48 protein-coding genes, 2 pseudogenes and 1 riboswitch (2 of these 51 cut by a window edge) are annotated in these 56846 nt (G+C 71.0%); of the genes and pseudogenes, 22 read left to right on the top strand and 28 right to left on the bottom strand.

From position 1 onward, the window contains the following. Nucleotides 1–364, bottom strand: partial view of an ABC transporter ATP-binding protein gene (locus ACGF4C_RS01910; protein WP_393562472.1) — the beginning only. 725 nt of this gene lie to the left of the window's left edge; the window shows 364 of its 1089 coding nt (coding positions 1–364); its start codon is at nt 362–364; the stop codon falls past the left edge of the window. 204 nt (nt 365–568) lie between these two features. On the opposite strand from ACGF4C_RS01910, the gene ACGF4C_RS01915 reads away from it, so the two are divergent. The 4 genes and pseudogenes from ACGF4C_RS01915 to ACGF4C_RS01930 all read left to right on the top strand — a co-directional run bounded on the left by ACGF4C_RS01915 (nt 569) and on the right by ACGF4C_RS01930 (nt 5479). Continuing rightward, nucleotides 569–1435, top strand: a complete 867-nt coding sequence (locus tag ACGF4C_RS01915; RefSeq protein ID WP_393562474.1) for a M24 family metallopeptidase — start codon at nt 569–571, stop codon at nt 1433–1435. A gap of 152 nt (nt 1436–1587) precedes the next feature. Then, the gene (locus tag ACGF4C_RS01920) at nt 1588–3318 is read left to right on the top strand and encodes an SDR family oxidoreductase (RefSeq protein WP_393562475.1); all 1731 of its coding nucleotides are present in this window, start codon (nt 1588–1590) and stop codon (nt 3316–3318) included. A gap of 78 nt (nt 3319–3396) precedes the next feature. After that, nucleotides 3397–4316 (top strand): annotated as a pseudogene (locus ACGF4C_RS01925) (metal-dependent hydrolase). Nucleotides 4317–4345: 29 nt separating this feature from the next. Beyond that, nucleotides 4346–5479, top strand: coding sequence for a MerR family transcriptional regulator (locus tag ACGF4C_RS01930; RefSeq protein WP_393562476.1), 1134 nt, complete (start codon nt 4346–4348; stop codon nt 5477–5479). Nucleotides 5480–5594: 115 nt separating this feature from the next. Here the strand turns inward: ACGF4C_RS01930 and ACGF4C_RS01935 are convergent, their stop codons facing one another. After that, nucleotides 5595–6947 carry a carotenoid oxygenase family protein gene (locus ACGF4C_RS01935; protein ID WP_393562478.1) on the bottom strand — a complete coding sequence of 451 codons (1353 nt, stop codon included), beginning with the start codon at nt 6945–6947 and terminating at the stop codon, nt 5595–5597. Further along, on the bottom strand, nt 6944–7534 hold the full coding sequence (locus ACGF4C_RS01940) for a hypothetical protein (RefSeq protein ID WP_393562480.1): 591 nt from the start codon (nt 7532–7534) through the stop codon (nt 6944–6946). Before ACGF4C_RS01940 ends, ACGF4C_RS01935 begins: the two co-directional genes overlap by 4 nt. 137 nt (nt 7535–7671) lie before the next feature. Here ACGF4C_RS01940 and ACGF4C_RS01945 point away from each other — a divergent pair, with 137 nt between their 5' ends. Beyond that, entirely contained in the window at nt 7672–8304 is a 633-nt protein-coding gene (locus tag ACGF4C_RS01945; protein WP_393562482.1) for a PadR family transcriptional regulator, read from the top strand. Between the two features lie 42 nt (nt 8305–8346). Continuing rightward, nucleotides 8347–8889 carry an RNA 2'-phosphotransferase gene (locus ACGF4C_RS01950; protein WP_393562484.1) on the top strand — a complete coding sequence of 181 codons (543 nt, stop codon included), beginning with the start codon at nt 8347–8349 and terminating at the stop codon, nt 8887–8889. 30 nt (nt 8890–8919) lie between these two features. Here ACGF4C_RS01950 and ACGF4C_RS01955 read toward each other — a convergent pair whose 3' ends face one another. From ACGF4C_RS01955 to ACGF4C_RS01965, 3 genes are all read right to left on the bottom strand, one after another. After that, nucleotides 8920–9483 (bottom strand): hypothetical protein, encoded by a 564-nt coding sequence (locus tag ACGF4C_RS01955; protein ID WP_393562486.1) that lies wholly within the window; start codon nt 9481–9483, stop codon nt 8920–8922. A 73-nt stretch (nt 9484–9556) separates the two neighbouring features. Next, nucleotides 9557–10453, bottom strand: a complete 897-nt coding sequence (htpX, locus tag ACGF4C_RS01960) for a zinc metalloprotease HtpX (protein WP_393562487.1) — start codon at nt 10451–10453, stop codon at nt 9557–9559. A gap of 243 nt (nt 10454–10696) precedes the next feature. Next, a complete protein-coding gene (locus ACGF4C_RS01965) occupies nt 10697–11596 on the bottom strand; it encodes an LLM class flavin-dependent oxidoreductase (RefSeq protein WP_393562489.1) in 900 nt (299 codons plus the stop codon). A gap of 193 nt (nt 11597–11789) precedes the next feature. On the opposite strand from ACGF4C_RS01965, the gene ACGF4C_RS01970 reads away from it, so the two are divergent. After that, nucleotides 11790–12758, top strand: a complete 969-nt coding sequence (locus ACGF4C_RS01970) for a Cof-type HAD-IIB family hydrolase (protein WP_030411979.1) — start codon at nt 11790–11792, stop codon at nt 12756–12758. A gap of 24 nt (nt 12759–12782) precedes the next feature. Here ACGF4C_RS01970 and ACGF4C_RS01975 read toward each other — a convergent pair whose 3' ends face one another. The 4 genes from ACGF4C_RS01975 to ACGF4C_RS01990 form a co-directional block, all read right to left on the bottom strand. Beyond that, nucleotides 12783–14462, bottom strand: coding sequence for a GAF domain-containing sensor histidine kinase (locus ACGF4C_RS01975; RefSeq protein WP_393562835.1), 1680 nt, complete (start codon nt 14460–14462; stop codon nt 12783–12785). 94 nt (nt 14463–14556) lie between these two features. Next, nucleotides 14557–18087 (bottom strand): thiol reductant ABC exporter subunit CydD, encoded by a 3531-nt coding sequence (gene cydD / locus ACGF4C_RS01980; protein WP_393562491.1) that lies wholly within the window; start codon nt 18085–18087, stop codon nt 14557–14559. Nucleotides 18088–18125: 38 nt separating this feature from the next. Next, the gene (cydB, locus tag ACGF4C_RS01985; RefSeq protein WP_393562493.1) at nt 18126–19127 is read right to left on the bottom strand and encodes a cytochrome d ubiquinol oxidase subunit II; all 1002 of its coding nucleotides are present in this window, start codon (nt 19125–19127) and stop codon (nt 18126–18128) included. A gap of 9 nt (nt 19128–19136) precedes the next feature. Further along, nucleotides 19137–20645 carry a cytochrome ubiquinol oxidase subunit I gene (locus tag ACGF4C_RS01990; RefSeq protein WP_393562495.1) on the bottom strand — a complete coding sequence of 503 codons (1509 nt, stop codon included), beginning with the start codon at nt 20643–20645 and terminating at the stop codon, nt 19137–19139. 268 nt (nt 20646–20913) lie between these two features. On the opposite strand from ACGF4C_RS01990, the gene ACGF4C_RS01995 reads away from it, so the two are divergent. Further along, a complete protein-coding gene (locus ACGF4C_RS01995) occupies nt 20914–21282 on the top strand; it encodes a cyclophilin-like fold protein (RefSeq protein WP_393562496.1) in 369 nt (122 codons plus the stop codon). Nucleotides 21283–21400: 118 nt separating this feature from the next. Here ACGF4C_RS01995 and hisC read toward each other — a convergent pair whose 3' ends face one another. After that, the gene (gene hisC / locus ACGF4C_RS02000; protein WP_393562498.1) at nt 21401–22480 is read right to left on the bottom strand and encodes a histidinol-phosphate transaminase; all 1080 of its coding nucleotides are present in this window, start codon (nt 22478–22480) and stop codon (nt 21401–21403) included. Between the two features lie 417 nt (nt 22481–22897). Between hisC and ACGF4C_RS02005 the strand changes: the two genes are divergently transcribed. The 3 genes from ACGF4C_RS02005 to ACGF4C_RS02015 all read left to right on the top strand — a co-directional run bounded on the left by ACGF4C_RS02005 (nt 22898) and on the right by ACGF4C_RS02015 (nt 26542). Continuing rightward, a complete protein-coding gene (locus tag ACGF4C_RS02005) occupies nt 22898–23998 on the top strand; it encodes a LacI family DNA-binding transcriptional regulator (protein ID WP_393562500.1) in 1101 nt (366 codons plus the stop codon). 341 nt (nt 23999–24339) lie between these two features. Next, nucleotides 24340–25413 carry a metallophosphoesterase gene (locus ACGF4C_RS02010; protein ID WP_393562502.1) on the top strand — a complete coding sequence of 358 codons (1074 nt, stop codon included), beginning with the start codon at nt 24340–24342 and terminating at the stop codon, nt 25411–25413. 226 nt (nt 25414–25639) lie between these two features. Continuing rightward, entirely contained in the window at nt 25640–26542 is a 903-nt protein-coding gene (locus ACGF4C_RS02015; protein WP_393562504.1) for a hypothetical protein, read from the top strand. 46 nt (nt 26543–26588) lie between these two features. Here the strand turns inward: ACGF4C_RS02015 and thiC are convergent, their stop codons facing one another. Further along, nucleotides 26589–28379 carry a phosphomethylpyrimidine synthase ThiC gene (gene thiC / locus ACGF4C_RS02020; protein ID WP_236680002.1) on the bottom strand — a complete coding sequence of 597 codons (1791 nt, stop codon included), beginning with the start codon at nt 28377–28379 and terminating at the stop codon, nt 26589–26591. Further along, nucleotides 28373–28529, bottom strand: a riboswitch (TPP riboswitch). (Overlaps the previous gene by 7 nt.) 236 nt (nt 28530–28765) lie before the next feature. Between thiC and ACGF4C_RS02025 the strand changes: the two genes are divergently transcribed. After that, on the top strand, nt 28766–30358 hold the full coding sequence (locus ACGF4C_RS02025; RefSeq protein ID WP_393562837.1) for a YibE/F family protein: 1593 nt from the start codon (nt 28766–28768) through the stop codon (nt 30356–30358). 117 nt (nt 30359–30475) lie between these two features. On the opposite strand, the gene ACGF4C_RS02030 is transcribed toward ACGF4C_RS02025, so the two are convergent. From ACGF4C_RS02030 to ACGF4C_RS02045, 4 genes are all read right to left on the bottom strand, one after another. Continuing rightward, the gene (locus ACGF4C_RS02030) at nt 30476–30898 is read right to left on the bottom strand and encodes an SsgA family sporulation/cell division regulator (RefSeq protein WP_030411991.1); all 423 of its coding nucleotides are present in this window, start codon (nt 30896–30898) and stop codon (nt 30476–30478) included. A 104-nt stretch (nt 30899–31002) separates the two neighbouring features. Next, nucleotides 31003–31773, bottom strand: coding sequence for an IclR family transcriptional regulator C-terminal domain-containing protein (locus tag ACGF4C_RS02035; protein ID WP_351529990.1), 771 nt, complete (start codon nt 31771–31773; stop codon nt 31003–31005). Nucleotides 31774–32725: 952 nt separating this feature from the next. Then, nucleotides 32726–32950, bottom strand: coding sequence for a DUF5326 family protein (locus ACGF4C_RS02040; RefSeq protein WP_030411993.1), 225 nt, complete (start codon nt 32948–32950; stop codon nt 32726–32728). A 236-nt stretch (nt 32951–33186) separates the two neighbouring features. Beyond that, complete coding sequence (locus ACGF4C_RS02045; RefSeq protein WP_393562507.1) at nt 33187–33504, bottom strand: cupin domain-containing protein; 318 nt, start codon at nt 33502–33504, stop codon at nt 33187–33189. A 49-nt stretch (nt 33505–33553) separates the two neighbouring features. Here ACGF4C_RS02045 and ACGF4C_RS02050 point away from each other — a divergent pair, with 49 nt between their 5' ends. The 5 genes and pseudogenes from ACGF4C_RS02050 (at nt 33554) to ACGF4C_RS02070 (ending at nt 37427) form a co-directional block, all read left to right on the top strand. Continuing rightward, complete coding sequence (locus tag ACGF4C_RS02050) at nt 33554–33931, top strand: phage holin family protein (RefSeq protein WP_030411995.1); 378 nt, start codon at nt 33554–33556, stop codon at nt 33929–33931. A gap of 60 nt (nt 33932–33991) precedes the next feature. Then, nucleotides 33992–34531, top strand: coding sequence for a low molecular weight protein-tyrosine-phosphatase (locus ACGF4C_RS02055; protein ID WP_393562839.1), 540 nt, complete (start codon nt 33992–33994; stop codon nt 34529–34531). Further along, nucleotides 34528–35682, top strand: a complete 1155-nt coding sequence (locus ACGF4C_RS02060) for a cystathionine gamma-lyase (RefSeq protein ID WP_393562509.1) — start codon at nt 34528–34530, stop codon at nt 35680–35682. The genes ACGF4C_RS02055 and ACGF4C_RS02060 overlap by 4 nt, the downstream gene beginning before the upstream one ends. Before the next feature lie 237 nt (nt 35683–35919). Next, a pseudogene (locus ACGF4C_RS02065) lies at nt 35920–36815 on the top strand (LysR family transcriptional regulator). 132 nt (nt 36816–36947) lie between these two features. Then, complete coding sequence (locus ACGF4C_RS02070; RefSeq protein ID WP_030411999.1) at nt 36948–37427, top strand: NUDIX domain-containing protein; 480 nt, start codon at nt 36948–36950, stop codon at nt 37425–37427. A 149-nt stretch (nt 37428–37576) separates the two neighbouring features. Here the strand turns inward: ACGF4C_RS02070 and ACGF4C_RS02075 are convergent, their stop codons facing one another. The 3 genes from ACGF4C_RS02075 to ACGF4C_RS02085 all read right to left on the bottom strand — a co-directional run bounded on the left by ACGF4C_RS02075 (nt 37577) and on the right by ACGF4C_RS02085 (nt 42027). Further along, complete coding sequence (locus tag ACGF4C_RS02075) at nt 37577–38557, bottom strand: pyridoxamine 5'-phosphate oxidase family protein (protein ID WP_393562841.1); 981 nt, start codon at nt 38555–38557, stop codon at nt 37577–37579. A gap of 58 nt (nt 38558–38615) precedes the next feature. Then, nucleotides 38616–40943: a globin domain-containing protein gene (locus ACGF4C_RS02080; protein ID WP_393562511.1), complete on the bottom strand. Its 2328-nt coding sequence runs from the start codon at nt 40941–40943 to the stop codon at nt 38616–38618. A 448-nt stretch (nt 40944–41391) separates the two neighbouring features. Further along, the gene (locus ACGF4C_RS02085; RefSeq protein ID WP_393562512.1) at nt 41392–42027 is read right to left on the bottom strand and encodes an HAD family hydrolase; all 636 of its coding nucleotides are present in this window, start codon (nt 42025–42027) and stop codon (nt 41392–41394) included. A gap of 385 nt (nt 42028–42412) precedes the next feature. On the opposite strand from ACGF4C_RS02085, the gene ACGF4C_RS02090 reads away from it, so the two are divergent. Then, a complete protein-coding gene (locus tag ACGF4C_RS02090) occupies nt 42413–42970 on the top strand; it encodes a DUF2269 family protein (RefSeq protein WP_393562513.1) in 558 nt (185 codons plus the stop codon). 48 nt (nt 42971–43018) lie between these two features. Here the strand turns inward: ACGF4C_RS02090 and ACGF4C_RS02095 are convergent, their stop codons facing one another. Then, nucleotides 43019–43531: a heme-binding protein gene (locus ACGF4C_RS02095; protein ID WP_393562515.1), complete on the bottom strand. Its 513-nt coding sequence runs from the start codon at nt 43529–43531 to the stop codon at nt 43019–43021. Between the two features lie 221 nt (nt 43532–43752). Beyond that, a complete protein-coding gene (locus ACGF4C_RS02100) occupies nt 43753–44973 on the bottom strand; it encodes an MFS transporter (RefSeq protein WP_393562517.1) in 1221 nt (406 codons plus the stop codon). A gap of 134 nt (nt 44974–45107) precedes the next feature. On the opposite strand from ACGF4C_RS02100, the gene ACGF4C_RS02105 reads away from it, so the two are divergent. After that, a complete protein-coding gene (locus ACGF4C_RS02105) occupies nt 45108–45695 on the top strand; it encodes a MarR family winged helix-turn-helix transcriptional regulator (protein ID WP_393562518.1) in 588 nt (195 codons plus the stop codon). A gap of 50 nt (nt 45696–45745) precedes the next feature. After that, on the top strand, nt 45746–46198 hold the full coding sequence (locus ACGF4C_RS02110; protein WP_393562520.1) for a GNAT family N-acetyltransferase: 453 nt from the start codon (nt 45746–45748) through the stop codon (nt 46196–46198). A gap of 13 nt (nt 46199–46211) precedes the next feature. On the opposite strand, the gene ACGF4C_RS02115 is transcribed toward ACGF4C_RS02110, so the two are convergent. The 6 genes from ACGF4C_RS02115 to ACGF4C_RS02140 all read right to left on the bottom strand — a co-directional run bounded on the left by ACGF4C_RS02115 (nt 46212) and on the right by ACGF4C_RS02140 (nt 53299). After that, the gene (locus ACGF4C_RS02115; protein ID WP_393562522.1) at nt 46212–46973 is read right to left on the bottom strand and encodes a TetR/AcrR family transcriptional regulator; all 762 of its coding nucleotides are present in this window, start codon (nt 46971–46973) and stop codon (nt 46212–46214) included. Between the two features lie 482 nt (nt 46974–47455). Continuing rightward, complete coding sequence (locus ACGF4C_RS02120; RefSeq protein WP_393562523.1) at nt 47456–48601, bottom strand: pyridoxal-phosphate-dependent aminotransferase family protein; 1146 nt, start codon at nt 48599–48601, stop codon at nt 47456–47458. Nucleotides 48602–48692: 91 nt separating this feature from the next. Next, a complete protein-coding gene (locus tag ACGF4C_RS02125; protein ID WP_393562525.1) occupies nt 48693–50156 on the bottom strand; it encodes a serine hydrolase domain-containing protein in 1464 nt (487 codons plus the stop codon). Between the two features lie 51 nt (nt 50157–50207). Next, on the bottom strand, nt 50208–50972 hold the full coding sequence (locus ACGF4C_RS02130; RefSeq protein WP_393562527.1) for a hypothetical protein: 765 nt from the start codon (nt 50970–50972) through the stop codon (nt 50208–50210). 20 nt (nt 50973–50992) lie between these two features. Beyond that, nucleotides 50993–52267, bottom strand: coding sequence for a MerR family transcriptional regulator (locus ACGF4C_RS02135; protein ID WP_393562528.1), 1275 nt, complete (start codon nt 52265–52267; stop codon nt 50993–50995). Nucleotides 52268–52378: 111 nt separating this feature from the next. Beyond that, on the bottom strand, nt 52379–53299 hold the full coding sequence (locus ACGF4C_RS02140; protein ID WP_393562530.1) for a helix-turn-helix domain-containing protein: 921 nt from the start codon (nt 53297–53299) through the stop codon (nt 52379–52381). A 98-nt stretch (nt 53300–53397) separates the two neighbouring features. On the opposite strand from ACGF4C_RS02140, the gene ACGF4C_RS02145 reads away from it, so the two are divergent. After that, the gene (locus ACGF4C_RS02145) at nt 53398–54246 is read left to right on the top strand and encodes an NAD(P)H-dependent oxidoreductase (RefSeq protein ID WP_393562532.1); all 849 of its coding nucleotides are present in this window, start codon (nt 53398–53400) and stop codon (nt 54244–54246) included. Between the two features lie 34 nt (nt 54247–54280). Here the strand turns inward: ACGF4C_RS02145 and dnaB are convergent, their stop codons facing one another. Beyond that, a complete protein-coding gene (gene dnaB / locus ACGF4C_RS02150; RefSeq protein WP_362137834.1) occupies nt 54281–55738 on the bottom strand; it encodes a replicative DNA helicase in 1458 nt (485 codons plus the stop codon). 476 nt (nt 55739–56214) lie between these two features. Here dnaB and ACGF4C_RS02155 point away from each other — a divergent pair, with 476 nt between their 5' ends. Then, nucleotides 56215–56846, top strand: the start of a protein-coding gene (locus ACGF4C_RS02155; protein ID WP_393562534.1) for an MATE family efflux transporter. Its footprint extends 706 nt past the window's final position; the window shows 632 of its 1338 coding nt (coding positions 1–632); the start codon lies at nt 56215–56217; its stop codon lies beyond the right edge, outside the window.

Consider the following 56846-nt stretch of genomic DNA (forward strand, 5'->3'; position numbering starts at 1 on the left):
TCCGGGCCATGTGCACGACGAACTCGGTGGCCGAGACGTCCGGCGGCAGGCAGTCGTGCTCGGGCATGTAGCCGACCCGCTCGCGGATGGCGTTGCCGTCCTTGGCCACGTCCAGGCCGAGGACGCGCGCCGATCCCTCGCTGGCCGGGGCCAGTCCGAGCAGGATCTTGATCAGGGTGGACTTTCCGGCGCCGTTGGCACCCACCAGGCCCGTCACGCCGGGGGCGATGTCAACGGAGAGCCGGTCCAGAGCGGTCACCCGCGGGTACCGCTTGCTCAGGCTTTCGGTCACGATCACAGTCACGTCTTCGACGGTAGTGGCGCCCGCCACACCGGTCGTCAACCCACAAGTCGGTATCCGCATCCCCCTGCGGTATTACGAGCCCGTAGGGGTCTCGTGCTTTGAGCGGCCCTCGTCTCAGGGTCGGGCACCTAGGGGCGGGCCGTCCGGCTTCCGCCTGCCGGGTGCGTCGGCCCCCTTGACGCCGCCGCTGGTCATTGTCACATTCATCAGTGTCAAGTTACGGGCGCGTACCGCGATGAACGGCTCACGGACGGACGGTTGGCGATGGCCCCAGTCACCACAGCGACCTCAGCAGCAGCCGGCGAACTCACCGCAGAGCTAAGGGGGTTCAGAGAGGTCCAGCGGCTCGCCTACGCCTGCGCGGAGGCCGTGGCCGCCCAGCTCAGGCCCGGGATCACCGAGCGCGCGGCGGCGCGGATGCAGCGTGAGTGGCTGCGCGAGCGCGGGGTGCGGGACTGGTTCCACCTGCCGTTCGCCTGGTTCGGCGACCGCACCGCGTTCGTCAACTTCCGGGTACCGCTGCAGTTCTTCCCCACCCACCGCGAGCTGGAACCGGGGATGCCCTTCATCCTCGACATGGCCCCCGTCCACCAGGGCTTCACCGCCGACATCGGCTACTCCGGCTGCCTCGGCCTCAACCCCGTGCACGACAAGCTGCTCGCCGACCTGGAGGCGCACCGCGATCTCATCCTGCGCGAGGTCCGCGAACGCCGCCCGCTGCGGGAGATCTACCACGACGTCGACCGGCTCATGGTGCGGCAGGGCTATGCCAACCGCCATCGCGCCTACCCCTTCGGCGTCATCGCGCACAAGATCGACCGGGTCCGGCAGCGCCGCTGGTCCCCCACCCTCTTCGGGTTCGGCACCCAGTCCCTCAAGGGCCTCGCGTCCGATGCGCTGCACGGCCACCGGGACGGCTGGTCCCCGCTGTGGAGCCCGTACACCTTTTCCGACCATCCGCCGCAGCCGGGGCTGTGGGCGGTCGAACCCCACCTCGGGTTCCGGGGCACCGGCGCGAAGTTCGAGGAGATCCTGGTCGTGACGGACTCCAAGGACCCCCAGGAAAGCGCTTTTTGGCTGGACGACGATCTGCCGCATGTGCGGCGCTGGCAGGAGGAGAAGGCCGCGTGAAGACGGGACGTGGACGGGGACGGGACGCGGCTGCGGGCCGCGGCCAGGAGCGGGGCCGGACGCAGGGCGGGGCGCCGGGCCAGGCCTCTGGCGGGGCTGTGGGCCGGGCATCGGGCGGGGGGCCTGGGCTCGCCGGGGCGACGGAGCGCTGGGTGCACACCGGCGGCGTGGAGTTGTGCATCGCCGAGCTGGGCGACCGGGAGCACCCCACGGTGGTGCTGGTGCACGGCTATCCGGACAGCAAGGAGGTATGGTCCGAGGTGGCCCGCCAGCTGGCCGACCGCTTCCATGTGGTGCTCTACGACGTCCGGGGCTGCGGCCGGTCCACCGCCCCGCGGCCGCTGCACGGTGGCTTCACCCTGGAGAAGCTGACCGACGATTTCCTGGCCGTCGCCGACGCCGTCAGCCCCGACCGCCCGGTGCACGTCGTGGGCCACGACTGGGGCTCGGTGCAGGCCTGGGAGTTCGCCACCGTGCGCCGCACGGAGGGCCGGATCGCCTCCTTCACGTCCATGTCGGGGCCGTCGCTGGACCACTTCGGCCACTGGATCAAGAAGCGGATGGTGCGGCCCACCCCGCGCCGTACCGCCCAGCTCCTCAACCAGGGCGCCAAGTCCTGGTACGTCTACCTGCTGCACACACCTGTGCTGCCCGAACTGGCCTGGAAGGGCCCGCTCGGCAAGCGCTGGCCGGGAATCCTGCAGCGGGTGGAGAAGGTGCCGGCCGGGGACTACCCGACCGCCTCGCTGCCCACCGACGCGGCCCACGGCGCCTGGCTCTACCGCGACAACGTCCGCGCCCGGCTCCGCCGCCCGCGCGCCGACGCCTACGCGCACTGCCCGGTCCAGCTGATCACCCCCACCGGGGACGCCTTCCTCTCCCAGCGGCTCTACGACGACCTGGAGCAGTGGGCGCCGCAGCTCGTCCGCCGCACCCTCCCGGCCAAGCACTGGGTCCCCCGCACCCGCCCGGACCAACTGGTCTCCTGGATCACCGAGTTCGTCACCGCCAAGGAGGAGGGCGATCCGGCGAAGCAGGGCGCGGCCCGTGGTCCGTACGCCGACCGGTTCGGCGGCCAGCTGGTGCTGGTGACCGGCGCAGCCAGCGGCATCGGCCGGGCCACCGCGTTCGCCTTCGCGGAAGCCGGCGCCCGGATCGTCGCCGTCGACCGGGACGCGGACGGCGCGGCGCGGACCGCCGAGCTGGCCCGTCTGATCGGCGCCCCGCAGGCCTGGCCCGAGGTCGTCGACGTCGCGGACGAGGCCGCCATGGAGAAGCTCGCCGACAAGGTCGACGCCGAGTACGGCCCCGTGGACGTGCTGGTGAACAACGCCGGGATCGGCCTGTCCGGCTCCTTCCTGCAGACCACCACCGACGACTGGAAGAAGGTGCTGGACGTCAATCTGTGGGGGGTCATCCACGGCTGCCGGATCTTCGGCAAGCGGATGGCCGACCGCGGTCAGGGCGGCCACATCGTCAACACCGCCTCGGCGGCCGCCTTCCAGCCGTCGAAGGTGCTGCCCGCCTACAGCACCTCCAAGGCCGCGGTCCTGATGCTCAGCGAGTGCCTGCGCGCCGAACTGGCCGGGCAGGGCATCGGCGTCTCGGCCATCTGCCCCGGGCTGGTCAACACCCCCATCACCAGCACTGCCCGTTTCGCCGGGGTGTCGGCCGAGGAGGAGAAGCGCCGCCAGGCCAAGGCCGCGCGGATGTACGGACTGCGCAACTACCCGCCGGAGAAGGTCGCCGACGCCGTTCTGCGGGCGGTGGTCCGCAACCAGGCGGTGGTGCCCGTCACCCCCGAGGCCCGCGGCGCCCATCTCCTGTCGCGCTTCGCCCCGCGGGCCCTGCGCGCCCTCGCCCGGATCGAGCCGCGGCTGTAGTCCGCACCCGGCCAGCAGGAGCCCCCAGCGACCGGCGATTGCCGAGAGCCGGACAACTGCGCATGTCAGGAGCCGCGCATGAGTACCTCACCCCTTCAGGAGCAGCACCACCCGATCACCCCGCGCCGGGTCTCGTTCGACCGGCGGGCGACACCGCTGCGGTGGATACCCGACGAGCCCACCGCGACCCAGGTCATCAACGTGCTGCACCTGCTGCTGCCGGCCGGGGAGCGGTGGTTCGTCAAGGTCTTCAAGGAGGCCCTGCCGCTGGTCCGGGACGAGCAGCTCCTCGGGGACGTCAAGGGCTTCATGGGCCAGGAGGCCACCCACAGCGTCCAGCACTCCTACGTCCTCGACCATCTGGCCCACCAGGGCCTGGACACCGGCCCCTACACCCGGCACATCGACTTCCTCTTCGAGCGTCTGCTGGGCGACCGGCCGCCACTCGGCGCCCCCGTCCCGGAACGGGAGTGGCTGCGCTTCCGGCTCTCCCTGATCGCCGCCATCGAGCAGTTCACCGCAGTGCTCGGGAACTGGGTGCTGGCTGCCGGCGGCCTCGACCGGGCCGGGCCCGACCCGGTCATGCTCGACCTGCTGCGCCGGCACGGCGCGGAGGAGGTCGAGCACCGGGCGGTCACCTTCGACATGGACCAGCACACCGGCGGCGAGGAGCCCGGCCGGTACGCCCGCAGGGTGCTCGGCAGGGCCGTCACCGCCCCGTGCTGCTCCACCTCTGGGCCTGGGGCGCGGCCTACCTCCTCCGGCACGACCCGCAGCTCGCCGCCCGCTCCCGCTACTCACTGCGGGAGCACAACCGGGCCGTCCGTAAGGGGCTGCTCCCTACCTGGCGTGAGCTGGGAACGGCGATACCGCGCTATCTGCGGCGGTCGTACCATCCCTCGCAGGAAGGGTCGCTGCGCGCGGCCGTCGCCTGTCTGGCGTCCTCGCCGGCCACCCGGGCCGCGGCGGGCGCGGTGGGCCGCGCGGCCGTCTCGTAACGCGCGGCCGACGGAGGAGGAGCACCGCAGTGACCGAGCAACCGCCGGCGGCCGCAGCCCGTCCGGCCGAGTACCGCATCGACGACCTGGCCCACCTCAGCGGTGCCACGGTCCGGACGATCCGCGCCTATCAGGACCGCGGGCTGCTCCCCCGCCCGGAACGCCGCGGCCGCGCCAACGTCTACGGCACGGCCCATCTGGCCCGGCTGCGCCAGATCGCCGATCTGCTGGACCGCGGCTACACCCTCGCCAGCATCAAGGAGCTCCTCCAGGCCTGGGACGCCGGTCTCGACCTCGGCGGGGTGCTGGGGCTGGTCGCCGAGATCGACGGGCCGTGGACCGACGAGCAGGCGTCCCGGATCAGCCGCACCGACCTGGACGCGGCCTTCGGGGGCGCCTCCGACGAGGCGGCGGTCGCCGAGGCCGTCGAGCTGGGTGTCCTGGAACGGCTTCCGGGGCGGGACGACGAGTTCCTCGTGCCCAGCCCGCAGGAGCTCGCCGTCGCCGCCGAGCTGCACTCCGCGGGTGTCCCCCTGCCGGCGATCTCCGCCCATCTCCGTGAACTGCGCGGCCAGGTCGAACACATCGCCTCGCGCTTCCTGGACTTCACCACCGAGCACCTCTTCCGACAGTTCCTGGACCATCCGCCCACCGACGCCGAGGCGGCCGAGGCTGCTGCCCTCGTCCGCCGGCTGCGGCCACTGGCCCAGCAGACCGTCGATGCCGAACTCGCCCGCGCCATGCGGACCCTGGCCACCCGCTACCTCCGCCGGCACCTCAACGAGGCGCTGCCCGCGGAGCTCCACGGGCCGAGGGCCACCGCCCCACCGGCAGGCTCCGGGCCGGTCACGGACCCCCGTACCGCGACCGACCCGAACCCTGCTCCCGGCCCCGCCCCTGAGGCCCCGGCGGGCCCTGGGCCGCAGCCGGCCACCTCGGCCTGCTTCGGGGCCGACGCCGAGGCGGTGGCGCTGCCCGCCGACGCCGTGGCGGCCGTACGGGCCCTGGTGGGCCCCGAGCACACCGCGGCGTTCATCGCGGCCGCCGCCCGGCGCGAGGTGCAGGCCCGCACCATGGACGCCTTGGTCCCGAACGGCCCCCATGCCCCGCCCGAGGGCGCCACGGACGCCGACCCGCGCACCGAGTCCCCGCCCGGCACCTGAGCCGGCAGCCCGACAGGCGTGCCACTTCGCGCTCTTCAGTTCTCAAGAAGCGTGCGATCGCGGTTATTCCGCCCCGGATGCACAACCTGGCGGGACATCTCGGCGCCTCGTCGGCTCAACGTGCGGGGTCCGGCAGCCAGTTGCCGTGGAAGCCGTACGGCACCCGCTGCGGCAGATGGACCGTGGCCACCGGGGCGGCGGATATGTCCTCGGCGTCGAGGACAACCAGATCGCTGGTGTCGGTGGTCGCGTCGTAGACGTAGGTCAGCAGCCAGCCCGGTCCGCCCGGACGGTCGTCCGCCGGGGCGAAGACCGCCTCGCCCGGGGTGCGGCCCGGACCGAAGTCATGGCGGACCACCGCTCCGGTCTCCAGGTCGTAGCGGAGCAGGGCGCCGGGTATGTGACCCGTCCCCGGGGCCTCGGCGACGGTGGCGTGGCCGAAGCGGGCCCGCTGCCCCACGAGGCGGTCGTCCACCCGCGGGAACTCGCAGTACTGGTCGTCGAGCTGCTCCTCGGCGACCGTGCCGGAGGTCAGGTCGATCGTCCAGCGCCACAGGCAGGACGGCTTTCTGCCGGTGAAGTCGGGATAGCGGGAGACATGGAGGACGATCCGCTGGTCGCCGTCGTCATGGGCGTTCAGCGCATGGAAGACGTAGCAGGGGTCGATGGGCAGCCAGCGGACCTCGCCGTACGGGTCGTCCCGGCGCAGCACGCCCAGCCGTGCGCCGTACTCCGGGTCCCAGCGGTAGGGCATTCCGGGGCGGCGGTGGGCGTCGAAGACCATCGGGAGGTCCATGAAGATGACATGGCGCTCGGTGAGATGGAAGTCGTGCATCATCGTGTGCGCCGTGACGTCGATGGGGCGGCTGATCACCAACTCCCCGTCCGCATCGGCCCGGTGGTAGGTCAGATAGGGCGGCCTGGCCCCGCCGTATCCGAAGAAGTGCAGCTCGCCGGTGGTCGGGCAGGTCTTGGGGTGCGCGGTCATCGCGGTGGTGAGCCGTCCGCCGAAGTCATGGACACCCAGGGTCTCCAGCTCGTGGCCGGGGCGGCAGTCGATTTCGTACGGGAACGACGACTCGACGAGCGCGAGGGTACGGCCGGCGTGCCGGACGACATGGGTGTTGGCCACGCCCGCCGACAGATTGCGGCGGCCCTGGGCATCGCGGGGCGGCACTCCGTCGGTGAAGGTCGAGGTACGGACCCAGCGGTTGCGGTAGGAGACGGCCCGGCCGCCCTCCAGGCGGAGCCCGTGGACCATGCCGTCACCGAAGAACCAGTGCGGTGTGGCGGCGTCCCGCGGGTTGGGGCCGTTGCGCAGGAACCAGCCGCTGAGCTCGGGCGGCAGGGTCCCGGTGACCGGGAGGTCGTAGGCGGTCAACTCCTCGGCGACCGGGGCGAAGTTGCCGGCCAGGTGCGGAGCGGGGGCGGCGGAGGCGGACGGGGTGGTCGGGGAGGTGGTGGTCATGACGCCAGACCTTCCTGGATGCCGGCCTGCGCGGCGGCCTGCTGCTCGAAGCGGGCCCGGGCCCGGTCGGGGTAGCTGGAGGTGAAGCGGACGGGGAGGACGAAGCCGGCGACCTGGATGAGGACCGAGTAGACCGTGTCCAGCTCGTAGGCGGAGACCAGGGCCTGGGCGGCCGCGGTGAGGGTGAAGGAGAGCGCCCAGGCGGCCGTGAGCACGACGTTGATACGGCGGAACAGCGGGGTGTGCCAGACCTCCGGCGGAGCCATCCGGCGTGCGATGCCCATCGTGAAGGGCCGCCGGACCGCTATCGACACCCAGGCGATGAGCGCCAGCCAGCCCATCGAGAGCGCGCTGCCGTACAACCGGAGGCCGCTGTCGGGGCGGGCGAAGGCCAGCGCGGACAGGGCGGCGAAGAAGACGATCGTGCCGTACTCCAGCACGCGGTGGTCCAGTGCAAGGCCCGCCGCCCGGTCGGCGACGAGCAGCGCGACGGCCGACAGCAGACCGGCGAGCGCACCCCACTGCCAGCCGATCGTGGACACTCCCGCGAAGACCAGCCACGGCACGAAGCCCCGCAGATAGTTCATGTCTCCCCCTCTTGGTCCGCGGCCGCACGACCGGCGCTCTTCGCCGTCCGCATCCCCGCCGCACATTCCAACTTCGACATGTCGAATGTAGAAGGTCTCCCTTTGACATGTCAACAGTGGAAGGTAATGTGCCGGTCATGAGCCTGAGACATGCCGTGCTGGGCCTGCTGTCCGAAGCCCCGGCAAGCGGCTACGACCTGATGAAGCTGTTCAACGCCACGCTCTCGATGGTCTGGCCCGCCACACAGAGCCAGGTGTACGGCGAGCTCGGCAAGCTCACCACCGCAGGCATGGTCGAGGTCACCGCCCACGGCCCCCGCGGCCGCAAGGAATACGCGATCACCGACGAGGGCCTGACGGAGCTGCGCCACTGGCTCACCCAGGTCGAGCCGAGCGGCCCGCAGCGCGATGACGGCCTGCTGCGCGTCTTCTTCCTCGGCATCGTCACGCCGCTCGAAGCTCAGGCCTTCCTCCTCCACCAGGCCGAACTCGCCGCGCGCACCCGCGCGATGTGCGAGCAGGTCGACGAGAACGCCCAGTGGGACGACGAGATGATTTCGGTCTACGGACGGATCGCCCTGGAGTACGGCCTGCGGATGTCGGCGGCCCAGGAGGAATGGGCCCGCTGGGCGGCCGAGCAGGTGACCACCGCCAAGGCACGGCGGGCCAGCGAGCTCGCGCACGCCCAGCACGAAGGACACGGACGAAGCCACGAAGCACACGGAGAAAACGCCGAGGGCCCGAAGGGGGACGAGACCGACGGGACGTGAATACGGATGCCTCCGAGGCGCCCGGCGCGGCACCCTGGAGGCATGAACACCCAGCGCTCCGTGCGTCTCTCGAAGTACCTGTCGAAGCATTTGCGCCATGCACCGGAGCGGATCGGCCTCACCCTCGACGCCCAGGGGTGGGTGCCCGTCGATGACCTGATGGCGGCGGCCGCGGCCCACGGATTCCGGTTCTCGCGGGACGAGTTGGCGGCCGTGGTGGCCGGCAACGACAAACAGCGCTTCACCATCGAGGACGGCCGCATACGCGCCAACCAGGGCCATTCCCTAGGGGTGGACCTCGGACTGCCGCCGGCCGAACCTCCCGCACACCTCTTCCACGGCACGGTGGCGCGCCATGTGGCCGCCATCCGTGAGGAGGGGCTCCTGCCGATGGGGCGGCACGCGGTCCATCTCTCGCCGGACCGGGACACCGCGACCCGGGTGGGCGCCCGGCGCGGCAAACCGGTGGTTCTGGTCGTGGACGCCGCGGCGATGCACCGGGCCGGGCACGTCTTCCAGGTCAGCGCGAACGGCGTCTGGCTCACCGACCGGGTGCCCGCCCCCTTCCTCCGCTTCCCCGGGTGAGCCGTACCGCCCAGCCGTTCACCCGAGGGATCACAGCCCCGGCGCACCCCACACGGGGAACCACCGCGCCAGGTCCTTCTCGACCGTCAGATCATCCCCGAGCAGCGCCCTGACCTGCAGTTCGAGCGGATTCTCGCGCTTCTCCCCGCCACCCGGCTTCGGCGCGAAGGGGTAGAACGTGCCCCTCTTGTAGAGGTAGACCAGCGCGAGCGACCGCTGCCGGTCGTCACGGAAGCCGAGCAGCGAGCACAGTAGTTGCGGCCCAAAACCCGCCTCCTCCAGAGACGTGTTGACCGCGTGCAGGTCGTTGACCAGGCCCGCCACGTCCTCCGGCGAATGCCGTACGAGCAGCCAGGTGTAGCCGTACGCGTCCTGGTGGAACTCCACCGGCCCGTCCAGCAGAGATCGGGCCTCCTCCTGGATACGGGAGAACGCACCGCCCTCCACACTGGCGAAGCACACCGACCCGAGGCCGGTGGGCGTGAATCCGGCCGCGGCTTCGAGGGTGACGGCGGCGGACGGCAGCGCGAAGAGCTGGTCCAGATCGGGGCGTACCGGCTTGCTGCGGCCGAGGAGAGCGTCCAGAAATCCCATGTGCGGGGTACTCCTTGCTCCTGGAGGGGCCGGCCCGCACCGTCAGGCCGGGCCGGTGATCGTCACGGCCGCCTCACGCCCCGAGCTGCGCCGCGATCCGGCCCAGCTGGTCCAGGCGCTGTTCCAGCGTCGGGTGGGAGGACAGCATCCGGTGGAAGCTCTCCTTGTTGAACGCCGGCGCGAAGAAGAAGGCGTTGTACGGCTGGGCCTTGCGCAGGTCTTCGGTCGGGATCCGGGCGATCTGCCCGGTGACCTTGGTCAGTGCGGCGGCCAGTGCCGAGGGGCGGCCGGTCAGCAGCGCGGCGGCGCGGTCGGCGGCCAGTTCGCGGTAACGGGACAGCAGCCGGGTCAGCAGGAAGCTGATCGCGTAGACGACCGCGCTGACGGCGGTGACGATCAGCACGGCGATGGCCGCGTTCTGGTCCCGGTTGTTGCGCCCGACGCCGCTCCACAGGGCGGCCCGGGTGATGATCCCCGCCAGGACGCCGAGGAACGACGCGATGGTCATCACCGCGACATCGCGGTGCGCGACATGCGAGAGCTCGTGGGCCAGCACGCCCTCCAGCTCCTCCGGCTCCAGCCGTCGAAGCAGGCCCGTGGTGGCGCACACCATCGAGTTCTTCTGGTTGCGGCCGGTGGCGAAGGCGTTCGGCACGTCCGACTCGGCGATCGCGACCCGCGGCTTGGGCATGTCGGCCAGGGCACACAGCCGGTCCACGGCGCCGTGCAGCACGGGCGCCTGCTCCGGCGTGACCTCGTGCGCGCCCATGCTGAAGGCCGCGATCCGGTCGCTGAACCAGAACTGCGCGACGAACAGGGCTCCCGCGATCAGCAGCACCACCACCCAGGCGCCCTTCAGCAGGACCACCAGCACGCCGACGACCACGACGTACAGCAGCCCGATGAAGAACATCGTCGTGACCATCCGCGAGGTCAGCCCGCGGTCCGGGGCGAATCGGGTCTGTGCCATGGCTCCTCCACGAACACCGCACTTCGCGCAGTGCGCCGGCCCGCTCGCATCGCCGGTCCCGCCCGGCGCGCCACGGCCGCCACACTGCGCCGCTGTCCCGATTCTCCCTCTTCCGGGCTATATACGGGGTAAAGCGGAGGTGAGCGAACGACCGGGCTCGTCAGGGCGGGCCGGGCGGCGGGTTTCACGTGAGAGCCGGGCGGCGTGTTTCACGTGAAACCAGCCGCAGCCCGGCCCCCGCCCCTACTCGGAGCCGAGCTGCGCCAGCCCGTCCGTGGCAATCCGCTCGAAGACGTCCAGGTCCGCCGCGAAGAGCGAATCGGCGATCGGCCAGTGGACGACCAGCTCGTCGAAGCCCAGCGCGGCGTGGTTCCCGGCGAAATCCACGAACGCGTCGACGGAGTCCAGCGGCCGGTCCGGGGTGAAGCCGGAGAGCATGATCTTCTCCAGCTCGCCGGCATCGCGGCCGATTTCGGCACAGGCCTTGCCGAGCCGTTCGCACTGCCCGCGCACCGCCTCCAGGGAGTCGGCCGAGCTACCGCCGCCGTTGGAGACCTTGGGGTCACCCGTCGTCACCCACGCCTGGCCGTACTTGGCCGCGAGCTTCAGGCCGCGCGGCCCGGTGGCGGCCACCGCGAACGGCAGCCGCGGCCGCTGCACACAGCCGGGGATGTTGCGGACCTCGTGCGCGGAGTAGTGCTCGCCCTCGTACGAGACCACGTCCTCGGTCAGCAGCCGGTCGAGCAGCGGCACGAACTCGCCGAAGCGGTCCGCCCGCTCCCGCGGCGACCAGGGCTCCTGGCCGAGGGCGGTGGCGTCGAAGCCGTTGCCGCCGGCGCCGATGCCCAGGGTGAACCGGCCGCCGCTGAGGTCGTCGAGGGAGATCAGTTCCTTGGCGAGGGTGACCGGATGCCGGAAGTTCGGTGAGGTCACAAGGGTGCCCAGGCGCAGCCGGGAGGTCGCGGCCGCGGCGGCGGTCAGGGTCGGCAGGGCCCCGAACCAGGTCTGGTCGCGGAAGCTCCGCCAGGACAGGTGGTCGTAGGTGTAGGCGGCGTGGAAGCCCAGCTCCTCGGCGCGCTGCCACACCTCCCGCCCACCTTCGGACCAGCGGCGGACGGGAAGTATCACGGTGCTCAGTCGCATGCCTTCGAGCGTACGGCCGTCCGGGTGTTCCCCACGATCGCCTCCGGCCACCGCACGGAGTCGGCCGTCGTGGGTCCGGACAGCACCCTGGCCGGTAAGCGGCCTCGCATCCCGTCCGCCGCCCGGTCCCCTCACCGGCTCATCCGCGCGACCCACCGCACTCCTGTGCGCACTGGTGCGGGAAGATGGGCCCGTGACTGATGCCTCCGCCACGCCACCCCGGGCGCCCGAACCGGCCGTTGCCCCCGGACCGGCCGTGCTGCCCGAACCGGCCGTCGTGCCCCGGCTGATCGCCACCGACCTCGACGGCACCCTGCTGCACGACGACAAGACGGTGTCCGAGCGGACCATCGCCGCGCTCGCCGCCGCCGAGCGGGCCGGCATCGAGGTGTTCTTCGTCACCGGACGCCCGGCCCGCTGGATGGACGTGGTCAGCGACCATGTGCACGGCCACGGCCTGGCGATCTGCGCCAACGGCGCGGCCGTCGTCGATCTGCACCGCGGCGGCCGGATCGTCGAGGTCAGCCCGCTGGACCAGGCGCTCGCGCGGGAGGTCGTGGACGCGCTGCGCAGCGCCGCGCCCGGCACCTCGTTCGCCGTCGAGCGCACCAGCGGCATCCATTACGAACCGCAGTACCCGCCGCTCCTGCTGGACCCGGCCGCGGTCGTGGCACCGGTCGAGAAGCTGCTGGCGGACGATTTCGTGGCGCCGCTGGGCCCCGACGGCCCGGCGGCCGGCGCGGAGCCGCCCGCCTTCCCCGACCAGCCGGTCATCAAGCTGCTCGCGCACCACCCCGACCTGGAACCGGACACCTTCCTCGCGCTGGCCCGGTCGGCCGCGGGCGATCTGGCCTCGTTCACCCGCTCCAGCCCCACCGCCCTCCTGGAGATCAGCGGCCCGGGCGTCAGCAAGGCCGGCACCCTGGCCCACTGCTGTACCGAACGCGGGATCTCCCGGGAGGAGGTCGTCGCCTTCGGGGACATGCCGAACGACATCGAGATGCTGAGCTGGGCCGGCACCTCGTACGCCATGGCCAATGCCCATCCGGAGGTGCTGGCCGCCACCACGGGCCGGACCGCGTCCAACAACGAGGACGGCGTCGCGCTGGTCATCGAGCAGATTCTGCGGCGGTGCGCCGAGCGGGGTGCCGCGCGCCCCTGAGCGGCGGCCGATCGGCGCGGCGGCTCACAGCGGCGCCTCCCAGACCACCGTCGTGCCCGCGCCGTCCTCGCCCACCCCGGGCCCGTACGTGCTGGAGCCGCCCAGCGACTCCGCGCGCTTGGTGAGGTTCTTCAGACCGCTGCGGCGGCCGCCGGGCGGTATGCCGATGCCGTCGTCGGCGACGGTCAGCCGGACCCCTTCGGTGCCGTCCGGCAGCCGGACCGTCGCATCGACGACGACGTCGATCCGGGAGGCGTGGGCGTGCCGGAAGGCGTTGGACAGCGCCTCGCGCAGCGCGGCGATCAGGTTCTTGCCGGTCAGCTCGCCGATCCGGGAGTCGACCGGGCCGACGAAGTGGGCCGACGGCTGGAAGCCGAGCGGTACGGCGGCGGTGCCGATCTCGCGCAGCACCCGGGTGCGCAGGCCCGACGGCGCCTCCACCGGGCCCTGCTGGAGCGCGAAGATCGCGGTCCGGATCTCCTGGATGGTGACGTCCAGTTCGTCGACGGCCTTGCCGATGCCCGCCGCCACCTCCGGGACGACGGACCTGCGCTGGGCGCCCTCCAGCATCATGCCGGTCGCGAAGAGCCGCTGGATGACGAGGTCGTGCAGGTCACGGGCGATCCGGTCGCGGTCCTCGTAGACCGCCAGCCGCTCCCGGTCGCGCTGGGCGTCGGCCAGTACCAGTGCCAGCGCGGCCTGCGCAGCGAACTGGGTGGCCAGCGTCCGCTCGGCGGCGGAGAACGGCCGGGCGCCCCGGGACCGCGGGGTGGCGAGGGTGCCCAGGACCCGGCCGCCGCTCTTGAGCGGCAGCAGCATGCTGGGCCCGAAGCGGGCCGCGATGTCGGTGACCATCCGGGGGTCGCTGGCCGAGTCGTCGACGAACACCGGCTCGCCGTCGAGGAGTTGGCGGGCAACCGGGCTGTCGGGCGGGATGTGCGTCCCCAGGATGCCGGTGGGGTCGTCGGCCGATACGGCGACGATCTCCAGCCCGCCCTCGTCGTCGGGCAGCAGCACGATGCCCGCCGCCGAATCCGCCAGCTTTCTGGCCTGCTCGGCAACCACGGCGAGCGCGTCGTCGACGTCGCTGCCCGCAAGGAGCTCGGTCGTCACCGCCACCGAACCGTCGATCCACCGTTCCCGCTGGCGGGTCGCCGCGTACATCCGGGCGTTGCCGATCGCGATGCCCGCCTCCGTGGCGAGCACCCGGACCATGTGCAGGTCCTCCTCGCTGAACTCGCCGCCGCCGCGCTTCTCGGTCAGGTAGAGGTTGCCGAAGATCTCGCCCTGGACGCGGATCGGCACCCCCAGGAAGGTGCGCATCGGCGGGTGCTCCGGGGGAAAACCGGCCGCGCGCGGGTCCTGGGTGAGGTCGGCGAGGCGCAGCGGTCCGGGGTCGTGGACGAGCGCGCCGAGCAGCCCCTTGTGGCCGTCCGGGAGCGCGCCGATCCGCTCGTGCTCCTGTGCGCCGACGCCGTACGTCACGAAGTCCGAGAGCCCCTCGCGGGCGTCGTCGATGATCCCGATGGCGGCGTAGCGCGCGTCGGCGAGTTCGGCCGCGGTCTGCACGATCCGGTCGAGCGTGATGTGCAGATCGAGCCCCGCGCCGACCGTGCGCATCGCCTCCATGAGCTGCGGTACCCGGGCGGTCAGCTCGGAGGACAGGCCCTGCAGGCTGCGGGTGGCCTCGGTGGCGGCGTGCATGGGGTCGGGGCTGGGCGGGTCCGTGCGGCCGGCGCGATCCATGCCCTTGAGCCTAATGAGACGCCCCATAAGAGGCTATTCACCTGCAAAGCCGTCAGAGCGTCGGTGCCATGCCGTAGGCCGCGTCCACCGCCCGTTCGCGCTCCAGCATCCGCCGGAACGGGCCGTCGGCCGCGGCCAGCTCCGCCGGGCCGCCACGCTGCACGACCCGTCCGCCGTCCAGCACCAGCACCTCGTCGACGGCGTCGAGCCCGGTGAGGCGATGAGTGATCAGCAGCGTCGTCCGGCCCTCGGTCGCGGCCAGCAGATCGGCGGTCAGCGCGTCCGCGGTGGCCAGGTCGAGGTGCTCGGCCGGCTCGTCCAGGACGAGCACCGGGAAGTCCGCGAGCAGCGCACGGGCCAGCGCCAGCCGCTGTCGCTGGCCGCCGGAGAGCCGGGCACCGTGCTCGCCGACCATGGTGTCCAGGCCGTCGGGCAGCCCGCGCACCCAGTCGGCGAGCCGGGCCCGGTCGAGCGCGTCCCACAGCACCCGGTCCCCGTCCTCGCCCGGACCGGTGCTCCGGTCCCGCAGCGCCAGCCGGAGGTTCTCCCGCAGCGAGCTGTCGAAGAGGTGCGCGTCCTGCGCGCACAGCCCGACCAGCCGCCGGACCGCGTCACCGGCCAGCGCCTGGGCGTCCGTTCCGTCCAGCGTGTACGTGCCCGCCTCCCGGTCCAGGAAGCGCAGCAGCACCTGCGCCAGAGTGGTCTTGCCGGACCCGGACGGGCCGACCACGGCGATCCGGCGGCCGGCCGCCAGCGTGAGGTCCACCCCGTCCAGGGCGGGCCGGTCCTGCCCGGCGTGGCGGGCGGTCAGACCGCGCACGACCAGCGGGAACGGCGTCCCGGGGGCCGTCGCGGGGGCGGCCGGTTCGCGCACCGGTGCGGGCGCGTCCAGCACCTCGAAGACCCGCTCGGCCGCGCGCCGGGTCCGCTGCCGGTACTGCACGGCCAGCGGCAGCCCCGTCACCGCCTCGAACGCGGCGAGCGGGGTGAGCACGACGACGGCCAGCGCCACCCCGTCCAGCCGCCCGGCGTGCACCGCCTGGACGCCGACGAGCGCGGCGGCGACGACGGTCAGCCCGCACAGCAGCGCCGAGAGCCCGGCGCCGGTGCCCGCCACGGTCGCCGACCGGGACGCGATCCGGGTCAGCTCACGGTCCGCCCGCCGCACCGCTTCCGTACGGGCCGGCAGCGCGCCGGCCACCGTCAACTCGGCGGTCCCGGTCAGCAGATCGACGACCCGGGTGGCGAGCCGGCCACGGGCCGGGGCCAGCTGCCGCTCCGCCCGCCGGGCCAGCGCGGCCGAGAGCAGCGGCACCCCGGCTCCCGCGAGCAGCAGCCCGGCGGCCAGGATCGCGCCGGCCTCGGGCAGCAGCCAGCCGGTGAAGCCGACCGCGCCCGCGCCGACCAGCGCCGCCGCCCCGGCGGGCAGCAGCCAGCGCAGGAAGTGGTCCTGCACCGCATCGACGTCCGCGACCAGCCGCGACAGCAGGTCGCCGCGCCGGCGCCCGGCGAGCCCGGCCGGCGCCAGCCGCTCCAGCCGCCGGAAGACGGCGACCCGGACGTCCGCGAGCATGCGGAAGACCGCGTCGTGGGAGACCAGCCGCTCGGCGTACCGGAAGACCGCGCGCCCGATGCCGAACGCCCTGGTCGCGGTCACCGCCACCATCAGGTAGAGCACCGGCGGCTGCTGCGCGGCCCGCGAGATCAGCCAGCCGGACGTGGCCATCAGGCCCACCGCGCTGCCCAGTGCGAGGCTGCCGAGCAGCAGCGCCAGCGCGAACCGCGCCCGCCGGGCCCGCGCCATCCGCCGCAGGCGGGCCGGGGCCGAGGCCCGGGTGGGGGCGAGGTCGAGCGGATCGGAGGTCGGATCGGCGGTGGGGGCGTCCGGGACCGCGCCCCGGCCGGCCCGTACGCCCGCGTCCACCGCCGGTTCCCGCACGTCGGAAGGGGTGTCGGCGCCCGGCAGCCGCACCACCCGGTCGGCCACCGCCAGCAGTGCCGGGCGGTGGACGACGAGCAGTACGGTCCGGCCCGCGGCGAGCCGGCCGACCGCGGCGACGATCGCCTCCTCGGTCCCGCCGTCCAGACTCGCGGTCGGCTCGTCCAGCAGCAGGATCGGGCGGTCGGCGAGGAAGGCCCGGGCCAGCGCCAGCCGCTGCCGCTGGCCGGCGGAGAGCCCGGCACCGGATTCGCCGAGCCGGGTCGCCAGGCCGTCGGGGAGCGCCTCGACGAAGTCCAGCGCACCGGCGTCCGCGAGCGCGGTGCGCACGGCCGCGTCGTCCGCGTCCGGCCGCGCCAGCCGGACGTTCTCGGCGACGGTCCCGGCGAACAGCTGCGGACGCTGGGGCACCCAGGCGATCCGCTGCCGCCAGCTGTCGGGGGAGAGCTCGGCGATGTCGCGGCCGTCGACCAGGGCCCGGCCACCGGTCGGCGCGGTGAGGCCGAGGAGCACGCCGAGCAGTGTGGACTTGCCCGCGCCCGAGGGGCCGACCAGGGCGACGGTCTCGCCGGGGCGGACCTCGAACGAGGTCGCGGGCAGCGAGTCCGCGGTCCGTCCCGGGTGGCGGACCACGAGGTTCTCGACGGTCAGCGCGGTGCCCTCGGGCGCCGGCGCGGTGCCGGGCGTGGGCAGCGGCGCCTCCAGCACGGCGAAGATCTCCTCCGCCGCGGCGAGCCCCTCGGCCGCCGCGTGGTACTGCGCCCCCACCTGCCGCAGCGGCAGATACGCCTCGGGCGCGAGCACCAGCACCATCAGCCCGGTGTACAGATCGAGTTCGCCGTTCACCAGCCGCATGCCGATACCGACCGCGACCAGGGCGACGGAGATCGTGGCGAGCAGTTCCAGGGCGAACGAGGAGAGGAAGGCGATCCGCAGGGTGCGCAGCGTCGCGCGCCGGTACTCGCCGGTGATGGTGCGGATCGCGGCGGCCTGGGCCTTGGCCCGGCCGAAGACCTTGAGGGTGGGCAGGCCTTCGACGACGTCGAGGAAGTGCCCGGACAGCCGGGCCAGCAGCCGCCACTGGCGGTCCATCCGCGACTGGGTGGCCCAGCCGATGAGGACCATGAACAGCGGGATCAGCGGCAGGGTGAGGACGATCGTCAGCGCGGAGATCCAGTCGCCGGTGACGATCCGGGCCAGGACCGCGACCGGGACGACGACCGCCAGCCCCAGCTGCGGCAGATAGCGGGAGAAGTAGTCGTCGAGGGCGTCGATGCCGCGGGTGGCGAGCGTGGTCAGCTCACCGGTTGCCCGCTCCGGACGCTGTCGCGCCGCCCGCTCGACCAGCCGCATCCGCAGCTCGGACTTGACCGCCGCGCCGGCGCGGTGCGCGGCCAACTCGGTGAGCCAGGAGACCAGTCCGCGCCCCACCGAAACGGCCGCGAGCAGTGCAAGAGGAGTGGCCAGACCGCCGGGACCGAGGCCGTGCCGGAAGGCACCGACCACGATCTCGGCGATCAGCATCGCCTGGCCGACGACCAGGCCCGCTCCGGCCAGCCCGAGGACCACCACCGCGATGAGGAAGCCGCGGGTGGCGTGGGCGTAACGGAGCAGGCGCGGGTCGACGGGTTTCACGTGAAACATTCCATCCTGCCGGGCCGCCCCGAGGGGCGGCGTATCGGCTAGTGGGATTCGGCGATGTGCTGGGTGCCGATGCGCTTACGGAACACCCAGTAGGTCCAGCCCTGGTAGAGCATCACGAGGGGCGCGGCGATCCCCGCACACCAGGTCATGATCTTCAGGGTGTAGGGGCTGGACGAGGCGTTGCTGACCGTGAGGCTCCAGCTCTCGTTCAGCGTGGACGGCATGACGTTCGGGAAGAGCGTCAGGAACAGCATGGCGACCGCCGCCGCGATGGTGATCCCGGAGCAGGCGAACGCCCATCCCTCGCGCCCGATCCTGTTGGCCCCCAGCGCCGCGACCAGCGCGACCACCGCGACGATCATGGCGATCAGGCTGCTGCCGTCGCCCTTGTCCGCCTGGGTCCAGCCCAGGAAGCCGAGCGCGAGCACGGCGGCGATCAGTCCGACGACACCCGCCATCCTGCGCGCCCGCTCCCGGATGTCCCCCACCGTCTTGAGCGAGGCGAACACCGCGCCGTGGAAGGTGAACAGCGTGAGCGTGACCAGGCCGCCCAGGATCGCGTACGGGTTGAGCAGGTCGAGCAGTCCGCCGACGTACTCCTTGTGTGCGTCGATCTTCACGCCGTGCACGATGTTGCCGAACGCCACGCCCCACAGCACCGCGGGCAGCAGCGAGGTCCAGAAGATCGCGTGCTCCCAGTTGCGCTGCCAGCGCTCCTCGGGCCGCTTGGCGCGGTATTCGAAGGCCACGCCGCGCACGATCAGGCAGACCAGGATGAGCAGCAGCGGCAGGTAGAAGCCGGAGAACAGGGTCGCGTACCACTCGGGGAAGGCGGCGAAGGTCGCCCCGCCCGCGCTGAGCAGCCAGACCTCGTTGCCGTCCCAGACCGGGCCGATGGTGTTGATCAGTACCCGCTTCTCGCCGCGGTCGCGGGCGAGGAGCTTGGTGAGGACGCCGATCCCGAAGTCGAATCCTTCGAGGAAGAAGTATCCGGCCCACAGGACGGCGATGAGAACGAACCAGACGTCGTGGAGTTGCACGGTCGCCTCCTAGTACGAGAAGGCCATCGGCCGGTCGGCGTCGGCGCTGTCCCCGCCGATCTTGGTGGGCGGGTTGAGGTCGTCGTCGGTGAGCTCCGGGGGCCCGGCCTTGATGTACTTCACCAGCAGCTTGACCTCGACCACGGCGAGGATCGCGTAGAGCGTGGTGAAGACGATCATCGAGGTGAGCACCTCGCCCTGCGAGACGCCGGGGGAGACCGCGTCGGAGGTGCGCAGCACGCCGTAGACGACCCAGGGCTGCCGGCCCGTCTCGGTGAAGATCCAGCCCCACGAGTTCGCGATCAGCGGGAAGCCGAGGGTGACGAAGGCGAGCGACCAGTACCACTTGCTGAGGCGGGCGCCGAGCACCTTGTTCTTGGTGAGTGCGAGCTTCGGTGGTTCCTCGTCGCCCGTGCGCAGTCCGGGCGACAGCCAGAACTTCTTGCGGGTGAGCCAGAGCCCGGCGAGCCCGATGGCGAACGACGACATGCCGAAGCCGATCATCCAGCGGAAGCCCCAGTAGGCGACGGGGATGTTGGGCCGGTAGTCGCCGGGGCCGAACTTCTGCTGCTCGGACCTGTTGACGTCGTTGATGCCGGGGACCGGCGACGAGAAGTCGTCATGGGCCAGGAACGAGAGCAGGCCGGGTATCTCGATGGCCACCTTGTTGTGGCCCTTCTCCACGTCCCCGTAGGCGAAGACCGAGAACGGCGCCGGCGCCTCCTTGTCCCAGAGCGCCTCGGCGGCGGCCATCTTCATCGGCTGCTGCTTGAACATGACCTTGCCGAGCGTGTCACCGCTGACCGCGGTGAGGATGCCGGCGATGACCAGGGTGATCAGCCCGAGCCGCAGCGAGGTCCGCATGACCTTGATGTGCTTCTTGCGCATCAGGTGGAAGGCGGAGATGCCGACCATGAACGCGGCGCCCGTCAGGAAGGCGGCGGTCAGCGTGTGGAAGACGACGACCAGGGTGGTGTCCTGGGTCAGCACCTTCCAGAAGTCGGTGAGCTCGGCGCGTCCGGTGGTGGCGTTGTACTTGTAGCCGACCGGATGCTGCATCCAGGAGTTCGCGGCCAGGATGAAGTACGCCGACAGGATCGTGCCTATGGAGACCATCCATATGCAGAAGCAGTGGATCTTCTTGGGCAGCTTGTCCCAGCCGAAGATCCACAGGCCGATGAAGGTCGACTCGAAGAAGAACGCGATGAGCGCCTCGAAGGCCAGCGGGGCACCGAAGACGTCACCGACGAACCGCGAGTAGTCGGACCAGTTCATGCCGAACTGGAACTCCTGCACGATGCCGGTGACGACACCCATCGCGATGTTGATCAGAAACAGCTTGCCCCAGAACTTCGTGGCCTTGAGGTACTGCTGCTTGCCCGTGCGCACCCATGCGGTCTCGAGTCCGGCCACCAGAGCGGCGAGGGAGATCGTCAGGGGGACGAAGAGGAAGTGGTAGACGGTGGTGATGCCGAATTGCCATCGCGCCAGAGTCTCCGGCGCCAAGGCCAGTTCCATGCCGTGCTCCTTACCTCGCCACTCACCAGCGGCAATGTCCCTTTTGCGTCACACAAAGCGGTAAATACCGGGACGGGCTTGTGAACGCGTTCACATTCACAAGCAATTATCTCCCATGCCTCCTCGCCCTTGAGTAAGGGGGGTACGTGACTGCGGTCACGCTCGAATCCATGGCGTATGAATACGTCCGCCGAGGTTGCGGGGGGCCTTTCTCCGAGTGTGGAAGCCCCCTTCCGCAAGGCTTCAACACATTGTTGAATTCGTCGCCATGAAGATCCGCATCAGCTGGCCCGCCGGGCAATTGACCGCGACCCTCGACGACACCCCGACCGCGGCGGCACTCATGGCCGCCCTCCCGGTCGACGCCACCGCCCGCACCTGGGGCGAGGAGGTCTACTTCGACACCGGGCTCTCGCCCGCCCTGGAACCCGACGCCCGCCAGGTCGTCGGGGCCGGCACCGTCGCTTTCTGGCCACCGGGCAACGCCCTCGCGCTCCCCTACGGCCCCACGCCGATCTCCGAGGGCGACGAACCCCGGCTGGCCTCCCCCTGCAACGTGCTGGGCCGCATCGACGGCGATCCGCGGACACTGGCCACCGTCCGCAGCGGCGACCCCATCCACGTACAGCAGGCGTGAGCAGCCCCGCACCCCACGGCGAAGGCCGCGGGTCGACGGACCCGCGGCCTTTGCCGTGCCACTCCTCTGCAACGCCTTGCAGCGCCTTCCGGTGCGCCTTCCGGCGCCTTTCGGCGGCTTACAGCGCCTTGCGGAAATCCTCCGCCGCCTGCAGGAACAGATCCATCGCCGCGGTCTCCCCGATCGTGACCCGGACGCCCTCACCGGCGAACGGCCGCACCACCACACCGGCCCGCTCACAGGCCGCCGCGAAGTCGGTGGTCCGGTCCCCCAGCCGCAGCCAGACGAAGTTGGCCTGGGTCTCGGGCACCGTCCAGCCCTGCCCGAGCAGCCCGTCGACCACCCGCGCCCGCTCGGCCACCAGGGCGTCCACCCGCTCCAGCAGGGCCTGCTCGCTGCGCAGCGACGCCACCGCCGCGTCCTGCGCGAGCTGGCTCACCCCGAACGGCACCGCCGTCTTGCGCAGCGCGGCGGCCACCGGTTCGTGCGCCACTGCGAAGCCCACCCGCAGCCCCGCCAGGCCGTACGCCTTGGAGAAGGTCCGCAGCACGCAGACATTGGGACGGTCGCGGTAGATCTCGATCCCGTCCGGCACCTCGGCGTCGCGGATGAACTCGCGGTACGCCTCGTCCAGCACCACCAGGACGTTCCCCGGCACCCGGTCCAGGAACGACTCCAGCTCCGCGCGGCGGACGACGGTGCCGGTGGGGTTGTTGGGGTTGCAGACGAAGATCAGCCGGGTCCGGTCGGTGATCGCGGCGAGCATCGCGTCGAGGTCGTGCACCTCACCGGAGGTCAACGGGACCTGCACGGAGGTGGCCCCGGACACCTGGGTGATGATCGGGTACGCCTCGAACGACCGCCAGGCGTAGATCACTTCGTCGCCCGGTCCGGCCGTCGACTGGATCAGCTGCTGGGCCACGCCCACCGAGCCGGTGCCGGTCGCCAGGTGCTCCACCGGCACCGAGAACCGGTCGGCCAGCTCCGCCATCAGGCCCGTGCAGGCCATGTCCGGGTAACGGTTGAAGGACCCCGCGGCGGTCACCGCGCTCGCCAGGACGCCCGGCAGCGGCGGATAGGGGTTCTCGTTGGAGGACAGCTTGTAGGTGACGGGACCGTCGGCCGGCGCCGGCCGCCCCGGCTTGTAGGTGGGGATGCCGTCCAGCGCCGCACGCAGCTTCGGGGTCTTCTCGCTCACCGCAGGTCCTCCTCGACCGTCCCGTCCATCTCCAATACTGCACACCTTAAGAGGATTGACCCGTTCGGCGGCAGCCCCGACAGAGATCGGGCGCCCGGCACATCCCTCCGCACCCGTGCACCAAGATCACCCGGACGGGGCCAGCGCGAGACCGTCGGGGCGCGCCCCACTCACAGTCGCGCGCCGGTGGCCTACGCCGTGGCGCGCGTCCCTCGTCAAGGTGACTTGAGACCTCTTCGAGACCTGAACCGATCGACAGGTCGAGCCAGCAATTCGCCCCTCAAATAGCCAGCACAACCCCCAACTTCCCTTGCTTGTATGTCATTTGACGATAGATCACCTTGCAGAAACGTGCCTTTCCATCATCGCAGTCAACGCCCCGCGAATGGCCCTATCGAGCCCTACTATCGGCTCGCCATGACAGCAGCAGGGAAGCACCAGGTGAGCCGGGCGACCGGTCGCCGGCTGGGGCGGGCGGGCATCCGCGATGTGGCCGCCGCAGCCGGTGTGTCGATCACGACCGTCTCCGACGCGCTCAACGGCAAGGGCCGGCTTCCGGATGCCACCCGTAGCCACGTCCGCGAGGTGGCCGACCGGCTGGGCTACCGCCCGTCCGCAGCCGCCCGCACCCTCCGTACCGGCAAGTCGGGGCTCCTCGGCCTGACCGTGACCACGTACGGGGATGAACCTTTCACCTTCACCGAGTTCGCCTACTTCGCCGAGATGGCCAGAGCGGCCACCTCCGCAGCCCTGGCCCGCGGCTACGCGCTGGTCATCCTCCCCGCGACCTCCCGGCACGACGTATGGTCCAACGTCGCCCTGGACGGCACGGTCGTCATCGACCCCGCCGACGGCGACCCGGTCGTGACCGAGCTCGTCCGGCACGGCATCCCGGTGGTCTCCGACGGCCGCCCCGGCGGCGCGCTGCCGGTGACCGGATGGGTCGACAACGACCACGAGGCCGCCGTCCTCGGCCTGCTCGACCACCTCGCCGACGCCGGCGCCCGCCGCATCGGCCTGCTCACCGGCACCACCACCGACACCTACACCCGCCTCTCGACCACGGCGTACCTGCGCTGGTGCGAGCGGGTCGGGCAGGATCCGGTCTACGAGTCGTACCCGGCCCACGACCCGTGTGCGGGCGCGGTGGCCGCCGACCGGCTGCTGGCCCGCCCGGACCGGCCGGACGCCGTCTACGGCCTCTTCGACCCCAACGGCACCGATCTGCTCGCCGCCGCCCGGCGCTACGGCCTGCGCGTCCCGGAGGACCTGCTGCTGGTCTGCTGCAGCGAATCCACCGTCTACGCCACGACCGAACCGCCGATCACCACGCTCTCCCTCAAGCCGCGCCGGATCGGCACCGCCGTCGTGCAGATCCTCATCGACGCCATCGAGGGGCTCGACACCGGACGCCCGATCGAGCAGGTGATACCGACCGACCTGATCGTGCGCACCTCCTCCCAGCGGCGGTCCCCACGCACGACCATCTGCCCGCCACGAGGTCCCGCCGGCGACTGAACGTGCCGCCGAACACGAACGAGCGGGCGCGCCGGACGACGCCGGAGCGCCCGCATTGACGCGAGAGCGCCCGCGTTGACGCAGAAAAAACAGGGCGATCCCGGGAGAAATCAGCCGCGAATGCCAGGCTCCAGCGGATTGACCACCCCCGGGTGCGTCACAACCCGCGACCGGCATTCCTATGATGGGCGCACGACACCGCGGACCGCCGTCGACCAGGCAAGGTCCGAGAGGTGCACGGCGGCGCAACGGTGGAGGGGTCGATGACTCAGGGGGCCAGTCAGGGACCCATGGTGTGGACCATGGGTGGACAAGCTCCGGCGTCCGCTCCGCCGCCCGAAATGTCCGCCGGATCCCCCGTGCCGCCGGCCGGCCCGCCGCTCCATCTGCCCGCCGGTCCCCCGGTCGCACCGCCCCCCGCGCCCCCTGCGCCCCCCGCGGTGCCGCCGGCCGCGCCGCCGGTCGAACTGCCCGAGGACTACACCCCGACCGCCCGCGACCTGCCGGTCGTCACCCCGGGCCGTACCGACACGCTCATCGACCGGCCGTCCGTCGCGCCGGTCCCCGACCCGGCCATGAGCTCCGACGCGCCCGAGGGCATGGGCCCCCTCTACGTCGTCGGCGATGTGCACGGCTACTACGACGAGCTGCGCGAGGCGCTGGCCGCCGAGGGCCTGATCGACGCCGACGGCAGCTGGGCGGCCGGCAACGCCCGGCTGTGGTTCCTCGGCGACTTCACCGATCGCGGCCCGGACGGCATCGGCGTGATCGACCTGGTCATGCAGCTGTCCGCGGAGGCCGCGGCGGCCGGCGGCTACTGCAAGGCCCTGATGGGCAATCACGAGCTGCTGCTGCTGGGCGCCAAGCGGTTCGGCGACACCCCCGTGCAGTCCGGCGCCGGCACCGCCTCGTTCCAGGCCGCCTGGCTCCTCAACGGCGGCCAGAAGACCGACATGGACCGCCTGGAGGACCACCACCTGCAGTGGATGGCCCGGCTGGACGCCGTGATGGAGGAGGACGGGCATCTGCTCGTACACTCCGACACCACCGCCTACCTCGAATACGGCGACTCCATCGAGGCCGTCAACGACACCGTCCACGAGGTCCTCACCCGCAGCGACGCCGACGAAGTCTGGGACCTCTTCCGGAAGTTCACCAAGCGCTTCGCCTTCCGCGACGAGTCCGGCTCGCAGGCCGTACGCGAACTCCTGGACGCCTACGGCGGCGACCGCGTGGTGCACGGCCACAGCCCGATCCCGTACCTCCTGGGCGAGGTCGGCACGGAGGACGGCGAGGGCGACGGCATCGCGGTCGACGGTCCGCACGTCTACGCCGACGGTCTGGCCATCGCCATGGACGGCGGCATCACGATGGCCGGAAAGCTGCTGGTCGTCCAACTCCCCCTGACTGGCTGAGCGTTCCCGGGGCAGGTATCCCCCGGACCGGCGGGACGATTCGGTGCGGGCAGGGACGGGGGGAGACACCGGCGGGATCCGGTCGGGCGGTTACTCAATTTCCGCAAACTCTCTGTCACCCCGTACCGGAGTCGCTCTACCATCGGTCTATCCGTAGCAGGCTCTCCTCCGTTTCCGCCCACTGCCCGGCCCACGCCGGCCGTACGGCCCTACGGAGCATCGGGGGATGCACATGAACAGCGCTCCGCACCTGCTGAACGAGGACCGCGCGGAATTCGCGCGGCTCCTTGATGAGGCGCTGCGTACCGCGGAATACCGCCCGGACGACCTCACCGCCGCCACGGGAAAGCATCTGAACAACGAGCAGTTGCGCACGATGGCGCTCAGCGCGACCACCGCCATCGCCGCCTGCGCAACGGCCGAATACCAACGCTATGTCCAGCTCCGTGCCGAGCTGCGGGCACCGGCACCGGCCGCCTCCGGCCCGGCGTCCGGCCCCGTGGCGCCCGCCGGGGAGCACGAGGAGGACGCCGAGGGGGGACCGGGACCGGCCACCGACCCGGCCGCGGACGAGGCCGGAAACACCGGTGCCGGGCTGGCGGCGGTGGTCACCGTGCTCGCCCCGGTCCTCGCCGGTATCGCCGCCGTGCTCTTTCTCGTCATCGGCTACGTCCTGCGCGCGGTCAGCCCCGACAAGTCGCTGGCGCAGCCGCTGATCAGCGTCGGCTGGGTGTTCGCGGCGCTCACCGCGGCCGGCTCCCTGGTCGCGATGACCTGCCTGGTCGTCACCGCACTGCGCAACGGCCCGTCCGCCGAGTCCGCCAGAGTCGACGAGCTGTACGAGGCCCTGGAGCAGGCTCGGGAGGCGTGGCGGCGCGCCCTGCTGGAGCGCGGGCTGCTGCCCTTTCTGCGCGAGGCGCTCGCCGACCCCACGGCCACTCCGGACGACGACCCGGTCCGCTACGTCCCGCGCCGCACCCCGGTCTCCGAGAGCCGCATCCCGACCCTCGGTTACACCCGTCCCGAGTTCTCCAGCCCGGAAACCGGCTCCTCGGCCGCCCGGCCGCGGTACTCCAGCCCGGACTTCACCAGCCCGGATCACGGGGGGCCGGACGACGGGGCGGACTAGGAGGCGTTGGTGGGGCCCCGTTGGGGCCCCACACGCCGTCAGCCGATCAGTCCGCCAGCGGCAGGTACACCCGGTTCCCCGCTGCCGCGAACTCCTTCGACTTCTCCAGCATCCCGGCCTCGACCTCCTCGGGTGTGGCGTCCGCGTCGCCGCCGAACTGCTCCGTGATGCTCCTGCTGATCTTCATGGAGCAGAACTTCGGCCCGCACATCGAGCAGAAGTGCGCCGTCTTGGCCGGCTCGGCGGGCAGCGTCTCGTCGTGGAAGGCGCGTGCCGTGTCCGGGTCGAGAGCCAGGTTGAACTGGTCCTCCCAGCGGAACTCGAAGCGCGCGTCGGAGAGCGCGTCGTCCCATTCCTGGGCGCCCGGGTGCCCCTTGGCCAGATCCGCCGCATGGGCCGCGATCTTGTACGTGATCACGCCGGTCTTGACGTCGTCGCGGTCCGGCAGGCCCAGGTGCTCCTTGGGTGTGACGTAGCAGAGCATCGCGGTGCCCCACCAGGCGATCATCGCCGCGCCGATACCGGAGGTGATGTGGTCGTAGGCGGGCGCGATGTCGGTGGTCAGCGGCCCGAGCGTGTAGAACGGGGCCTCCTCGCAGATCTCCTGCTGGAGGTCGATGTTCTCCTTGATCTTGTGCATCGGGACATGTCCCGGGCCCTCGATCATCGTCTGCACACCGTGCCGCTTGGCGATGGTGTTCAGCTCGCCGAGCGTCTTCAGCTCCGCGAACTGCGCCTCGTCGTTGGCGTCCGCGATGGAGCCGGGGCGCAGGCCGTCACCGAGCGAGTAGGTCACGTCGTAGGAGGCGAGGATCTCGCAGAGCTCCTCGAAGTGCGTGTAGAGGAACGACTCCTTGTGGTGCGCCAGACACCACGCGGCCATGATCGAGCCGCCGCGCGAGACGATGCCGGTCTTGCGGCGGGCGGTCAGCGGGACGTAGCGGAGCAGCACACCGGCGTGCACCGTCATGTAGTCCACGCCCTGTTCGGCCTGCTCGATGACGGTGTCCTTGTAGATCTCCCAGGTCAGCTCCTCCGCCTTGCCGTCGACCTTCTCCAGCGCCTGGTAGAGCGGGACGGTGCCGATCGGGACGGGGGAGTTGCGCAGCACCCACTCGCGGGTGGTGTGGATGTTGCGGCCGGTGGAGAGGTCCATGACCGTGTCCGCGCCCCAGCGCGTCGCCCAGGTCATCTTCTCCACCTCCTCCTCGATGGAGGAAGTGACCGCCGAATTACCGATGTTGGCGTTCACCTTCACCAGGAAGTTCTTGCCGATGATCATCGGCTCGATCTCCGGGTGGTTGACGTTGGCCGGCAGCACCGCCCGCCCCGCCGCGATCTCGTCGCGTACGAACTCGGGGCTCACGTTCTCGCGGAGGGCGACGTACTCCATCTCCGCGGTGATCTCGCCGCGCCGCGCGTACGCGAGCTGGGTGACCGCGGCGCCGTCACGGCCGCGTCGCGGCTGGCGCGGGCGGCCGGGGAAGACCGCGTCGAGGTTCTTGAGGCCGCCGCGCGGCGAGGTGTGCTTGAGGCCGTCGTCCTCCGGACGCAGGGGCCGGCCCGCGTACTCCTCGGTGTCGCCGCGGCCGATGATCCAGTTCTCCCGCAGCGGCGCCAGGCCACGGCGGACGTCGGTTTCGATGTTCGGGTCGGTATATGGCCCTGACGTGTCGTAGAGCGTCACGTCCTTGCCGTTGGTGAGGTGCACTCGCCGGACCGGTACCCGCAGGTCCGGGCGCGATCCGGAGACATAGCCCTTGTGCCAGCCGATCTCCTTCGGCTCGCCGCTGGCACCGCTTCCGCTTTCGGGCGTGCGTGCATCCTGCAGAGTCATAAGACCCAACTCCCTACGCCGGCATTACCCGGTAACAGGTTCGGCGGTCGACGCAGCGGTATCCGTCCGCCGGTGTTTCACGTGAAACACCGCTGGGACGAAGGTCAGCGCCCTCTCAGCCCGGTGCTCCGAGCTCCCGCGATTGCAAAGGTGGCACCACGGTAGCGGCCGATGCCGCGGGGTGAACAGGGGGCCCGTCGGAACGGAACACCGACAGCGGCCGCACGTCTTGCGAGGGCAGCCGGACATCTTGCAATGATCGGGCGGTGAGCACTCACGAGCCCCACCTTCAGCCCGGGCGTCCGCAGGCCGGTCGTCCGCAGGCCGGTCGCCCGCAGACCGGTCGCCCGCAGTCCGGCGCGCAGGGTGGTCCACCGACTGGTCCGCTGGCTGGCGCGCAGGGGGATGGGCACGGACATGGGCATGAGCAGGCGCACGCTCGCGGCCAGGGGCCCGAGCATGAACACGGGCGTGATCCGGCGCACCCCCAAGGTCATGCTCCCGGACATGGCCACGGGCACAGTCATGGCCACGGACCTGCCGCGCCCGTTTCCCGGCATCTGCGCAAGGTGATCGCGGCGGTCCTGATCCCGTTCGCGGCCGCGGTGGCGGTCGGCCTGGTCGTGCTCTGGCCGGGCGGTGCACCACCGCACAAACCGTCCGGTGTCGGCTTCGACCAGCCCACGGAACGGGCCCGCGTGATCAAGGTCGCAGAGGTCAACTGCGCGGACGTCCATGCCGAGCAGCAGCCCCAGCCACCGTCGCCGACCGGGCAACAGCCGGCCGGGGAAGCGGCGAAGGGAAAGCCCTGCCAGCAGGCGACGATCAAGGTCACCACGGGCGAGAACACCGGACGCACCTTCCAGACGGTGGTGACGCCGGACGCACTCCGGCACTACTCCACAGGACAGGACGTCGTGGTGGCGTACTCCCCCAAGGCGCCCAAGGAACTCCAGTACTCGGTCAGCGATGTCGACCGGTCCGTGCCGATGTGGATCCTGGCGGGCATCTTCGCCCTGGCGGTCGTCGTCGTGGGACGGCTGCGCGGGGTGCTGGCGCTGGTGGCACTGGCGGCCAGCTTCGTCGTCCTGACGCTGTTCATCCTGCCGGCGATCCTCCAGGGCTCCGATCCGCTGGTGGTGGCGGTGGTCGGGGGCAGCGCGATCATGCTGATCGCCCTGTACATGTGCCACGGCCTGACGGCGCGCACCTCGGTCGCGGTGCTCGGCACCCTCGCGTCGCTGCTGCTGATCGGGCTGCTGGGGTCCGTATTCATCAACTGGGCACTGCTGACCGGCAATACGGACGACACCACGGGTCTGGTGCACGGCCTCTATCCGAACATCGAGATCCGCGGTCTGCTGCTGGCCGGGATCATCATCGGGTCCCTGGGCGTGCTCGACGATGTGACGGTCACCCAGACCGCGGCGATCTGGGAGCTACGGGAGGCGGACCCGTCGGCCGGCTGGCGCAAGCTGTACGGCGCGGCAATGCGGATCGGCCGGGATCACATCGCCTCCGTCGTCAACACCCTCGTACTGGCCTACGCGGGCGCCGCCCTGCCGTTGCTTTTGCTGTTTTCCATCGCACAGAGCAGTGTCGGCACGGTCGCCACGAGCGAGGTGGTGGCCGAGGAAATCGTCCGCACCCTGGTGGGCAGCATCGGCCTGGTGGCCTCGGTACCCCTGACGACGCTACTGGCAGCCCTGGTCGTCGCAGCAGACCGCAAAAAGCCCAGCCCCCGAGGCAGAGGCGCCCGCCCGAATGTCTCCGAGCCCGAGGGTGCCACGTCCCCACCGCCCACCCCCGGCTCGCGCGGCGCAGCCGCCCCATCGGACATCCCCGGCACGTGGGGTGCAGTGGCCCCGTCGGGTAGCTACGGGACGCACCAGACGGCTGGGTCATCAGGGCAATCAGCAGCCACCCCCCGGGCGAGCTCCAGTCACCGCGGAGGCCGCGGCAGGCGACGTCGGCGGTGAGGAGGGCGTACCGGGGGACCGCTCGGGCGCGGTTGGGTCCGGGCCCGGTTGGGCCTGAACCCGGAGACGCGGGATCGGCTGGGCCTGTTTTCCCGGGGCCGGTGGGGCGGAGGCGGGTCAGCCGGCGGGGGCCTCCGTGAGGATCTGGTCCAGGACCGCTTCCAGGGTGTCGCAGACCTCTTCCTTGCCCAGCGGGACGAGCCGGTCCGTACGGTCCAGGAAGGCGACCAGAGGCGCCGCGCTGACCCGGAACAGGGCACGCTCGATGCCCACTTGAAGGCTGATGAAGACGTCGCTGAGGTGCGCGGTCGAGGCCGGTTCGATTCGCACATCACCCTCACCGGACGGCCGACTCAGCCCGTCCAGCAGCAGCTCACGGCCGAACGCCCAGGTCACGGGCGCATCGCCGGGCAGGTCGAAGGTGAGACGGACGGCATACGGATCGGCGCTGTCGAAGTCGAGATCCACCGGGATCCGGAACGAAAGCTCCTCGGAGACGACGAAGCTCATGATCACTTCTGCCTGAACTGTGTCGGTCATCAACCACTGCCCCGCACTTGATCGGAGATGGCCGGGAAACATCCCCCATAGCCCTATTGACGCCATCGTCGGCCAGGCGCAGGCAGATCACAAGGAGTGAGTTTTCAGATACTGATAGAGAAGGCGAGTGTCGTTAGTGTCGCCTCCGCCATTTTTCGTAGTCGATCCGTAACGGACCGCAATCGATGCAGTTCTTCCGCGGGCAGCGAGACCGCCAGGGCCGCCGCGGCCGCACCGACCTGGATGGGAATGGCTGCACAGACCGTGCCGAGGGCATATTCGTGGCGCTCGTAGGCGGCCTGGCCGCGACGCACCGTATCCAGACGACGCAGCAGATCGTCCTCGGTGTCCAGGGAAAACGGGGTTATGGACTGCACGGGATAGCGGGCCAGATGCTCCTTCCTTGTCGCGTCGTCAAGCTGAGCGAGCAGACATTGCCCGATCGCGTGGGCGTGGGCGGTGCTGCGGAAGTCGACCCACTCCTCCACCGGCGGCCGTTCCGGGTCGTCGGTCACCGCTACGACCTCCACTTCACCCTCGCGGTAGACGGCGAAGTAGACGGCGGCTCCCAACTCCCGGCCCGCGAGAGCCAGCGCCTCCGAGATCTGGGCCCGCTGCCGGCGCCTGGCCCCGGCCCGGCCGATGGCTTCGGCCGCCTCCCCGAAGACGAACACGCCGTTCTCCCGGCGCAGATAGCCCTCGTGGGTCAGGGTCCGCAGCAGGTGGTACGTCGTCGGCAGCGGCAGTCCGGTCTCTCTGGCGAGTTGTTTGGCGGGCGCCCCGTCCTCGTGCGCCCCCACCGCCTCCAGCAACCGGAGCGCCCGCTGTACCGATCCGATCAGGGTGGGGTGAGAGCCGGATTCGCCATTCGCCATTGCCAACGCCAACCCCCAGGTTCCGCTCGCCGCGGGGCCCGGGCACCCCGGTCGTGGGAACCGCTCCCGCGCCCGCGCGCATCGCCCGTCCCCCGGCGGTGACACCCGTCCCGGCCTCGCCTCATGCAGCGCCTCCCGAACGTCACCACCCGCACCGCGACATCCGCACGCCACCATCCGAACGCCACCGCCCGGGCGTCATGTCCAGGCGGCACCGTGAGAACGTCAACATGCGGAACGTCACCATCCGGAAGACGTCTGCGGTCCGCACTCTAGCTCCGCGCATCGCGCCGGTAGGCCGAAAGCCGAGGGAGTTAACCCGCCTGGCCCAGCGGCAACTTCAAGGGAAGTTGATGCGGCGGGAAGTTGATGCGGCGGCGGGGGCGTGGTTGCGTTCGGTCTTTGCCGGACACCGTCACCCAGGCCCACCCCCACCCCGGCCCGACCTGCCTACGGACCACACTTGTCCAGGCGCCGCCGTCGCCGGGACCCACCTCCGCCCGAAGCAACACCCATTCGAAGCGATGTCCGTTGCAAGCGATGCCGTTCCCAGCGACGTCCATCCTGGGTCGCTGCCGCCCTGGGGCACATTCGCCCAGCGTCGCGACCGTCGGAGTCGCGTCAGTCGGGGTCGCGTCAGTCGGGGTTGTTTCCGCCCGAGGGTTGTTTCCGCCCGAGGGTCGTGTCCGCCCGGGGTCGTGTCCGCCCGAGGTCGCGCTCGGGCCTGACGGCACCTTCCCCTTCGACCGGCCACCTCCCCGGGCCCGCCGGGGTGGGTGATCGCCCGCCCCGGGGAAGCGGGTGCCCGGGCGCGAACCACTGTGGAGAAGTGGGTGCCCGGGCGGGCGACCGCTGAGAGGGGAAGCCGCTGCCCGCGTGTGGGCTCCGGGGCGGAGAAACCACACGCGGGTGGACCGCCGCGGTGGGCGGTCCCCGGCGCAGGTCCGGTGTCTTACCAGTCGGTCTTCGACGAGGACGACGAGGAGCCGGTGAAGCGGCGGACCAGGTAGATGACACCCGCGATCAGAGCCGCCGCTATGAGGACCTTGAACAGCAGGCCGATCAGGAAGTGGAGCGCGGAGGCGATCAGGCCGCCGAAGACCACGATCAGGATGACGGGCACCACAACCCAGGTGACCCACCACGGAAGTCCTGTGAATATCCCCTTACCAGCCACTGCTCTGCCCTGCTTTCTGTCGGTCGCGCTCTCTGTACCGTTGTCCGTACCGCGCTATCTGTCCGGTGCGCTGCGTCTCAGCGCCGATGGCACCGTCCGCGGGCCGCGGTCCTGCCGCCTCGCCGCCTCCGGCTCTTCCATCACCCACGATGCTAGGGCGCCGGACACCGCCGCGGGGGCCTCGCAGCCCTGGCTCAACCCTGACTTGTCCCCTACGGGTTTCAGGGTCCCGACCCTTAGCTCTCAGGAGGAGAGAAGACCACCATCACCCGCAGATCCTCGCTGATGTGATGGAACTTGTGCGGTACCCCAGCCGGCACGTAGACGACGCTGCCGCGCGCCACCGGCTCCGTCTCCGCCCCGACGGTGATCAATCCCCGGCCGCTGACGACGAGGTACACCTCGTCCTGGGCGTGCGGCCGCTGCGGATCGATGCTGCCGGCATCCAGCGCATACAGCCCGATCGACATGTTGCGCTCCCGGATGAACTGCAGATAAGCGCCGTCGTTCGCGACCCTCTCTGCTTCCAGTTCCTCCAGCCTGAAAGCCTTCATGCCGTTCGCACCCCTCTGATGATTCACACTCGTCTGCGACGATCTCACCATGAAGCATTTTCTGGTCAAGACGATCGCCAACGCCGCGGCGCTTGCCGTGGCCATCTGGCTGCTCAAGGACATCACGCTGACCGGCGAGAACACCGGCCGCAAGATACTCACCCTGATCCTCGTGGCGCTGATCTTCGGGTTGGTCAACTTCATCGTGAAGCCCGTCGTGAAGCTGCTGTCCCTCCCCTTGTTCATCCTCACCCTCGGCCTGATCACGCTGGTCGTGAACGCGCTGATGCTGCTGCTGACCTCCTGGCTCGCCGGCAAGGCGGACCTCGCCTTCCATGTGCACGGCTTCTGGACGGCCGTGCTCGGTGGCGTGATCGTCTCGGTCGTCTCCTGGGCGATGCACGTGATCCTTCCCGACGAGGACTGACCGTTGACCGTTCCGTACCGCGTCTGCTTCGTCTGCACCGGCAACATCTGCCGGTCGCCGATGGCGGAGTCCGTCTTCCGCGCCCGGGTCGCGGAGGACGGGCTCGACGGCCTGGTGGAGGTGGACAGCGCGGGCACCGGCGGCTGGCACGAGGGTGACGGCGCCGATCCGCGCACCGTCGACGTCCTGCGCGCGGCCGGCTACCCGACCGCCCACAGCGCCCGGCAGTTCCGCGCCTCCTGGTTCGCCCGCCTCGACCTGGTGATCGCCCTCGACTCCGGCCATCTGCGCGAGCTCCGCAGGCTGGCTCCCACGCCGCAGGACGCCGCCAAGGTGCGGCTGCTGCGTTCGTACGCGGTTCAGGCCGCTGCCGACCTCGATGTCCCGGACCCTTACTACGGCGGTTTCGAGGGCTTCGAGGAGTGCCTGGAGATGATCGAAATGGCCAGCGACGGCCTGCTGGCCGAGGTCCGCACCGCGCTCACCGCACGGACGCTGCTCCCGGCACGCGCGTCCGAGCCCGACGACCGGCACCCCGCGCAGGTCCCTCACCACCTGCAGGAGGCCACGTACCACCCGCAGGAGAAGGAGAACGCATGACGGGCGACGGCACCCGCGCCGTACGAGCCGGGCTCCCGGAGCCGGAAGCCTTCGAACCTGCGCTGCCCGGACCGGTCTTCGCGGCCCACTACCACCTCCCCGGCGACGCCGCCGGCCCGTACACCTACGGCCGCGACACCAACCCGACGTGGACCCATCTGGAACGCGCCATCGGGGAGTTGGAGTCCCCGGGCAGCACCGCGCACACCGTCGCGTTCGCCTCCGGGATGGCGGCGATCAGTGCCGTGCTCTTCTCCCAGCTGCGCTCCGGCGATGCGGTCGTGCTGCCCAGCGACGGCTACCAGCTGCTGCCCGCCGTCCGCACCCGGCTGGAGTGCTTCGGCATCGAGGTGCGTACGGCCCCGACCGCACAGGACGCCCAACTCGACGTGCTGGACGGCGCCCGGCTGCTGTGGATCGAGACGCCCTCCAACCCCGGCCTCGATGTGTGTGACGTCCGCCGGCTCGCCGACGAGGCTCATCGGCGCGGCGCCCTGGTCGCGGTCGACAACACCCTCGCCACGCCGCTCGGCCAGCGCCCGCTGGACCTCGGTGCGGACTTCTCGGTCGCCAGCGGCACCAAGGCACTGACCGGCCACGGTGATGTCCTGCTCGGCTACGTCAGCACCCGCGATGCCGCGCTGGCCGATGCCGTACGGCAGTGGCGCAAGACCGTGGGCGCGATCCCCGGTCCCATGGAGAGCTGGCTGGCGCACCGCTCGCTGGCCACCCTCGCCCTGCGCGTCCGCCAGCAGTCGGCCGGCGCCCTGGCGCTCGCCACTGCACTGGCCGACCGTCCGGAGGTCACCGACCTGCGCCACCCCGGCCTGCCGACCGACCAGGCCCACCCGCTCGCCGTTCGGCAGATGCGCCCCGGCCACTTCGGCTCCGTGGTGTCCTTCACCCTCCCGGGCAAGGCCCACGCGGAACGCTTCCTGGCCGCCCTCACCCTGGTCGACGACGCCACGAGCTTCGGCGGCGTGCGCTCCACCGCCGAACGCCGCGCCCGCTGGGGCGGCGACGCCGTACCCGAGGGCTTCATCCGCTTCTCGGTCGGCATCGAGGACCCGGACGATCTGATCGCGGATGTCCTCCGCGCCCTGGACACGGCCAACGCGGACAAGGCAGGCGACGCGGGCAACGCGAGCTGATCTGCCGGACATAAGAGGGGCCGGCAGGGTATCCCCCCTCGTCACCCTGCCGGCCGCGGTCGTGTGGTGCGCGCCGCCACGTGTTTCACGTGAAACCGAATGTTCCACGTGAAACCAACCGCTCGAACAAGGCTAGTTGACTGAGCGTCAGTGTCCAATCACGCTATAGACACAGCCCTATCCGCAATTTTATGACTGGCCCGCGACCAGGCTTCCGAGAGGCGCAGGAGGTACGGGATGGATCTGGCTCTGCTGCGCACCTTCGTCACGGTGCACCGAGCCGGTTCCTTCACCCGCGCCGCGGCGTTACTCGGGCTGTCCCAACCCGCCGTGACCAGCCAGATCCGGTCGCTGGAACGCCAGTTGGGCCGTCCGCTCTTCCTCCGCTACGCCCGTGGTGTCACGCCTACCACCGTCGGCGATGAGCTCGCCCACAAAGTGGCCCCCCACCTCGACGCGCTCACCGAGATCACCGAGGCCGGGCTCGACCGGGAGTCCGTCACCCGCACCCTGCATCTCGCCGGGCCACCGGAGTTCATGGCCCAACGCGCCCTTCCGCACTGGCTCCGCTCATCACCAAGGGCCTCTCCCTCCGCACCACCTTCGGTTCCGCGGACGAGCTGCTGACCGGGCTGGCGGCCGGCCACCACGATCTGACCGTCACCACCACCCGGCCGCGCGGTGGTCTGCTGACCGCCACCGCGCTGTGCGACGAGGAACATGTGCTGATCGCTGCGCCCTCCTGGTCGGCGCAGTTCGGCGGCCCGGCCGTGCTGCAGGCGGGCGGGGTCCGCGTACTGGATTCCGTACCGCTCGTCGAGGTCCACGAAAGCCTGCCGATGATCGCCCGCTACTGGACCGAGGTCTTCGACGCCAAGCCCACGGCGTCCGCCGCCGTCATCGCCGCCGATCTGCGGGCGGTACTGGCGTGTGTGACGGCCGGGGCGGGGCTGGCCGTGCTGCCGCGCTATCTGTGCGCCGAGGCGCTCGCGTGCGGCGAGGTCGTAGCGCTCCTCGACCCTCCGGTACCCCCGCTGCGCACCTACTTCCTCACCGTACGGACCGGGACGCTGGGCCTGCCACACATCGCCCGGGCTCACGAGTGGCTGCTGCGGTCCGCGGTCGACTGGTGACGAGCCGCGGGCATCGGGCGGCCGGCAGTGAGCCACGGTGGCCGGTGGGCCGGTGAGGAGCTGCGGTGCCCGGGCGGCTGGTGACGGAGGGGCGGGGGTTTCACCAGGGCGTGGTTGCGGCATCTGTCGACTATGACCGTACGGCCAGTCGTCAAACGCACCGCCCGCGCGATTCTGCTCGACGGCGAGGACCTGATTCTGATCAAACGCACCAAGCCGGGACGGGCCCCGTACTGGATCACCCCTGGTGGCGGCGTTGAGCCGGAGGACGCCACGGTCGTCGACGCGCTCCATCGCGAGCTGGACGAAGAGCTGGGGGCCAAGATCAAGGACGTGGTCCCGGTCTTCGTCGACACCGTCGAGCACTTCAGCGACGGCGGGGTGGACGGCGTGAAGGTCCAGCACTTCTTCGTCTGCCGGCTCGACTCCATGGACCCCACCCGCCGGCACGGCCCCGAGGTCGACGAGCCGTGCGGCGACTACGAGATCGTGCGGGTGCCGTTCACCCGCGTCGGCATCGCCTCCGTCGAGGTCGTCCCGCTGTCGTTGCGGCACTATCTCGACGGCAACATCGAGGGCGTACGGGCGATGCACGCGCCGGATCTGGGGTGAGCTGGGAGCCCGGCCTGCGCTGATCCTGCGCCGGCGGTGAGCCGACGGTGCCGGAGCCATGGTGCAGCAGGCGTCGCGGTGCAGGGGCCGAAGTGCAGTGGCCTAGGTGCAGTGGCCGAGGTGCAGGGTTCGCGGCCGGGCTGAACGCCTCAGACGTCGCGTCGGTCGAACCAGCCGCGGAACTCCGGCTCGTCCTCCGCCGCCCGACGCGGCTGGGCGCGCGCCAGCACCCGCTCGACCCGGTCGAGGAACTCCGCGTTCAGCTCCCCCACGAAGTCGTCCCCACCCGGGACGGCGGCCGCCCGGGCACTGGACGAGGGGCCGGTCAGCGAGGGCCGGGAGGGGAGGGAAGGGGACGAGTGCGGGGAGGGGGATGAGGAGGGAAAGGGGGGAGAGGGGGTTCGGCTTCCGTTCCCGGCACCGTGCGGTGCTGACGCCTCCCCCTGCGTGTCCTCATGCAGGCCGCCGCGGAGGTGTTCGTTCTTGCGCTCCGGGCGGCGGAACGGCGCTCGGTCGCTCGCCTCGGCCGCCGCGCCGAAGAAGTCACCGCCCTTCCGCTTGACGTCGTCGGTGCCCCAGGCCCGCGCCCCGCGCTGCTGCGGCGGGACCTTCTGCAGGTGCGGTATGTGCTTGGCGCAGTGGATGTACGCCTCCTCGACCTCGACCATGACCCACAACTGGGCGCGCCGGCCGGGGATCGGATCGACCGGCAGGCCGGGATGGCCGGCCCGCATCTCCTCGTCCATCACCACCCGGGCCCGGCCGTTGACGTGCAGGCCGATGCGGTCCCTGGTGAAGTCGACCATCAGGATGCCGAGACGGGGATTCTCCGAGATGTTGCCGACGGACGCCATGACGCCATTTCCCCGGTATTCCGGGTACGTCAGCGTGCGGGCGTCGAGCACCTGCACAAATCCGGGCGGGCCGGCGCGGAACGTCGCATCGCATTCGCCGTGCCGGTCGGCCGTGGACAGGAAGAACATCTCCTGTCGGGCGACGAACTCCTGCATTCGGGCATTGAGATGGTCCAGCACCTGTTCCCGGTAGAACCGGTCGGCACGCTCGGTCGTACCGAGTCTCTGCTGCACCAGGTGCTCGCCGTCGCTCCCGGGGCGCTCTCCTTGCGGCATGTCCCGCATACCCCGCGCCTCTCGTGTCGGCCCGTATTCGCCGTGCTCTGCCAAGACCTCAATCCCCTACCGAGACCAGCTCTTCCACCGAGTCGTGCCGTATGCGGTCGGACGGAATGCCGACCCCCACCAAAGCGTCCACACCGCTGCGGATCAAGCCCGGCGGCCCGGAAAGATAGGCGTCGTATTCCCGGAACGGCCCGTATTGCCGCACTGCATCGGGGAGTTGACCGGTCTCGCTGCTTGTTCCGCCACGGACCGCGGGCCCGGTGGCGACGACCGGGCGGACCGAGAGCCACTGGTGGGTCTGTTCCAGACGCAGCATGGTGTCGATGTCGTAGAGATCGTGATCGCTGCGGGCACCGTAGAACACCTCGACCGGACGCCGGATGCCGTGGTCGGCGACGTCCTCGATCAGGGCCTTGATGGGCGCGATGCCGGTGCCGCCGCCGACGCACAGCAGGCCGTTGCGGGTGGTGTGGTCGACGGTCATCGAACCGGCCGGTGCGCCGAGCCGGAGGACGTCCCCGGGGCGGGCGCGGTGGACCATGGCGTTCGAGACCCAGCCTGCCGGAACCGCCTTCACGTGGAAGGAGAGCAGACCGTCGGAACGCGGCGCCGACGCGAAGGAGTAGTGCCGCCAGACCCGCGGCCACCAGGGCGTTTCGATGCTGGTGTACTGCCCCGCCAGGAACGGGTACGGCTGGTCGGGGCGGACCGTGACCACCGCGATCTCGGGCGTGCGCAGCTCGTGCGAGACGACCTCGGCCTGCCACCAGGCGGGCGCCACGGCCTCGTTCTCGGCAGCCGCGTCGATCATGATCTGGGAGATCGCGGTGTACGCGCGCACCCACGCGGCTTCGGTTTCCGGGCTCCAACTGGTCGTGGCATAACGGGAGAGCGCGCTGAGCAGGCACTCGCCGACCGCGGGGTAATGGTCGGGCTGGGTGCCGTATTTGCGGTGACCGCGGCCGAGGTTGGAGAGGTAGCCGGTGAGCACTTCGGTGTCGTCGACGTGCGTGGCCGCGGTGAGCAGCGCCTTGAACAGCCGGTCGCGCTGGGTGTCCATCGAGGCCGGGAAGAGGGCCCGCAGGTCCGGGTGCTGGACGAAGAGCAGCGCGTAGAAGTACGAGGTGACCTTGTCGGCCACGGGCCCGATCTCGGCCATGGTGCGACGAATGAGGATCGCATCGGGCGAAGCGGACGCCTCGGACACGGTGGCCCCGAGCGCGGCGAGGGAGTGCTGGGGGGCGGGGGAGCGATGGGGGGCGGGGGGAGCGGCGGGGGTACCGGTGGTGGGGTTACCGGTCGTGGCGTTACCGCTGGTGGGGGTGTTCGTGGCGGGGTGGTTCGCGGTGGGGGTGTTCGTGGTGGGGCTGTTGGGGACGGTGATGCCGGGGCTGGCCGTGCCGCGGTGCGGGTTACCGGGGTTGGGGGCGTGGGCGGGGGTCGCGCTGGGGGTAGCGGCGGGCGCCGCTGCTGTGCGGCGCGCCGCTTCGTGGACGGGCTCGGGCTCATGGCCACGGGCGGTGCCGCGCTCCCATACGGACGGGCGGGGCGACGACTCCACGGGCTGGCGGAGGGCGGCCTCCGGAGCCGGCTGGCGAGTGTAGTCGGCAGCCGCCTGGCCGGTGGGCTCTGGAGCCGGCCGACGGGTGGACTCTGGGGCCGGCTGCCTGGTGGGCTCCGGGACTGCCTGGCCGGTGGGCTCTTGGGTCGGCCGGTGAACCGGCTCGCCGTAGGGGCGGGCCAGGTCCCGGTATGCCGGGGCGGGGTCGCCGTACGGGCGGGTGGGGCCCCCGTACTCGCCGTCGGGCTCGCCGAACGGGTTGGGGGGCTCGCGGTGCGGCTGGGGAGCCTGCGGCGGCTCCGACCCACGATCGGCGGCGGTACCTACCGGCCGGATCGGGTTGACCGGCCGACTGGGTATCCGCTCCCGGTCGTTCGGGGGGTTCGGGGCGTTGGACGCATTACGGCCGTCTTGCGCACCGCGGTGGTCGCTTTCGTCGCCATGGAGGTGTTCGCCGTGTCCGCTTTGTTCGCCGCGATAGGCGCGTTCGTCCTGATAGGAGCGTTCGTCCCGATAGGAGCGTTCGTCCTGGTTGTTGGGCACACTCCGGCCGTTGGGCTCGTTCCAGTCGTCGGACCCGGCCCGGCCACTTCCGTAGGGGGCGTTCCGATCCTGGCCTTCCTGGTGCTGACCATCCCGGTCCTGGCCACCCCTGGGCCGGCTGCCCTGACCGCCCGGATCCTGGCGGTCCTGGGCATTCTGTCGCTCCTGCTCTTCCCCGGAGGACTTCTTCGCCGGGGGAGTGAACCAACCCCAATCGCCGCTGCTGCCGCCAGAAGAGCCGCTATCGGCCGATGTGGTGGTCGGAGCGTCCATGGTCTGCCTCGCCTCGAACGTCTTTCGGTCGTCTTCGCACTTCCGTAGACCGGAACTGCCCGGAATTCCCCCGCCCTGACCGGAATTCTTAATCGACTCAAGCGATTCCGGCAACATCCTCTAAAGCGGACAAATCTCACTTCCCTGCGGCAATGTGGAGCAGATGCCGCGTCAGCAGCATGCCACTCAGTCCAGCACATCGGACAAACAGTCGGAAGTCCGGGTGTCACGGGCCCCTTCACCGCTAGGCTGACGAGCTTTGCCCGCGTCCTTGTGTGCCCGCGGAGGCCCTCACCACCGCCAAGCCGGACTCGACCATACCGGCAGTAGTTGAAACCACAAGCCCGGATCTTGGAACAGTCCGCACACCCCTCCGATATCCGCGATCCTCAGCACAGAGCGCATTTTCCGCGCACACACGGGTGAATCCGCCGCAGAAAGCGAGGAATTACTCGCCGGTACGGACCAATGCGTATGCCTCCCGCAGATCACGTCCTGTGTAGGCAAATGAGGCCAGGTCACTGACGTGGTGATCGGCATTCACCGCCACAGACCGGGGCACGGCCGCGAACAGCGCGGTGTCCGACATGGAGTCGCCGTACGCCACGCAGTCGTCACGGGTCAGCCCGTACCGCACACAGAGTTCATCTGCGATCCGCACCTTCGCCGCCGACGAGAGGATGCCGTCCGGATTCACCGGTCGCCTGATCGGCACGGCGGGCCAGCGGGAACCGTGCGCCGTGTCGGCTCCCCAGTCCAGCAGCCGCTCGACGAAGAAGCCGGGCGAGAGGGAAATCACCGCGCATCGTTCGCCCCGTGCCCGGATATCGGCCCAGACCTCCCGAATTCCGGCGAGCCATGGGGCACCGTCGAACGCGGCGGCCACTTGAAGTTCGGTCAGCTCGGCGGCCCAGAGCTCGCAGGCCAACTGCGCGAACTGCACCGGCGTCAGCTCCGCTACGGAGAACCGGCGCTCCAACTCGGCGATCTCCCGATCGAGACCGAGTTGCCGGGATATCTCCACAGCGGCCGCAGACCCGTACAGCAAGGTCCCGTCCATATCGAACAGATGCAGCGTCCCCATGTCGGGGAGCGTAACCACTCCACGATCAGGGGGGCAGGGGCCAGGAGCCGGAGGGCAGGAGCCAGAGGGCAGGTGGAGGCCGGGGCGAGGTGGGGACGGACCGAACGCAGTGAGGTGGGCGGGGCGGACCGAAGTGGGGGCGGCGGGCCGAGGTGCGGGCGGCAGGCTGGGTGCCGGGCGGCAGGCTCGGGAAATGAGAGGTCGGACGTCGAGGCGACTCGGGCATCGAGCCGACTCGGGCAGCGACGCGTCTCGGACATCGAGCGGCAGCGGGATTACGGCTACCGTGAACCGCCGCCCCCCGGGGCCGTACTCAAGGGCGCGTATACGGGGATACTCCCGGCGGCAGATGCACGACAGGGGCCCGGCCAGGACCGTGGACCGTATGCAGCAGCTCAACCGGCCCGCCCGCCGGGCCCTCCTCGTCCTCCATGTCGCCGTATCGGTCAGCTGGCTCGGTGTCACGCTCGGGCTGCTGGCCCTCGGTATCACGGGCTGGACCACCCACTCCCCAGAGATGACAGCCGTCGCCTACCGCGCGATGAAGGTCTTCGGTGACTGGCTGGTCCTCCCCCTCGCCTTGAGTGCGCTGGTCACCGGTCTGTTGCTGTCGCTGGGTACCCCCTGGGGACTGGCCCGGCACCGCTGGGTCTACCTCAAGTTCTGGCTGACACTCATCGCGTTGCTGCTGTCGGTCTTCGCACTCCGTCCGGGCATCGACCATCTCGCCGCCGAGGCCACCACCGGTAACCCGACCCCCGACCTCGCCCTCGTCGTTGCACCCGCGGTCGCCTCGACCCTCTACTTCTTCCTCACCGCGGTCTCCGTCCTCAAGCCCTGGGGACTCACCCGCCGCGGCCGCCGGCTGCGCGAGGACCGGACCGCCAAAGCCCGCGCCCGCCGGGTACCGGGGAACGGCAGGGCGGGCGCGGGGGTCAGCTGACGGTCGGCCGGTCGACCGGTCGGCCGACTGGTTCCCGCTCAGGCCAGCTCACTCCAGGCCCGCCTCCGCTATCGCACTGAGGACGATCTGGTGGTCCTGATCGGGAGCGCCGCCGCCGAAGCCGATCGCGCCGATCAGCCGACCGTCGCGGTGAAGTGGCACCCCGCCGGCCAGGAAGAGCAGCGGCCGGTCCAGCGCGGTGGGCAGCGTGTGGAAGAGCCCGTCGGGCCGTACCAGCTCGACGAGGTCGGCGGTCGGCGCGTCCAGCTGGAGGGCAGTGAACGCCTTGCGGGTGCTGGTCTCCCCCGAGATCAGCACGGCCGCATCGTCCCTACGGAAGCCGAGCAGATGCCCGCCCGCATCCAGAACGCTGACGCTGCCCCGCACCTCGATGCCCTCGGCCGCCCGCACGGCGGCATCGATGAGGCTCTCCGCATCGCGGGTGGTGAGTGGACGGACGACCGGAGCGCCGCTGTCGGCGGCGGAGGCGGAAGTGGGACCAGCGGTGGAAGGGGAGGTCGTGGAGGAGGGAGAGGTCGTGGAGGAGGGGGAGGTGCTCATGAGGGGTTCCTTGCGGGATTTCTTGCGGGGCTTCTTGATTGGGGGGGGAGGGCCGGCCGGGCCTTACCTGTGGTTCTGCTTGAGGCCGGACGCATGATGCTTGTGTGCAGGCGGCATTGGGGCGGTGGAGGGGGCTGCGGCAGCTCGTACGGGGGAGGCCTGCGGCGCTGCCCGTCCGGTGCGCTCGCCGTACGTCAAGCCGTACGGGGCCACCACAGGCTTCAGTGGTGCGCCGCTGCCACGGCCTCGTTGGCGACCGTGGCGGTGCCGCCCGCGGCCACCACCTGGCCACGGCCCTTCTGGCGCCGCTCCAGGGCGGAGGCGAATATCGCCACACCGAGCGCGGCGGCGGTCATCAGTGCACCGACCCAGTTGGGTGCGGTGTAGCCGAGGCCGGCCGAGATGACCAGCCCACCGAGCCAAGCGGCCAGCGCATTGCCGAAGTTGAAGGCCGCGATGTTGCCGGCCGAGGCGAGCGTGGGTGCGGCGGCCGCCTGGTCCATGACCCGCTTCTGCAGCGGCGGCACGGTCGCGAAGCCGAAGATGCCGATCAGCGCGATGGTGACCGTCGCAGCGATCTTGTTGTGCGCGGTGAAGTTGAACGCGGCCAGCGAGAGCGCCAGGCCGGTCATCGATACGTACAGCATCGGCATCATGGCGCGGTCGGTGAAACGGCCGGAGACCAGGTTTCCGCCGACCATGCCGAGGCCGAAGATGGCCGTCAGCCAGATGACGGAGGACGGGGCGAAGCCGGTGACCTCGGTCATCATCGAGGCGAGGTACGTGACCGCGGCGAAGACACCGCCGAAGCCGAGGATGGTCATCAACATCGCCAGGCCGACCTGCGGGTTGCGGAAGACCGCGAGCTCGCTGCCGATGGGCGAGGCGGCCTTCGCCCGCTGCGTGGGGATCAGCTTGATGATGCCCAGCAGGCCGATCACGCCGAGCACGGTGATGGCGTAGAAGGTGGTCCGCCAGCCGAACTGCTGGCTGAGCATCGTGCCGGCCGGCACGCCCACGACGTTGGCGACGGTCAGGCCGCTGAACATGAGCGAGATGGCGGTGGCGCGCTTCTGAGGGGCAACGAGGTCGGCGGCAACGAGAGCGCCGATGCCGAAGAACGCGCCGTGCGTGAAGGCCGAAACGATCCGGCCGACGAGCATGATCCAGAAGCTGGGCGCGACGGCCGTGAGCAGGTTGCCCACGATGAACAGGCCCATCAGCAGCATCAGCATCTGCTTGCGCGTGAAGCGCGTGCCGAGCGCCGTCATCAGCGGGGCACCGATGACCACGCCGAGGGCATAGAGGGTGGTCGCGTAGCCGGCGAGAGGGATGGAGACGTCGAAGCCGGCCGCCATGTCGGGCAGCAGGCCCATGACCGCGAACTCGGTCGTTCCGATCCCGAAAGCACCGATGGCAAGAGCCAGGAGTGCGAGAGGCATGACGGATCCCCTTCGAATGATTGCGTCCGTCCCTTACGAGCGTCCACAATAATTGCAGACGCGGGTTAATTGCAAGCGCTGGATATTTCGCCGGTGTCCTATCCTGGACCGTGCGCCCCATGAGGAGGTCTTCGATGACGCAGCAGACGCGCGAGAAGCAGGCAGCTCGACCGCAGACGGAGGCCGCGAGGGCAGGCGCCCCGCAGGTGGAGGCCGCGGGACCGGAGACCCTGGACCCCGCAGCGGCCCCGGACACCGGGTCCGGCTGCCCGCCGGCGGCCACCCCCGCCCTGGCCCAGGGCTGGTGCGCGCTCTCGGCTCTGCACAGCCGCATCGAGACGCACATCGAGCGCGCACTGCAGGCGCAGCACGACCTCAGCGTCCGCGAGTTCTCGGTCCTCAACGTGCTCAGCGAGCAGCACGACGGACCTGGCGGCCATCTGCGGATGAACCAGGTCGCGGACTCGGTCGTGCTCAGCCAGAGCGCCACCACCCGGCTCGTGACCCGCCTGGAGGACCGCGGCCTGCTGTCCCGCTATCTGTGCCCTGACGACCGGCGTGGCATCTATACGAATGTCACGGCTGAGGGGCTGGCCCTTCTGGTGGAGGCCCGGCCGACGCATGACGGGGCCCTCTACGAGGCCCTGAAGGAGGCGGCACAGCGGCCCGAGCTGGCACCGCTGGTCACAGCGGTCCAGACGCTCGCCCCGTCGCAGGCCTGAGCAGCGGTCAGGTCGGCGCGGCGGAGACGCCGAGGCATAAGGTCGCGCCCATGAGCGACATCGAGATACGCCGCGCCACCGAGGCCGATCTGCCCGCCATCGTCGCAATGCTTGCCGACGACCCGTTGGGCGCCACCCGCGAATCGCCGGACGACCTGACTCCGTACGTCGCCGCCTACACGGCACTGGCCGACGACCCGAACCAGCACCTGATCGTCGCGACGCGCGAAGGACGGACGATCGGGACCCTGCAGCTCACGGTCATCCCCGGCCTGTCCCGGCGCGGCGCCACCCGCTCGATCATCGAGGGCGTACGCGTCCACCGCGAGGAACGCAGCAGCGGCCTCGGAACCCAGCTCATCGAGTGGGCGATCGCCGAATCGCGCACGCTGGGCTGCCGGATGGTGCAGCTGACCTCCGACGCCACCCGCGTCGATGCCCACCGCTTCTACGAGCGCCTCGGTTTCGAGGCCTCCCACCTGGGCTTCAAGCTGATGCTGTGAACGAGGGACGGCGTCACCCGCGCCGGGTACGGCCCCGCGCCCGGTGTGCCCGCTGCCGGCAGGCCCCGCCGCAGTAGCGCGCGGGCCGGCCGGTGCGCGCGGCTTCGATCACCGTCCCGCACTCCGCACAGCACGTTTCGTTACGGTTTCCGGGCGAACCAGGCAGTTTCGTTACGGCGCCATGAGTACGCAACGCATCACACATCAGCGCCGTCATCCGGCCCGGCGCCCCGCCGTCCACATCCGGTCCGGACCGGGCCTGCTCCATCGAGAGACAACCCACCAGCAGCGCCTTGAGGTCGGCCAGTGCGACGTCCAGCCTTGCTGCGCCGGCGAGTTGGGCTCTCGCGAGCAAGCATTCCAGCGCCTCGTCGAAGTCCCGCCCGACCTCCGGCGAGGGCGCGAAGTGTCCCGTTCCGGCCGCCTCCAGGGCGTCACACAACGCCTTGTTCTGTGACGCGAGCCGCACCACCGAGGACAGGTAGCGGAAGAAGACCTCGCCGGGGTCGTCGACATCCACCAAGTCCCTTGCGGTGTCGGTGAAGAGCTCGATCCGTTCCACGACCGCCGCCCTGAACAGGTCTTCCTTGGAAGGAAAATGGCGGTAGACGGTGCCCGCGCCGACCCCGGCCCGGCGGGCGATCTCCCCGAGCGGCACCCCCAACCCCTGTTCCTCAAAGGCAGATCGAGCCGCCTGGAGCACCAGAGCCCTGTTACGCCGCGCATCGGCACGCGCGGGCGCATGACCGTGCCGGGCACCACCCTCCGCCCTCACCGAACCTCCTCAAGAACCTGTCCAACCGGTTCGCGCACCCCGTACTTCCAACCGGGTCGCTCATTCCGATTCTATGAGAGCGTCTGGACATGATCGTTAAGGGACTCACGGCGAGGCAGCGGAGAGGGGGACGCGGTCGAGCCCACGAGCCGGGGCCAGGGCCTGAGTGAGCGCCGCCAGACGCGGCGGAGGGGACCTGAAGCGCGCCGGGGATCTTCACATCCAGCCTGCGGCCGGAGTGCCTGGCGCGCCACCGGAGTACACCCCATCGGGCCGGTCTCCATGTCCGCGCGCTGCAGCAGGCAGCAGCACCCAACTCCGCGAGCGCGCAGGCTACTTGGTGGACAAAAAGGGGCCCTTGAGGAGCACTTCGGCGACCTCGGGCCCGAGCAAAGGAGCTGGTTTCACGTGAAACGGCGGTGCATGGTGCATCGGCGTGGGGTCGTGTTTCACGTGAAACACGACCCCACCTCCGGCCTCCTTCAGCCGGCGGACACCTCGTCCCATGCCTCGCCCGCCGCAACGGCTGCGCCCTCGGCATCCACCGAGACACCCAGCACACGAAGCCCTCCGGCCAGCGCCACCAGCGAGGCCCTGACGACGGCGAGGTCGGCGGCACGGCCGTAGTGGTTCACCCGGATCATCTCCTTGGCCAGCGTGCCCGCCGCGGCCTGCACGGGTACCGCCCCGTCCACCGCGAGTGCGGCGGCCACGATCTCCCGTGCGTCGACTCCCTCGGGCGCGCGCAGGGTCGTCGCTGCCGGCGCCGCGTCTTCGTCACGCACGACATACGGAGTCAGCTGCCCCAGGGCCCGTACACCGGCCCTGGTCGCCGCTGCCGCTGCCCGGTGCCGAATGATGACCGCATCCAGCCCCTCCGCCTCGATCCGGTCCGCCGCCTGCTCCAGAGCGAGCATCTCCAGCTGGGCCGGCGCGTGCGGCAGAGCCGTACGACCGCCGTCGAGCCAGCGTTCCTTCCAGTCCAGCAGCGACAGATACGAACGCCGCGGGGCCTGCTCATTGGCGGCGATCCGCTCCCACGCGCGGGTGCTGACCGAGGCCACGGACACTCCGGCGGGCCCGGCCAGTGCCTTCTGTCCGCCGATGACGCACAGGTCCACACCCCACTCATCGGTCAGCAGGGGCTCGGCGCCGACGGAAGCGACCGCGTCCAGCATCAGCAGCGCCCCGTAGTCCCGCACCACGGCGCCGATCTCGGCGACCGGGTTGGTGTTGCCGGTGGCCGCCTCGGCGTGCACCAGGCTCACAAAGTCGATCTCGGGGCGCTCGCGCAGGGCCTCGGCCACCTGGCGCGGGTCGACCGCCCCGGTGAACGGTGCGGAGAGGGTGACCACCTTGGCCCCGCAGGAACGCAGCCAGCCGCCGAAGGTTTCGCCGTAGGGGCCGGTGATGATGTTGAGGGCGGTGCTGCCGGGCCGTACCGCGGACCGGATGCAGGCCTCCAGCGGCAGCAGCGCCTCACCCTGCATCGTCACGACGTCGCAGCGGGTGCGCATCAGCGCGGCGACCTTGTCCTCGATGCGCGCGAAGTGGGCCGCGGTGAGGGGCGGCAGGTCGAGCAGGTCGGGGGCGGCGGTGTTCGCGGTCGGATCAGACACGGCAGTCATGGGGCCTTCCAGCGGTAGCGAGCCGCCTCGGCGCGGCTCCTGACATCAGATTCGACTGTACGTCCGGAGTCCGCGCCGCCGGTGACGGGCTTCAGACCCGCCAACCCTCCGGGTCCACCCCGCCGGGCACCGGCCCCGAAGGCTCGTAGGGGCCACGGGTGAAGACGAAGGTGCCGAGGTCGAGATGGCTGACCGCGCCCTGCTCGTCCGGCACCGCCTTCAGCGTCTCGCCCGCGTAGTAGCCGTCCAGGCCGGTCCAGGTGCCGTCGTCCTCGGCCCGGAACCGCGAGGCTCGTCCCGCCCCGGCCAGTGGGGCGAGTTCCAGCTCGCGGTCGGCCCGCAGCCGCAGCGCATGGGGGTTCGCGCCCCAGTACCAGGGCCCGGTGAGCGCCAGCAGCTCCGGATCCAGCGGTCCGGACAGCGGGCGCCAGGGCTCGGGGATCCGGGGCTCGTATGTGGTTACGATCCCGGCGAGCTCGGCAGCGATGGTGGAGACCGCAGGACCTGAGGTGCAGTTCGCCAGCACGATCGCCGCCACGTCCTCCTCCGGGTCGGTCCACAGTGCCGCCAGGAACCCGGGCATCGAGCCGGTGTGGCCGGCCAGCCGGCGCCCTTCCCGGCGTACGAGCTGGATCCCCAACCCGAACCCGGCGTCCCAGCCGTTCTCCTCCGGCGGCACCTCGGGCGTGCGCATCTCCGCCACGGTCGACGCGCTCAGCACCCGGTCGTCCCCGCGCAGCAGGAAGGCCGCCCAGCGGGACAGGTCGTCCGCTGTCGACCACAACTGCCCTGCCGGAGCCATCAGTCCGGTGTCGTGGGCAGGTTCCGGCAGCAGCGCATCCGCCCACGGATGCACCGCCCAGCCGTTCGCGTGGGGCGCCTGGGGGCCCAGCGTCGTACGGACCATGCCCAGGGGCTGGAGGACCTCGCCCCGCAGCACCTCGTACCAGGGCCTACCGCCCCGAAGCCGTTCGACCACTGCGCCGAGCAGGGCGTATCCCGGGTTGGAGTAGTGATGTCGACGGCCCGCCGTGAGCCGTTGCGGTCGCTCATCGAACAGATCGGCCGGCTCGGGGCGCAGTTCGCCCGCGGTCCGCTCCCACCACGGGCCACGCGGCTCGGCCGTCAACCCCGAGGAATGGGAGAGGAGTTGGGCGATCGTCGCCTCCGGCACCGGCGTGCCCTTGAGGTGCTTGCCCACGGGATCATCCAGACCGAGCAGTCCTTCGTCACGCAGCCTCAGCACCAGGACGGCGACCAGCGTTTTGGTGAGCGAGCCGATCCGGTACTGCATATCGCCGTGCGGCGCCTCCCCCTCGACCGAGCCCCTGCTCCCCCGCCAGACCGGTTGTCCCTCGCGCACCACCGCGCCCACCATCGAAGGCGCCCGCCCCTCGGCCTGCCCGACGGCCAGTCGGCGCAGCAGCGCCCGCCGGGTCTCGGGCAACAGCTCCGTGCACGCTTCAGAGGCCTCGCCCCCCACCGGCCTCCTGCCCACCGGCCGGCGGCCGTCCGCCACGGGCTCATGCGACTCCGCGGACTGGGTGCTGGTCATGGCGCGCTCCTCAACGACGGGTCCGACTCGACCGGCCCCCATCCTCACCTCTCACCGCAGCGCCGTCGCCCCGATAACCGCACCCAGTTCGGTCTGCTCGTCCGTCGGCAGCCAACGCGCCGCATGCACCATGTGCAGCGCGGACCGGAGCCGTACGCGGTCCGCTTCCGTTCCGAGGTAGCCGAGATACGCCGGGAGCGTCAGCCCCAGCGCCTTGAGGTCGGCCCGCGCACACCAACGCGCCACCAGCTCCCGGATACGTCCGTCCACCTCGGCATCGAGGGGCTGGGGCCGCGCGGCACCGGGCAGCGTGGGGGCGTCGGACACGTCGGCAGGCACCGCGTCGACCGTCGACCGCAGCCCCTCCGCGATCGCAAAACGGTTCCAGTCGCCGTACTGGCCCTGGTGGGCGCAGTGCTCACATTGGTCGTGTGCAGCATCGCGCCGGTCGTGCCGGCCTCCGGGCGCCTCACACACCCGCTCCGCTGCGCGCTGGAAGTAGTGGTGAGCGAGTGTGGGGCGGCCGAGCCGGCGATGGGCGTCTGCCATGTTCAGATACAGCGACGGATAGAACTCCCGAACGCGTTCATCCGCGACGCGATCGGCGCGGTCAAGGCATTCCTGGTTCCACCGCAGCGTCTCCTCCGCCGACGTCTGGTGCCGCGCCAGGTAGTGCGCGGCGATGCACGCCTCATAGTCGTCCGCGGCGATGTCCCAAGCCTGCTGGAAGAGTTCGCGCGCGGCTTCCGCCCGCCCCTCCGCCTCGGCCTGCATCCCTTCCCCGCACAACCGCACGACGGGCAGTTCTGGATCCATCCTCCCGCTCCTCTCCTCCGTCATCGCCGACCCCCGGCACCGCGTACAGGCATCACCAGCGTCGTGAAACTTCCCTGGTCGGCGGAACGGACCACGACCGGCCGGTCCGCCGAGGCGATCTCCATCAGCGCATCCGGCCCCACTCCGGCCTCCAGCGCAGGCACAAGAACCGCCGGGTCGAAGGCAATGCGGAGTGCGCTGCCCGTGAGCACGGCCCTCAGCCGGACGGGCTGCCCGCCCCCGCCCATCACCTCCAGCGTCTGAACGGTCTCTGGGTCCGCCGCCGCCGTTTCACGTGAAACATCGAGCAATCCATCGCATGTTTCACGTGAAACCGCCCGCTGTCTCCCCTCCACCTCGGCCTGCCCGCCGCCCTCGCGCTCGCCCCTGGAAGGGACCGACAACGAGACCGCCCCCGACCGCCCCGCCACGGCGTCCCGCAGCGCCACCCGGTCCACGATCAGTCGATGCCGCTCCGCTCCCAGACCCTGCAGCACCATCCGGTAGTCCGGGAACCTCGCCAGGTCCTTTACTTGTGGCTCTTCCTCGGACCCACCGCGCGCGATGTCGACGGGCTCCGGCACCTCGCGCCAGTCCGCTCGGTTCGCTCCGCTCCGCAGGCGTACGCCCGCCGTCTCCCCGTCACATTCCACGTCCACCCACACCTGCCGTACGGCCCACTCCGCCAGGCGCCGGGCAGCGTCCGCCCCGATGAGGACCTGTCGTGGTCCCCCCGCGAACTCCTCCGGCCGCAGCACCCGCACCGCCAGCCGATAGCGATCGGTGGCGACCAACCGCACCTCACCGTCGGCAAGTTCGAGCGCCACACAGCCCAGTACGGGAAATTCTTGAGCGGTCCCGCCCCGCGCGGCCGCCGGTGCCACCTGCCGTACGGCGCTGGCGAGCTCGGCACCGCACACCCGCGCCCGCGCCCAGCCGTTGCCGTACGTCGCCTCGCCGGGTACCTCTCCCAGGAACCCCGCCACGACCGCATACGCCTCATCGGCGGTCCGTCGCAGCCGTTCCAGATGCTCACGGAGTACGTCCCGTGCCGTGTCCTGCGGACCGTCCAGGACGACCGCGACATCGACCAGCGACAGCCCCGCCTCCCGCAGGCGGCGCAGCCGCACCGCCCGCGCCGCCTGGTCCGCGGCATAACGCCGATAACCCGTCGCGCCGTCCACCTGGGCCGGCTGCAGCACCCCGCAGTCGTCGTAGAACCGCAGGGCGCTCGGCGCCAGGCCCACCTGCCGCGCGAACGCGCCGATGCTCAACAGCTCGCCGGTGTTGTCCATGCACGCGATTCTGGAGCTTCAACCAACCTGAAGGTCAAAGCCCGGGATCGGTCCCGCGGCTCGTGGCCGTCGACCGGCGCCGCCCGCCCCTTCAGCGCTCCTGAGGCCGCCTCATGCCGGCGGGGCGGCGGTCGCCAGCCGGGCGAGGGCGACCGCCGCACCGCTGCCCTCCTCGGCGCTGAACACATGCACCACGAGGCCCGTCTCACCCGGTGCGGCCGGCACCTGGAGCGTCTCGTAGTCCAGGGTGAGCAGGCCGGCCACCGGGTGCCGCAGTCGCTTGCGGCCGGCACCGCACATCACGACCTCGCCGCTGTCCCAGATCCGCCGGAACTCGGCACTGTGCGTGGACAGTTCGCTGAGGAGCGCGGCCAGTTCCGTGTCCTCGGGGTAACGGCCTGCGGCGACCCGCAACTGGCCCACGGCCTCCGCTGCCCGGTCCTGCCACTCGGGATGGAGCTCCTGGGAGGCCGGGTCGCGGAAGAGGTACCGGGCATTGTTCCGGTCGCGGCGGGCCGGGTCGGCCAGGCCACCGATCAGCTCGGCACCCAGGTCGTTCCACGCCACCACGTCGAGACGGTGGTTCGTCGCGAAGGCCGGAAGGCCGCCCATGGCGTCCAGCATCCGCTGCAGCCCGGGGCTGACCCGGACCGTGGGTGCGGGGCCCCGCCGGGCATCGGCCAGCGTGGCGAGGTGCCTGCGCTCCGCCGCGTCGAGGCCGAGCGCGTCGGCGAGGGCGTCGAGCACCTCGGGGGACGGCTGGGTGTTGCGGCCCTGTTCGAGGCGCACGTAGTAGTCCACGCTGATCCCGGCGAGCTGGGCCAACTCCTCACGGCGCAGCCCTCGCACCCGGCGTCGTCGTCCGCCGGCGAGCCCGACGTCCTCCGGCGCCACCCGTCCCCGGCGGGCCCGCAGAAAGCTGCCGAGCGCCCGCCGGGAGTCGCCGACCCCGCCCATCGCCCCGGCCTCGGTTCCGTTGCCGGTGCCCTGGCCCCGGCCACCTGTCTGCTCGTTGTGGTCCGCACCGTCCATGCGGTCAAGTATGGGTGGCCCTCGCATTACCAGGACCGCCGTTCCGGCGGTTGAAGTGGGTTCTGGTTACCCGGTCGCGTACGGGAGAACGTGGCCGCATGACCGAAGCCACGCCGCAGCAGCCGAAGAAGATCCTCGTCGTCAGCGCCCATCCGGAACCCCGCTCGCTCAATGCCGTGCTGACCGCCTTCGCGGTCGAGCACCTGCGTGCGGCCGGGCATGAGGTGCGGGTGTCCGACCTCTACGCGATGAAGTGGAAGGCGACGGTGGACGCCGATGACTTCCCCGACCACGCCGCGGACGAGCGGCTGCAGGTGATGGCCGCCTCCGAGCGGGCCACGCTGGCAGGGCGGCTGGCGCCCGACATCGCGGCGGAGCAGGAGAAGGTGCGCTGGGCGGACGCGGTGATCCTGCAGTTCCCGCTGTGGTGGTTCTCGGCGCCCGCGATCCTCAAGGGCTGGATGGACCGGGTGTTCACCAGCGGATTCGGGTACGGCCCGGCAGTGCCGCCGCCCTACAGCGAGGGTGCTCTGGCGGGGCGCCGGGCTCTTGTGTCGGTGACGGTCGGCGCCCGGGAGTCCGCATTCTCCGACCGGGGCATCCACGGGCGGCTGACGGACGTCCTCCACCCGGTCCAGCACGGTCTGTTCTGGTTCACCGGCATGACACCGCTCGAACCGTTCGCGATGTACGGCACGAACGACCTGCCGGAGCCCCAACTCGCAGTGGCGAAGCGGGAGTTCGGGCGACGTCTCGACGGGCTCTTCACCGACGAACCGGTACCGTTCCGGTCGCTCGACGGCGGTGACTACGGGCGGGACATGCGACTGCTGCCGGGCGTGGAGGCACCGGGGACGGGCGGACTCGACATCCACCTCCGCGAAGCCGCGGACGCCCGCCCGGACACCGACATCCGCCCGGACGTTGCCGCCCGGCCCGGGGGCTGACTCGGGCGTCGATCGCCAGGCTGAGCTGTCGTCGTCAGGTCTGCGCCATGTCCACGAAGCGCGAGTAGTGGCCCTGGAAGGCCACCGTGATCGTGGCCGTCGGGCCGTTACGGTGCTTGGCCACGATCAGGTCGGCCTCGCCCGCGCGCGGGGACTCCTTCTCGTAGGCGTCCTCGCGGTGCAGCAGGATGACCATGTCGGCGTCCTGCTCGATCGAGCCGGATTCGCGGAGGTCCGACACCATCGGCTTCTTGTCCGTGCGCTGCTCGGGACCACGGTTCAGCTGGGAGAGCGCGATCACCGGGAGCTCCAGCTCCTTGGCCAGCAGCTTGAGGTTACGGGACATGTCCGAAACCTCCTGCTGGCGGCTCTCGGCACGCTTGGAGCCGCCGGACTGCATCAGCTGGAGGTAGTCGATGACCACGAGCTTGAGATCGTTGCGCTGCTTGAGCCGGCGGCACTTGGCGCGGATCTCCATCATCGACAGGTTGGGCGAGTCGTCGATGTAGAGCGGCGCCGCGGAGACGTCCGGCATCCGGCGGGCCAGCCGCGTCCAGTCGTCGTCCGTCATGCTGCCGGAGCGCATGTGGTGCAGCGCCACCCGGGCCTCGGCGGACAGCAGGCGCATCGCGATCTCGTTGCGCCCCATTTCCAGCGAGAAGATGACGCTGGGGAGATTGCTCTTGATGGAGGCGGCGCGGGCGAAGTCCAGCGCGAGGGTGGACTTACCCATGGCGGGACGCGCGGCGATCACGATCATCTGGCCGGGGTGCAGGCCGTTCGTGAGGGAATCCAGGTCGGTGAAGCCGGTCGGCACGCCGGTCATCTGGCCCTGGCGGGAGCCGATCGCCTCGATCTCGTCGAGGGCGCCTTCCATGATGTCGCCGAGCGGGAGGTAGTCCTCGCTGGTGCGCTGCTCGGTGACGGCGTAGATCTCCGCCTGGGCGCTGTTGACGATCTCGTCGACGTCGCCGTCCGCGGCATATCCCATCTGGGTGATGCGGGTGCCGGCCTCGACCAGGCGGCGCAGCACGGCGCGCTCGTGGACGATCTCGGCGTAGTACTCGGCGTTCGCGGCCGTCGGGACGGACTGGACGAGGGTGTGCAGGTAGGAGGCACCGCCGACCCGGCCGATCTCACCGCGCTTGGTGAGCTCGGCGGCGATGGTGATGGGGTCGGCCGGCTCGCCCTTGGCGTAGAGGTCGAGGATCGCCTGGAAGACCAGCTCGTGGGCGGGGCGGTAGAAGTCCTCGCCCTTGAGGACCTCGACGACGTCCGCGATGGCGTCCTTGGACAGCAGCATGCCGCCGAGCACGGACTGCTCGGCGTCCAGGTCCTGCGGCGGGACCCGCTCGAAGCCGCCGGGCCAGGAGCCGCCGTCGTCCTCGCGGTCCGGCCGGTCACCGCGGCCGCGGCCCTTGCCGTCGGGCCGCCGGGACCGGGCGGCCGGCAGCAGGTCGCTGGGGCCGGAGCCCGCCCAGGGGTCCTCCATGGGCTCGGGAATGCTCACCCCGGCACCTCCTCCCGTCCGCGACGCGGACCTTGCTGTGCGCTTCCTTCTTACGGCACAGCTCTGACAATCGAGACGCCCGACTCCGGTTACGGCGCGTCGAGTTCGGACGTGGTCTCAGGCCGGAACGGGCGGCGGGCGCCGGACCACGGTAGGCCCGTGGGCACCGTCCGCCAATCTGGTTATCCACAGGCCGTGTGGATGACTGGCCCCCAGCTGTGGAGAACTCCCCGGATCCTGTGCACGGGGCGGGGGAAACTTCTGTGGACAAGCACACAATCACCCCGTCCACACCGCTCTGACCTGCGGTTTCCTCATCCATAGGCTGTGGGGGAGAAAAACTTCCACCACCTGTTCAAGATCGCGGCAAATGGCACGGAGAAGACGGCGCCGGACCACACAAAGTAAGGAGTGCAAAGGGTTTGCATCTCTTACCTGTGGAAGATTAGATTGAGTGCATGACACAGGCTCCCGCGACCCCGCGGCGCAACGCCCGCCGCCACGACCGCGAGATCATCGCCCTTGCCGTGCCCGCCTTCGGCTCCCTGGTCGCGGAACCCCTCTTCGTCATGGTCGACAGCGCCGTCATCGGCCACCTCGGCACCTCCCAGCTGGCCGGCCTCGGCATCGCCGCGGGCCTGCTCACCACCGCCGTCTCCGTCTTCGTCTTCCTCGCCTACGCCACCACCGCCGCGGTCGCCCGCCGGGTCGGCGCCGGCGACCTGCCCGCCGCCATCCGCCAGGGCATGGACGGCATCTGGCTCGCCCTGCTGCTCGGCGCCGCGGTCATCGCCGCGGTGCTGCCCACCGCTCCTTGGCTGGTGGAAGCCTTCGGCGCGTCCGGCACCGCCGCGCCGTACGCCACGACCTACCTGCGCATCAGCGCACTCGGCATCCCCGCGATGCTCATGGTGCTGGCCGCCACCGGCCTGCTCCGCGGCCTCCAGGACACCCGGACCCCGCTCTACGTCGCCATCGGCGGCTTCTCCGCCAACGCCGCCCTCAACGTCGGACTGGTCTACGGCGCCGGCCTCGGCATCGCCGGCTCCGCCTGGGGCACCGTCATCGCCCAGTGCGGCATGGCCGCCGT

This window comes from Streptomyces sp. NPDC048197 (assembly GCF_043202395.1).
In the GTDB taxonomy this organism is placed as follows: Bacteria; Actinomycetota; Actinomycetes; order Streptomycetales; family Streptomycetaceae; genus Streptomyces; species Streptomyces siderophoricus.

Bases quoted from the DNA above. Each gene is read 5' to 3' on its own strand.
- ACGF4C_RS01915 (WP_393562474.1), top strand. From the start codon at position 569: ATGGCCCCAGTCACCACAGCGACCTCAGCAGCAGCCGGCGAACTCACC.
- ACGF4C_RS01935 (WP_393562478.1), bottom strand. From the start codon at position 6,947: ATGACCACCACCTCCCCGACCACCCCGTCCGCCTCCGCCGCCCCCGCT.
- ACGF4C_RS01940 (WP_393562480.1), bottom strand. From the start codon at position 7,534: ATGAACTATCTGCGGGGCTTCGTGCCGTGGCTGGTCTTCGCGGGAGTG.
- ACGF4C_RS01945 (WP_393562482.1), top strand. From the start codon at position 7,672: ATGAGCCTGAGACATGCCGTGCTGGGCCTGCTGTCCGAAGCCCCGGCA.
- ACGF4C_RS01950 (WP_393562484.1), top strand. From the start codon at position 8,347: ATGAACACCCAGCGCTCCGTGCGTCTCTCGAAGTACCTGTCGAAGCAT.
- ACGF4C_RS01955 (WP_393562486.1), bottom strand. From the start codon at position 9,483: ATGGGATTTCTGGACGCTCTCCTCGGCCGCAGCAAGCCGGTACGCCCC.
- htpX (WP_393562487.1), bottom strand. From the start codon at position 10,453: ATGGCACAGACCCGATTCGCCCCGGACCGCGGGCTGACCTCGCGGATG.
- ACGF4C_RS01965 (WP_393562489.1), bottom strand. From the start codon at position 11,596: ATGCGACTGAGCACCGTGATACTTCCCGTCCGCCGCTGGTCCGAAGGT.
- ACGF4C_RS01975 (WP_393562835.1), bottom strand. From the start codon at position 14,462: ATGCACGCCGCCACCGAGGCCACCCGCAGCCTGCAGGGCCTGTCCTCC.
- cydD (WP_393562491.1), bottom strand. From the start codon at position 18,087: ATGTTTCACGTGAAACCCGTCGACCCGCGCCTGCTCCGTTACGCCCAC.
- ACGF4C_RS01990 (WP_393562495.1), bottom strand. From the start codon at position 20,645: ATGGAACTGGCCTTGGCGCCGGAGACTCTGGCGCGATGGCAATTCGGC.
- ACGF4C_RS01995 (WP_393562496.1), top strand. From the start codon at position 20,914: ATGAAGATCCGCATCAGCTGGCCCGCCGGGCAATTGACCGCGACCCTC.
- ACGF4C_RS02005 (WP_393562500.1), top strand. From the start codon at position 22,898: ATGACAGCAGCAGGGAAGCACCAGGTGAGCCGGGCGACCGGTCGCCGG.
- ACGF4C_RS02010 (WP_393562502.1), top strand. From the start codon at position 24,340: ATGTCCGCCGGATCCCCCGTGCCGCCGGCCGGCCCGCCGCTCCATCTG.
- ACGF4C_RS02015 (WP_393562504.1), top strand. From the start codon at position 25,640: ATGCACATGAACAGCGCTCCGCACCTGCTGAACGAGGACCGCGCGGAA.
- thiC (WP_236680002.1), bottom strand. From the start codon at position 28,379: ATGACTCTGCAGGATGCACGCACGCCCGAAAGCGGAAGCGGTGCCAGC.
- ACGF4C_RS02030 (WP_030411991.1), bottom strand. From the start codon at position 30,898: ATGACCGACACAGTTCAGGCAGAAGTGATCATGAGCTTCGTCGTCTCC.
- ACGF4C_RS02035 (WP_351529990.1), bottom strand. From the start codon at position 31,773: ATGGCGAATGGCGAATCCGGCTCTCACCCCACCCTGATCGGATCGGTA.
- ACGF4C_RS02045 (WP_393562507.1), bottom strand. From the start codon at position 33,504: ATGAAGGCTTTCAGGCTGGAGGAACTGGAAGCAGAGAGGGTCGCGAAC.
- ACGF4C_RS02050 (WP_030411995.1), top strand. From the start codon at position 33,554: ATGAAGCATTTTCTGGTCAAGACGATCGCCAACGCCGCGGCGCTTGCC.
- ACGF4C_RS02055 (WP_393562839.1), top strand. From the start codon at position 33,992: ATGGCGGAGTCCGTCTTCCGCGCCCGGGTCGCGGAGGACGGGCTCGAC.
- ACGF4C_RS02060 (WP_393562509.1), top strand. From the start codon at position 34,528: ATGACGGGCGACGGCACCCGCGCCGTACGAGCCGGGCTCCCGGAGCCG.
- ACGF4C_RS02070 (WP_030411999.1), top strand. From the start codon at position 36,948: ATGACCGTACGGCCAGTCGTCAAACGCACCGCCCGCGCGATTCTGCTC.
- ACGF4C_RS02075 (WP_393562841.1), bottom strand. From the start codon at position 38,557: ATGCCGCAAGGAGAGCGCCCCGGGAGCGACGGCGAGCACCTGGTGCAG.
- ACGF4C_RS02080 (WP_393562511.1), bottom strand. From the start codon at position 40,943: ATGGACGCTCCGACCACCACATCGGCCGATAGCGGCTCTTCTGGCGGC.
- ACGF4C_RS02085 (WP_393562512.1), bottom strand. From the start codon at position 42,027: ATGGGGACGCTGCATCTGTTCGATATGGACGGGACCTTGCTGTACGGG.
- ACGF4C_RS02090 (WP_393562513.1), top strand. From the start codon at position 42,413: ATGCAGCAGCTCAACCGGCCCGCCCGCCGGGCCCTCCTCGTCCTCCAT.
- ACGF4C_RS02095 (WP_393562515.1), bottom strand. From the start codon at position 43,531: ATGAGCACCTCCCCCTCCTCCACGACCTCTCCCTCCTCCACGACCTCC.
- ACGF4C_RS02100 (WP_393562517.1), bottom strand. From the start codon at position 44,973: ATGCCTCTCGCACTCCTGGCTCTTGCCATCGGTGCTTTCGGGATCGGA.
- ACGF4C_RS02105 (WP_393562518.1), top strand. From the start codon at position 45,108: ATGACGCAGCAGACGCGCGAGAAGCAGGCAGCTCGACCGCAGACGGAG.
- ACGF4C_RS02110 (WP_393562520.1), top strand. From the start codon at position 45,746: ATGAGCGACATCGAGATACGCCGCGCCACCGAGGCCGATCTGCCCGCC.
- ACGF4C_RS02120 (WP_393562523.1), bottom strand. From the start codon at position 48,601: ATGACTGCCGTGTCTGATCCGACCGCGAACACCGCCGCCCCCGACCTG.
- ACGF4C_RS02125 (WP_393562525.1), bottom strand. From the start codon at position 50,156: ATGACCAGCACCCAGTCCGCGGAGTCGCATGAGCCCGTGGCGGACGGC.
- ACGF4C_RS02130 (WP_393562527.1), bottom strand. From the start codon at position 50,972: ATGGATCCAGAACTGCCCGTCGTGCGGTTGTGCGGGGAAGGGATGCAG.
- ACGF4C_RS02135 (WP_393562528.1), bottom strand. From the start codon at position 52,267: ATGGACAACACCGGCGAGCTGTTGAGCATCGGCGCGTTCGCGCGGCAG.
- ACGF4C_RS02140 (WP_393562530.1), bottom strand. From the start codon at position 53,299: ATGGACGGTGCGGACCACAACGAGCAGACAGGTGGCCGGGGCCAGGGC.
- ACGF4C_RS02145 (WP_393562532.1), top strand. From the start codon at position 53,398: ATGACCGAAGCCACGCCGCAGCAGCCGAAGAAGATCCTCGTCGTCAGC.
- dnaB (WP_362137834.1), bottom strand. From the start codon at position 55,738: ATGGAGGACCCCTGGGCGGGCTCCGGCCCCAGCGACCTGCTGCCGGCC.